Origin of the sequence: Delftia sp. WSY_16 (assembly GCF_043104415.1) — a bacterium.
GTDB classification, from domain to species: domain Bacteria; phylum Pseudomonadota; class Gammaproteobacteria; order Burkholderiales; family Burkholderiaceae_C; genus Comamonas; species Comamonas tsuruhatensis.
Genome location: NZ_JBICKS010000008.1, coordinates 54,581 through 107,598, shown reverse-complemented (window position 1 = coordinate 107,598; position 53,018 = coordinate 54,581). Strand labels below are relative to the sequence as shown.

The 53,018-nt window shown below is 67.7% G+C and carries 56 protein-coding genes and 2 tRNA genes (2 of these 58 running past the window's edge); 28 read left to right on the top strand and 30 right to left on the bottom strand.

From position 1 onward, the window contains the following. Both ACF8O7_RS06325 and ACF8O7_RS06320 read right to left on the bottom strand, forming a co-directional pair. Positions 1-243, bottom strand: the 5' portion of a protein-coding gene (locus tag ACF8O7_RS06325) for a TonB-dependent receptor (protein ID WP_126313104.1). 2,268 nt of this gene lie to the left of the window's left edge; the window shows 243 of its 2,511 coding nt (coding positions 1-243); it begins with the start codon at positions 241-243; its stop codon lies beyond the left edge, outside the window. Between the two features lie 171 nt (positions 244-414). Further along, positions 415-1,611 carry an MFS transporter gene (locus tag ACF8O7_RS06320; protein ID WP_392442781.1) on the bottom strand — a complete coding sequence of 399 codons (1,197 nt, stop codon included), beginning with the start codon at positions 1,609-1,611 and terminating at the stop codon, positions 415-417. Positions 1,612-1,706: 95 nt separating this feature from the next. Here ACF8O7_RS06320 and ACF8O7_RS06315 point away from each other — a divergent pair, with 95 nt between their 5' ends. Then, positions 1,707-2,294 carry a TetR/AcrR family transcriptional regulator gene (locus tag ACF8O7_RS06315; RefSeq protein WP_012203814.1) on the top strand — a complete coding sequence of 196 codons (588 nt, stop codon included), beginning with the start codon at positions 1,707-1,709 and terminating at the stop codon, positions 2,292-2,294. Here the strand turns inward: ACF8O7_RS06315 and ACF8O7_RS06310 are convergent. Further along, entirely contained in the window at positions 2,291-3,670 is a 1,380-nt protein-coding gene (locus ACF8O7_RS06310; RefSeq protein WP_392442779.1) for a PLP-dependent aminotransferase family protein, read from the bottom strand. The two genes, ACF8O7_RS06315 and ACF8O7_RS06310, sit on opposite strands and share 4 nt — an antisense overlap. 123 nt (positions 3,671-3,793) lie before the next feature. Here ACF8O7_RS06310 and ACF8O7_RS06305 point away from each other — a divergent pair, with 123 nt between their 5' ends. Further along, positions 3,794-4,657: a DMT family transporter gene (locus tag ACF8O7_RS06305; protein WP_392442777.1), complete on the top strand. Its 864-nt coding sequence runs from the start codon at positions 3,794-3,796 to the stop codon at positions 4,655-4,657. A 77-nt stretch (positions 4,658-4,734) separates the two neighbouring features. Here the strand turns inward: ACF8O7_RS06305 and ACF8O7_RS06300 are convergent, their stop codons facing one another. Beyond that, complete coding sequence (locus tag ACF8O7_RS06300) at positions 4,735-5,664, bottom strand: tripartite tricarboxylate transporter substrate binding protein (RefSeq protein ID WP_392442774.1); 930 nt, start codon at positions 5,662-5,664, stop codon at positions 4,735-4,737. A 3-nt stretch (positions 5,665-5,667) separates the two neighbouring features. Further along, entirely contained in the window at positions 5,668-6,597 is a 930-nt protein-coding gene (locus ACF8O7_RS06295; RefSeq protein ID WP_012203818.1) for a LysR family transcriptional regulator, read from the bottom strand. A 145-nt stretch (positions 6,598-6,742) separates the two neighbouring features. Between ACF8O7_RS06295 and ACF8O7_RS06290 the strand changes: the two genes are divergently transcribed. Next, positions 6,743-8,131 carry a hypothetical protein gene (locus ACF8O7_RS06290; protein ID WP_392442773.1) on the top strand — a complete coding sequence of 463 codons (1,389 nt, stop codon included), beginning with the start codon at positions 6,743-6,745 and terminating at the stop codon, positions 8,129-8,131. Between the two features lie 358 nt (positions 8,132-8,489). Here the strand turns inward: ACF8O7_RS06290 and ACF8O7_RS06285 are convergent, their stop codons facing one another. Both ACF8O7_RS06285 and ACF8O7_RS06280 read right to left on the bottom strand, forming a co-directional pair. After that, on the bottom strand, positions 8,490-9,380 hold the full coding sequence (locus ACF8O7_RS06285; protein WP_016450106.1) for a LysR substrate-binding domain-containing protein: 891 nt from the start codon (positions 9,378-9,380) through the stop codon (positions 8,490-8,492). A 64-nt stretch (positions 9,381-9,444) separates the two neighbouring features. Next, positions 9,445-9,843 (bottom strand): hypothetical protein, encoded by a 399-nt coding sequence (locus tag ACF8O7_RS06280; RefSeq protein ID WP_074923653.1) that lies wholly within the window; start codon positions 9,841-9,843, stop codon positions 9,445-9,447. Positions 9,844-10,556: 713 nt separating this feature from the next. On the opposite strand from ACF8O7_RS06280, the gene ACF8O7_RS06275 reads away from it, so the two are divergent. After that, positions 10,557-12,635, top strand: coding sequence for a bifunctional 2',3'-cyclic-nucleotide 2'-phosphodiesterase/3'-nucleotidase (locus ACF8O7_RS06275; protein WP_279493151.1), 2,079 nt, complete (start codon positions 10,557-10,559; stop codon positions 12,633-12,635). 100 nt (positions 12,636-12,735) lie between these two features. Here ACF8O7_RS06275 and ACF8O7_RS06270 read toward each other — a convergent pair whose 3' ends face one another. After that, the gene (locus ACF8O7_RS06270) at positions 12,736-13,344 is read right to left on the bottom strand and encodes a PaaI family thioesterase (protein WP_392442770.1); all 609 of its coding nucleotides are present in this window, start codon (positions 13,342-13,344) and stop codon (positions 12,736-12,738) included. A gap of 105 nt (positions 13,345-13,449) precedes the next feature. On the opposite strand from ACF8O7_RS06270, the gene ACF8O7_RS06265 reads away from it, so the two are divergent. Together ACF8O7_RS06265 and ACF8O7_RS06260 are read left to right on the top strand one after the other, a co-directional pair. Next, a complete protein-coding gene (locus ACF8O7_RS06265) occupies positions 13,450-13,923 on the top strand; it encodes a MarR family transcriptional regulator (protein ID WP_026062732.1) in 474 nt (157 codons plus the stop codon). A gap of 35 nt (positions 13,924-13,958) precedes the next feature. Beyond that, positions 13,959-15,242 (top strand): MFS transporter, encoded by a 1,284-nt coding sequence (locus tag ACF8O7_RS06260; protein ID WP_017406746.1) that lies wholly within the window; start codon positions 13,959-13,961, stop codon positions 15,240-15,242. 30 nt (positions 15,243-15,272) lie between these two features. Here ACF8O7_RS06260 and ACF8O7_RS06255 read toward each other — a convergent pair whose 3' ends face one another. Then, the gene (locus ACF8O7_RS06255) at positions 15,273-15,932 is read right to left on the bottom strand and encodes a Smr/MutS family protein (RefSeq protein ID WP_013803859.1); all 660 of its coding nucleotides are present in this window, start codon (positions 15,930-15,932) and stop codon (positions 15,273-15,275) included. A gap of 62 nt (positions 15,933-15,994) precedes the next feature. Next, the gene (gene radC, locus ACF8O7_RS06250) at positions 15,995-16,675 is read right to left on the bottom strand and encodes a DNA repair protein RadC (RefSeq protein WP_160853355.1); all 681 of its coding nucleotides are present in this window, start codon (positions 16,673-16,675) and stop codon (positions 15,995-15,997) included. A gap of 97 nt (positions 16,676-16,772) precedes the next feature. Here radC and ACF8O7_RS06245 point away from each other — a divergent pair, with 97 nt between their 5' ends. After that, complete coding sequence (locus ACF8O7_RS06245) at positions 16,773-17,243, top strand: peptidylprolyl isomerase (RefSeq protein ID WP_016450099.1); 471 nt, start codon at positions 16,773-16,775, stop codon at positions 17,241-17,243. Position 17,244: 1 nt separating this feature from the next. After that, positions 17,245-18,243, top strand: coding sequence for a 4-hydroxy-3-methylbut-2-enyl diphosphate reductase (gene ispH / locus ACF8O7_RS06240; RefSeq protein ID WP_016454293.1), 999 nt, complete (start codon positions 17,245-17,247; stop codon positions 18,241-18,243). A 76-nt stretch (positions 18,244-18,319) separates the two neighbouring features. Here the strand turns inward: ispH and ACF8O7_RS06235 are convergent, their stop codons facing one another. Continuing rightward, positions 18,320-19,018: a CBS domain-containing protein gene (locus ACF8O7_RS06235; RefSeq protein ID WP_096915443.1), complete on the bottom strand. Its 699-nt coding sequence runs from the start codon at positions 19,016-19,018 to the stop codon at positions 18,320-18,322. A gap of 137 nt (positions 19,019-19,155) precedes the next feature. Here ACF8O7_RS06235 and serS point away from each other — a divergent pair, with 137 nt between their 5' ends. After that, positions 19,156-20,472: a serine--tRNA ligase gene (gene serS / locus ACF8O7_RS06230; protein ID WP_016450096.1), complete on the top strand. Its 1,317-nt coding sequence runs from the start codon at positions 19,156-19,158 to the stop codon at positions 20,470-20,472. 33 nt (positions 20,473-20,505) lie between these two features. Beyond that, a tRNA-Ser gene (locus ACF8O7_RS06225) sits at positions 20,506-20,595 on the top strand. A gap of 118 nt (positions 20,596-20,713) precedes the next feature. Here the strand turns inward: ACF8O7_RS06225 and ACF8O7_RS06220 are convergent. The 4 genes from ACF8O7_RS06220 to ACF8O7_RS06205 form a co-directional block, all read right to left on the bottom strand. Beyond that, complete coding sequence (locus ACF8O7_RS06220) at positions 20,714-20,995, bottom strand: H-NS family nucleoid-associated regulatory protein (protein WP_016450095.1); 282 nt, start codon at positions 20,993-20,995, stop codon at positions 20,714-20,716. A 140-nt stretch (positions 20,996-21,135) separates the two neighbouring features. Then, positions 21,136-21,495, bottom strand: coding sequence for a hypothetical protein (locus tag ACF8O7_RS06215; RefSeq protein WP_016450094.1), 360 nt, complete (start codon positions 21,493-21,495; stop codon positions 21,136-21,138). Between the two features lie 152 nt (positions 21,496-21,647). Beyond that, complete coding sequence (locus tag ACF8O7_RS06210; RefSeq protein ID WP_313284365.1) at positions 21,648-21,998, bottom strand: four-helix bundle copper-binding protein; 351 nt, start codon at positions 21,996-21,998, stop codon at positions 21,648-21,650. Between the two features lie 119 nt (positions 21,999-22,117). Further along, complete coding sequence (locus tag ACF8O7_RS06205; protein WP_016450092.1) at positions 22,118-22,474, bottom strand: PRC-barrel domain-containing protein; 357 nt, start codon at positions 22,472-22,474, stop codon at positions 22,118-22,120. A 401-nt stretch (positions 22,475-22,875) separates the two neighbouring features. Here ACF8O7_RS06205 and ACF8O7_RS06200 point away from each other — a divergent pair, with 401 nt between their 5' ends. Both ACF8O7_RS06200 and ACF8O7_RS06195 read left to right on the top strand, forming a co-directional pair. Further along, complete coding sequence (locus tag ACF8O7_RS06200) at positions 22,876-23,256, top strand: bacteriocin (protein WP_392442767.1); 381 nt, start codon at positions 22,876-22,878, stop codon at positions 23,254-23,256. Positions 23,257-23,355: 99 nt separating this feature from the next. Then, positions 23,356-23,706, top strand: a complete 351-nt coding sequence (locus tag ACF8O7_RS06195) for a DUF1304 domain-containing protein (protein ID WP_017407778.1) — start codon at positions 23,356-23,358, stop codon at positions 23,704-23,706. Between the two features lie 97 nt (positions 23,707-23,803). Here ACF8O7_RS06195 and pdxA read toward each other — a convergent pair whose 3' ends face one another. Continuing rightward, positions 23,804-25,537, bottom strand: coding sequence for a 4-hydroxythreonine-4-phosphate dehydrogenase PdxA (pdxA, locus tag ACF8O7_RS06190; protein WP_392442764.1), 1,734 nt, complete (start codon positions 25,535-25,537; stop codon positions 23,804-23,806). Between the two features lie 138 nt (positions 25,538-25,675). On the opposite strand from pdxA, the gene ACF8O7_RS06185 reads away from it, so the two are divergent. Next, complete coding sequence (locus tag ACF8O7_RS06185; RefSeq protein WP_026063002.1) at positions 25,676-26,608, top strand: LysR family transcriptional regulator; 933 nt, start codon at positions 25,676-25,678, stop codon at positions 26,606-26,608. Positions 26,609-26,615: 7 nt separating this feature from the next. Here ACF8O7_RS06185 and ACF8O7_RS06180 read toward each other — a convergent pair whose 3' ends face one another. Continuing rightward, entirely contained in the window at positions 26,616-27,536 is a 921-nt protein-coding gene (locus tag ACF8O7_RS06180) for a LysR family transcriptional regulator (protein WP_209803418.1), read from the bottom strand. A gap of 142 nt (positions 27,537-27,678) precedes the next feature. Between ACF8O7_RS06180 and ACF8O7_RS06175 the strand changes: the two genes are divergently transcribed. The 5 genes from ACF8O7_RS06175 (at position 27,679) to ACF8O7_RS06155 (ending at position 32,091) form a co-directional block, all read left to right on the top strand. Then, positions 27,679-27,885 carry a DUF3311 domain-containing protein gene (locus tag ACF8O7_RS06175; RefSeq protein ID WP_046240982.1) on the top strand — a complete coding sequence of 69 codons (207 nt, stop codon included), beginning with the start codon at positions 27,679-27,681 and terminating at the stop codon, positions 27,883-27,885. A gap of 13 nt (positions 27,886-27,898) precedes the next feature. Continuing rightward, positions 27,899-29,281: a sodium:solute symporter gene (locus tag ACF8O7_RS06170; protein WP_016450085.1), complete on the top strand. Its 1,383-nt coding sequence runs from the start codon at positions 27,899-27,901 to the stop codon at positions 29,279-29,281. A 14-nt stretch (positions 29,282-29,295) separates the two neighbouring features. Then, positions 29,296-30,960, top strand: coding sequence for an amidohydrolase (locus ACF8O7_RS06165; RefSeq protein ID WP_392442761.1), 1,665 nt, complete (start codon positions 29,296-29,298; stop codon positions 30,958-30,960). Next, the gene (locus tag ACF8O7_RS06160) at positions 30,957-31,937 is read left to right on the top strand and encodes a CobW family GTP-binding protein (RefSeq protein ID WP_392442758.1); all 981 of its coding nucleotides are present in this window, start codon (positions 30,957-30,959) and stop codon (positions 31,935-31,937) included. The genes ACF8O7_RS06165 and ACF8O7_RS06160 overlap by 4 nt, the downstream gene beginning before the upstream one ends. A gap of 77 nt (positions 31,938-32,014) precedes the next feature. Next, a tRNA-Gln gene (locus ACF8O7_RS06155) sits at positions 32,015-32,091 on the top strand. A 64-nt stretch (positions 32,092-32,155) separates the two neighbouring features. Here the strand turns inward: ACF8O7_RS06155 and ACF8O7_RS06150 are convergent. Beyond that, positions 32,156-33,124, bottom strand: coding sequence for an NAD-dependent epimerase/dehydratase family protein (locus ACF8O7_RS06150; protein ID WP_392442757.1), 969 nt, complete (start codon positions 33,122-33,124; stop codon positions 32,156-32,158). Between the two features lie 101 nt (positions 33,125-33,225). Between ACF8O7_RS06150 and ACF8O7_RS06145 the strand changes: the two genes are divergently transcribed. Beyond that, positions 33,226-34,119: a LysR family transcriptional regulator gene (locus ACF8O7_RS06145; RefSeq protein ID WP_016450081.1), complete on the top strand. Its 894-nt coding sequence runs from the start codon at positions 33,226-33,228 to the stop codon at positions 34,117-34,119. 27 nt (positions 34,120-34,146) lie between these two features. Here ACF8O7_RS06145 and ACF8O7_RS06140 read toward each other — a convergent pair whose 3' ends face one another. The 4 genes from ACF8O7_RS06140 to xsc form a co-directional block, all read right to left on the bottom strand. Beyond that, positions 34,147-34,452: a hypothetical protein gene (locus tag ACF8O7_RS06140; RefSeq protein WP_016450080.1), complete on the bottom strand. Its 306-nt coding sequence runs from the start codon at positions 34,450-34,452 to the stop codon at positions 34,147-34,149. A 137-nt stretch (positions 34,453-34,589) separates the two neighbouring features. Beyond that, positions 34,590-35,636, bottom strand: a complete 1,047-nt coding sequence (locus ACF8O7_RS06135) for a YeiH family protein (RefSeq protein ID WP_016450079.1) — start codon at positions 35,634-35,636, stop codon at positions 34,590-34,592. Next, positions 35,633-36,607, bottom strand: a complete 975-nt coding sequence (locus tag ACF8O7_RS06130; protein WP_016450078.1) for a bifunctional enoyl-CoA hydratase/phosphate acetyltransferase — start codon at positions 36,605-36,607, stop codon at positions 35,633-35,635. Before ACF8O7_RS06130 ends, ACF8O7_RS06135 begins: the two co-directional genes overlap by 4 nt. A 212-nt stretch (positions 36,608-36,819) precedes the next feature. Then, the gene (gene xsc, locus ACF8O7_RS06125; RefSeq protein WP_209672567.1) at positions 36,820-38,631 is read right to left on the bottom strand and encodes a sulfoacetaldehyde acetyltransferase; all 1,812 of its coding nucleotides are present in this window, start codon (positions 38,629-38,631) and stop codon (positions 36,820-36,822) included. Positions 38,632-38,762: 131 nt separating this feature from the next. On the opposite strand from xsc, the gene ACF8O7_RS06120 reads away from it, so the two are divergent. From ACF8O7_RS06120 to ACF8O7_RS06110, 3 genes are read left to right on the top strand one after another with little or no spacing between them, the layout of a single operon-like run. After that, positions 38,763-39,590 carry an IclR family transcriptional regulator gene (locus tag ACF8O7_RS06120; protein WP_016454304.1) on the top strand — a complete coding sequence of 276 codons (828 nt, stop codon included), beginning with the start codon at positions 38,763-38,765 and terminating at the stop codon, positions 39,588-39,590. Then, positions 39,583-40,560 (top strand): AAA family ATPase, encoded by a 978-nt coding sequence (locus tag ACF8O7_RS06115; protein ID WP_013803829.1) that lies wholly within the window; start codon positions 39,583-39,585, stop codon positions 40,558-40,560. The genes ACF8O7_RS06120 and ACF8O7_RS06115 overlap by 8 nt, the downstream gene beginning before the upstream one ends. After that, entirely contained in the window at positions 40,550-42,241 is a 1,692-nt protein-coding gene (locus tag ACF8O7_RS06110) for a cobalt chelatase (RefSeq protein ID WP_392442752.1), read from the top strand. Before ACF8O7_RS06115 ends, ACF8O7_RS06110 begins: the two co-directional genes overlap by 11 nt. A 57-nt stretch (positions 42,242-42,298) precedes the next feature. Here ACF8O7_RS06110 and pcaD read toward each other — a convergent pair whose 3' ends face one another. Both pcaD and ACF8O7_RS06100 read right to left on the bottom strand, forming a co-directional pair. Then, on the bottom strand, positions 42,299-43,063 hold the full coding sequence (gene pcaD, locus ACF8O7_RS06105; protein WP_209803428.1) for a 3-oxoadipate enol-lactonase: 765 nt from the start codon (positions 43,061-43,063) through the stop codon (positions 42,299-42,301). A gap of 108 nt (positions 43,064-43,171) precedes the next feature. After that, positions 43,172-43,792, bottom strand: a complete 621-nt coding sequence (locus ACF8O7_RS06100) for a hypothetical protein (RefSeq protein WP_209803430.1) — start codon at positions 43,790-43,792, stop codon at positions 43,172-43,174. 86 nt (positions 43,793-43,878) lie between these two features. On the opposite strand from ACF8O7_RS06100, the gene ACF8O7_RS06095 reads away from it, so the two are divergent. The 4 genes from ACF8O7_RS06095 to ACF8O7_RS06080 all read left to right on the top strand — a co-directional run bounded on the left by ACF8O7_RS06095 (position 43,879) and on the right by ACF8O7_RS06080 (position 47,865). After that, positions 43,879-44,616 carry a YafY family protein gene (locus ACF8O7_RS06095; RefSeq protein ID WP_223275176.1) on the top strand — a complete coding sequence of 246 codons (738 nt, stop codon included), beginning with the start codon at positions 43,879-43,881 and terminating at the stop codon, positions 44,614-44,616. 26 nt (positions 44,617-44,642) lie between these two features. Next, the gene (locus ACF8O7_RS06090) at positions 44,643-45,011 is read left to right on the top strand and encodes a DUF2946 family protein (RefSeq protein WP_016450071.1); all 369 of its coding nucleotides are present in this window, start codon (positions 44,643-44,645) and stop codon (positions 45,009-45,011) included. A gap of 123 nt (positions 45,012-45,134) precedes the next feature. Beyond that, positions 45,135-45,800 carry an SCO family protein gene (locus ACF8O7_RS06085; RefSeq protein WP_034367807.1) on the top strand — a complete coding sequence of 222 codons (666 nt, stop codon included), beginning with the start codon at positions 45,135-45,137 and terminating at the stop codon, positions 45,798-45,800. Positions 45,801-46,026: 226 nt separating this feature from the next. Then, positions 46,027-47,865, top strand: coding sequence for a diguanylate cyclase domain-containing protein (locus tag ACF8O7_RS06080; RefSeq protein ID WP_343740222.1), 1,839 nt, complete (start codon positions 46,027-46,029; stop codon positions 47,863-47,865). A 181-nt stretch (positions 47,866-48,046) separates the two neighbouring features. Here ACF8O7_RS06080 and ACF8O7_RS06075 read toward each other — a convergent pair whose 3' ends face one another. From ACF8O7_RS06075 to ACF8O7_RS06065, 3 genes are all read right to left on the bottom strand, one after another. Then, positions 48,047-48,724, bottom strand: a complete 678-nt coding sequence (locus ACF8O7_RS06075) for a hypothetical protein (RefSeq protein ID WP_392442749.1) — start codon at positions 48,722-48,724, stop codon at positions 48,047-48,049. Positions 48,725-48,972: 248 nt separating this feature from the next. Beyond that, entirely contained in the window at positions 48,973-49,740 is a 768-nt protein-coding gene (locus ACF8O7_RS06070; RefSeq protein ID WP_392442746.1) for a hypothetical protein, read from the bottom strand. Between the two features lie 22 nt (positions 49,741-49,762). Then, positions 49,763-50,227, bottom strand: a complete 465-nt coding sequence (locus tag ACF8O7_RS06065) for a low molecular weight phosphotyrosine protein phosphatase (protein WP_279493148.1) — start codon at positions 50,225-50,227, stop codon at positions 49,763-49,765. A 100-nt stretch (positions 50,228-50,327) separates the two neighbouring features. Between ACF8O7_RS06065 and ACF8O7_RS06060 the strand changes: the two genes are divergently transcribed. Beyond that, entirely contained in the window at positions 50,328-50,561 is a 234-nt protein-coding gene (locus tag ACF8O7_RS06060) for a hypothetical protein (RefSeq protein WP_279493147.1), read from the top strand. Between the two features lie 121 nt (positions 50,562-50,682). Here ACF8O7_RS06060 and ACF8O7_RS06055 read toward each other — a convergent pair whose 3' ends face one another. The 3 genes from ACF8O7_RS06055 to ACF8O7_RS06045 are packed head-to-tail and all read right to left on the bottom strand — an operon-like array spanning position 50,683 to position 51,899. Further along, positions 50,683-51,006: a hypothetical protein gene (locus tag ACF8O7_RS06055; RefSeq protein ID WP_046240901.1), complete on the bottom strand. Its 324-nt coding sequence runs from the start codon at positions 51,004-51,006 to the stop codon at positions 50,683-50,685. 25 nt (positions 51,007-51,031) lie between these two features. After that, the gene (locus tag ACF8O7_RS06050; RefSeq protein ID WP_279493146.1) at positions 51,032-51,442 is read right to left on the bottom strand and encodes a GNAT family N-acetyltransferase; all 411 of its coding nucleotides are present in this window, start codon (positions 51,440-51,442) and stop codon (positions 51,032-51,034) included. Then, a complete protein-coding gene (locus ACF8O7_RS06045; protein ID WP_279493145.1) occupies positions 51,426-51,899 on the bottom strand; it encodes a hypothetical protein in 474 nt (157 codons plus the stop codon). The genes ACF8O7_RS06050 and ACF8O7_RS06045 overlap by 17 nt, the downstream gene beginning before the upstream one ends. Before the next feature lie 399 nt (positions 51,900-52,298). On the opposite strand from ACF8O7_RS06045, the gene ACF8O7_RS06040 reads away from it, so the two are divergent. After that, positions 52,299-53,018, top strand: partial view of a hypothetical protein gene (locus ACF8O7_RS06040; RefSeq protein ID WP_254788042.1) — the 5' portion only. 30 nt of this gene lie beyond the right edge of the window; 720 of the gene's 750 nt are visible here — the first part of the coding sequence; it begins with the start codon at positions 52,299-52,301; its stop codon lies off the right edge, out of view.

Here is a 53,018-nt window from a genome sequence, read left to right as displayed (position 1 = left end):
ATCGAACGAGAGCGCCACACCGGCCTGGTTGGCGTACTGGGCGATCACATGCGCGAGAGGTCCGGCCGCAACGGAAAAGCTGCGCTGCGCCGCCTGGGCTGACGACGCCGCCCGGGAGGGTGCCGGCGCCGCAGCGGCCAGCAGCAGCGCGATTGCCAGCAGCATGGCGCTGCCCCTGGACGCACGCCACCCCGGGGCGGCGGGGCAGCCGTGCTGGGGCTGTCGGGAGTGCGGGCGTGGCATGGTGGCTGGGAAAAGTGGCGTGACTCCCCGTATGCCGAACAAGCCATGCCCATCCTGCAAGTTCGGCTGGACTTTTTTTGCGCTGCCGCTGAGATTTTCTCCCTTATTTCCCGTTGATCACCAGGTGGGGTAAGGCTGGATTGCTATGGTTTTATTTTTACAGCCAACGCATCAGGACGCCACCACCGGCCTGGGCTGGCGCGTCCCCGCCAGCGCCAGGCCCGCGAACAGCATCAGCATCAGGCCGTAGGCATAGGTGACCGGCAACAGGCCGAAGCGCGCGGCGGCCATGCCCGCCGCGATGGCCGGCATGCTGAACGCCAGGTAGCTGGCGATGTAGATGGCCGAGATCAGGGCGCCGCGCTCGTGCGGCTCGGCCAGCGGGATCACGCTGCGCAGCGCGCCCTGGAAGCCCACGCCGAAGCCCGCGCCCGCCACCACCGAGGCACCCAGCACCAGGGGCAGGCTTTGCAGATGGGCGCCGACCAGCAGCAGGGCCACCCCGGCCAGCAGGCCGCTGCCGCCGAACTGCAGCATGGCGCGCGGCGCGCGGCTGCGCAGCGTCCAGATGGCGGCGGCGGCGCTCAGCGTGTTGATGCACACGGCAAAGCTGGCGGCGATCTCCGAGCCCGTGACCGAGCGGATCATCGACGGGCCCAGCGACAGGTAAAAGCCCCCCAGCGCCCACACCGTGATGCTCATGGGCAGCACGCGCATGAAGTCGGCCCGGGCCTGGCCCGGAATGCGCACGCGGGGGCGCATGGCGGCCAGTGCGCCGGGGCGGCGCGCGCCCGTCTCGGGCAGCACGGCCATGGCGGCGGCCACGGCCACGAAGATCAGCGCCATGAGCCAGAACACCAGGCCCAGCTGCTGGCGCCACAGCTGCGCGAACTCGCCCGCCACGACAATGCCCGCCGCCATGCCGACCATGGGCGCCATGGTGCTCACCAGCGTGCCGCGCTCGCGGTGCAGGTCCAGCAGCGCCGCGCCCATGGCCGCACTGGCCATGCCGGTGGCAAAGCCCTGCAGCACGCGCGCCAGCACCAGGGCCTGAACGTCGCCCGCGCGGGCGAACACCGCCAGCGAGACGATCTCCAGCACCAGCGCCGCCAGGATCACGGGCTTGCGGCCCAGGTGGTCCGACAGCGCGCCCGTGGTGAGCAGGGCCAGCAGCAGGCTCAGCGCATAGACCGCGAAGACCAGGGTCAGCATGCCCGAGGAAAAGCCCCAGTCCTGCTGGTAGAGCCGGTACAGCGGCGTGGGCGCGCTGGAGGCCGCGAAGAAGCTGCCCAGGCCGAATGCCAGGACGGCCAGGCTGCGGCCGGGCCGGGCAGCGGGAGTGGAGTTGGATGGTTGCAGTACCGACATGGTTAAGAGCCCTGCTGCACAATTAATGCAAAGTTTTTGCGTTAGCGAATTCTGCGCTTGTGCGCTGCTAACGCAAATTTTTAGCTTTAATAACCATGAGCACGCAAGTCCCATCCCTTTCCAAAACAGGCGGTCCCGCCCGTCCCGGCGGACGCAGCGCGCGCATCCAGGCCACGGTCTACCAGACCGTCAAGGGCCTGCTGGAAACCATGCCGCGCGAGGAACTGAGCTTTCCGCTCATCGCCGCCCAGGCGGGCGTGACGCCGTCCACCCTCTACCGGCGCTGGGGCGACATACAGCAGCTGCTGGCCGATGTGGCCGTGGAAATCATCCGGCCCACGGCGCCGCCGCTGGACACGGGCACGCTGGAGGGCGATCTGCTGGCCTGGGCCGAGCAGTTCCTGGAGGAATCGGCCTCGCCGCTGGGCCGCACCATGCTGCGCGACATGGCCGCCGCAGCGGGCAACGAGCACACGCCCTGCGCCTGCGTGGAAATCCTGCGCGGGCAACTGGCGCAGATCGGCGAGCGCGCAGCGCGGCGTGGCGAGGCGATGCCCGCTGCGGACACCCTGATCGACGCGCTGGCCGCGCCCATCGTCTACCGCGTGCTGTTCGACCTGCCGCCGTCCCTGGAACACGTGCAGGCACGGGTGCGCGGCCTGCTGCAGGCTGAAACGGCCTAGCCCTTCAGCGCCCGCGCCAGCACCTCGAAGATCCGCGCATCCGAGCACTGCGCCACATTGAAGCGCAGGAAATCGCCTGCGCTCTGCGACTGGCTGAAGGCATTGCCGGGCGCCAGCACCACGCCATCTTCCAGGCAGGTGCGCGCAAGCGCCGTGGCATCCATGCCCCCGGGCAACTGGCACCACAGGAACATGCCGGCCTGCGGCACCAGCCAGGGCTTCATGCCCAGGGCCTGCAGCCGCGCGGCCGTGCGTTCCATCTCCTGCGCCAGCCGCAGCCGCACGGACTCCATGTGCCTGCGGTAGCCGCTGTCGGTCAGCGTGCGCAGCACGATGTCGGCGGCCATGCGCCCGCCGCCGAAGTTGGTGGCGATCTTCAGGTCCGCCAGGTCCTGCGTCCAGTCGGGCCGCGCCGCGATGAAGCCGCAGCGCAGCGAGGCCGACACCGTCTTGGAGAAGCTGCCGATCTGGATCACGCGCGACAGGCCGTCGAAGGCCGCCAGCCGGGGCGCCGCATGGGTCTCCAGGTCGCAGAAGATGTCGTCCTCCACGATCACCAGGTCCGAGCTGTCGGCCAGCTTCAGGATGCGGTGCGCCACCAGTGGCGACAGCGTGGCGCCCGTCGGGTTGTGGATGGCCGAGTTGGTGATGTACAGGCGTGGCGAGTGGGCCTGCAGCGCGTCGGCGAACCGTGCCACGTCGGGCCCCTGCGGCGTGTAGGGCACGCTCACGGCCTGCACGCGGTGCGCCTTGAGGAGCGCATGGAAATTGAAATAGCAGGGGTCGTCGATCAGCACCGTATCGCCGGGCTCCAGCAGGAAACGGCAGACCAGGTCGATGGAGTGCGTGCCAGACTCCGTCAGCAGGATCTGCTCGGGCGAGGTCTCCAGCCCCATGGCGGCCATGCGCCGCGCCAGCAGGCGGCGCAGTGCCGGGTGGCCCAGCGGCGTTGCGTACTCCGTCAGCTCCAGCGTGCCCGAGCGCGCCAGGGAGCGCAGCGCGCGGCGCACGCCTTCCTCGTACAGCCATGAAGGCGGCAGCCAGCCGCAGCCCGGCTTGAGCGCGTGGGCATCTGCCTGCAGCGACTGGCGGGCCAGCCACAGGGGGTCGACCTCCCTGTCCACGCGCGGCCCGATACCGCCCAGCGCCAGCGGTGCCACCGGCCCCGCCACATAAAAGCCCGAGCCCGGGCGCGAGACGATCACCCCCTCGGCCGCCAGCCGCTCATAGGCCTCCACCACCGTGGACACCGACACCTGCATGGCCTGCGCCTGCGCGCGCACCGAGGGCAGGCGCGTGCCGGGCAGGCAGGTGCGCGCGGCGATGCGCGACTGGATGTCCTCCATCACCGCCTGGATGCGTGTGCCGCTGCGCATGGCTGCTCTTTCTTCTGTAGTGGTTTTGTGTGCATAACAGTTCTTTTGAATTGTATTGGACTGTCTATGGAAGATCCGGCCGTGCAATGGCCCACTGCCTGCTGCAAACCAAGGAGCTTTTTGATGGACAAGACAAGCAGCGGGTGGATCAACGGATTCATCGGCGTGGCGATCTTTGCGGGATCGCTGCCGGCCACCCGCGTGGCGGTCGCCGACCTGGACCCCACCTTCCTGACCTGTGCGCGCGCCAGCATCGCGGCATTGCTGGCCCTGGCCGTGCTGCTGGCGCTGCGCCAGCCCCGGCCCGCGCGTGCCGACATGCCTTCGCTGGCGCTGAGCGCGCTGGGCGGCGTGGTGGGCTTTCCGCTGCTGACCGCGCTGGCGCTGCAGTACGTCACCTCGGCGCATTCCATCGTCTTCGTGGGCCTGCTGCCCCTGTCCACGGCCGTGTTCGCCGTGCTGCGCGGCGGCGAGCGCCCGCGCCCGGCCTTCTGGCTGTTCTCGCTGGCGGGCGCGGCCTTCGTGGCCGGCTATGCGGCCGTGGGCGGGGCCGGGGGCTCGCTGCGCGGCGACCTGCTGATGCTGGCTGCCATCATCGTCTGCGGCCTGGGCTATGCCGAGGGCGCGCGCCTGTCGCGCACGCTGGGCGGCTGGCAGGTCATCAGCTGGTCGCTGGTGCTGGCCCTGCCCGTCATGCTGCCGGCCGCCCTGCTCAGCATGCCGGCATCGCTGGCCGATGTGGGCCGGCCCGCATGGCTGGGCCTGGCCTATGTCTCGCTGTTCAGCATGCTCATCGGCTTTGTGTTCTGGTACCGGGGCCTGGCCCAGGGCGGCATTGCGGCCGTGGGCCAGATCCAGCTGCTGCAGCCCTTCATGGGCCTGGGCCTGGCGGCCCTGCTGCTGCATGAACAGGTGAGCTGGGGCATGGTTCTGGTCACCATGGCCGCCGTGGTCTGCGTGGCCGGGGCCAAGAAGTACGCGCGCTGAGCCCGTCCGGCGTGGTGCAGGGCGTGGTGCGGGAGCGTGGTGCGGGAGCGTGGTGCGGGGGGAGCGATGCAGGGCGGTCAGCGCCCGGCCTCGCGCATCACCTGCTGCGCGAACTCTGCGGCCGAACCCTCGAACGGCTGGTTGCTGGCCGCCTCCAGCCGGCTGCGGATGGCCGGCGCGCGCAGCGCCTGGGCCACCGCGGCATTGATGCGCTGGGCCAGCGCTGGCGCCATCTGCGGCGGCGCGAACAGGCCGAACAGCGAATCCAGATTGGCCTGCGCATGGCCCAGCTGCGCCAGCGTGGGCACATCGGGCAGGGCTGCCAGCCGCTGCGGCGCGCCCACGGCCAGGGCCTTGAGGCGGCCCGCGCGCAGCGCCTGCAGCTGCAGCGGCGCCACATTGGTGGATAGCAGCTCGAAATGCCCGGCCAGCGCATCGTTGAGCTGCTGGCCCCCGCCCTTGTAGGGCACATGCACGATGGGAATGCGCGTGGCCTGCTCTATGCGCTGCAGCACGGCGTGGCCCGTCGTGCCCTCGCCCGTGGTGGCCCAGCGTATACCGCCGGGCATGCTGCGCGCCTCGGCCAGCATGCCCTCGAAATCTGCGGCCTTCAGCGCCGGCGTGCCCACCAGCAGCATGGGCGTGCGCATCACGCCGGCCACGGGCGTCACGGAGGCTGCGGCCAGGCCCACGGCGGTGGCGGCGGCAAAGACCAGGGTGCGGCCGTCGGGCGCGCTGCGCGCCAGCAGCTCCAGCGCCACGGTGCCGCTGGCGCCGGGGCGGTTGTCCACGATCACGGCCGTGCCCCATTGCTGCGCCAGTTGCTCGGCCAGGGCGCGGGCCACCATGTCGCTGACACCGCCTGCGGGGTAGGCCACCACGATCCGCACGCTGGCGCCCGGCCAGGCGGGCCGGGCCGGCCATGCCTGGGCGGGCCAGGCCAGCGCGCAGGCGCCCGCCGCCAGCAGGGCGCGCCGGCCGGTATCGGTGCCTTGCGGTGCCCGCATGCCTCAGCCGCCCGGCGCCTGGTGGCGCTGCGCCAGCTCGCGCGCCAGGGCGATGAAGGTGGCCGCGGGTCCTGCGCCGCCGGTTTCCGTGCCGGCCTCGCGGTGCACCAGGGTGAGCGGGGCGCTCAGCCGCACGGCGGGCTCGAAGGCACGGTAGACCACGGCCTCGGGATGGGCGCCGCGCACCGAGGCCGGCACGATGGACAGGCCCACGCCCGCCGCCACCAGGTTCACATTGGTCATCATGCGTTCCACCTCGGCGGCCACCTCCACCTGTACCTTGTGCCGGGCGCACAGCGCCAGCAGGTTCGCATACAGCCCCGGCGCGCCCGTGCGCCGCACAAGGATCAGGCGCTCGCCATCGAGCTGCCTGAGCGCCACGGGCCGCGATGCATCGCGCGCCAGCCTATGGTCCACGGGAATGGCCAGCAGCGCGGGCTCCTGCAGCAGCGTCTCGAACACCAGGCCTTCGGGCCGGGCCACCGGCACGCGCAGAAAGCCGCAGTGCATGCGCCCGGCCTGCACGGCTTCGGTGATCTCGGCGGCATTGTTCTCGCTCACATCCAGCGCAATGTCGGGATGGCGGCCACGGCACAGGCGCAGCACCTCGGGCGTGAAGGCATGGGCCGCCGCCGAGCTGGTGAAGCCCACATGGATGCGCCCGCGCTCGCCGCGCGCAAAGGCCTGCATGCGGTCGCGCATGGCGGTGAAGTCGGCCAGCAGCCGCGTGGCCTCGCCCTGCAGCTCCAGGCCCGCGTCGGTCAGGTCCACGCCCTTGGGGTGGCGCCGGAACAGGGCAATGCCCAGCTCCTCCTCCAGCGCGCGGATCTGCTGCGACAGCGGCGGCTGCTGCATGCCCAGCAGCTCGGCCGCGCGCGTGATGTGGCCGGTATCGGCCACGGCCAGGAAGTAACGGAGATGGCGCAGTTCCATATATGTGAAAAGTATCCAGCCAATATCCTAAAAATCTTTGAAATATTGGACAAGCCTCTACAGAATCCCATCCAGTCACCGATGCGACCGCTTGCCGCGGCGCGGCAGGTGACTTCCAACAAGAAGCCAAGACAGGAGACAAGACATGCAAGCATCCGCGTATTTCCCCCTGCGTCCCGCCAGCGCCTCGCTGCTGGCCGCGCTCGCCCTGGCTGGCTGCGGCGGCGGCTCGGCCGTGCTGCACGGGCCGGTCACCTCCATCGAGACCGCGCCCAAGAGCACGGCCTGCCCTGCCGAGATTCCTGCGGGCGTCAGCTGCTGGGCCGGGCAGGACTCCAAGGGCGCCTACTACCTGATCGCCAAGCCCGCGCAGTGGAACGGCACCCTGGTGCTGCACGCCCACGGCGGCCCGGACCTGGCCGCGCCCACCGCCGCCCGTGCGGCCGAAGACCTGGTGCGCTGGTCCATCATGGTGCGCGCAGGCTACGCCTGGGCCGGCTCCACCTACCGCCAGGGCGGCGTGGAAGTGCGGGCCGCCGCAGAGGACACGGAGCGCCTGCGCGGCATCTTCCGCCAGCATGTGGCCAAGCCGCAGCGCACCATCCTGCACGGCCAGTCCTGGGGTGCGGGCGTGGCCGCCAAGGGCGCGGAAATGTTCAACGAGCAGACCGTGGGCGAGCGCCCCTACGACGGCGTGCTGCTCACCAGCGGCGTGCTGGGCGGCGGCACCCATGCCTACGACTTCCGCACCGACCTGCGCGTGGTCTACCAGTACCTGTGCGCCAACCACCCGCGCCCCAATGAGCCGCAGTACGCGCTCAACCTGGGCCTGCCCGCAGACGCCAAGATGCGCCAGGCCGACGTGGCCCTGCGCGTGAACGAATGCCTGGCGCTGGACAAGCCCGCCGCCCAGCGCACGGCCGCGCAGCAGGCGAAGATCGACACCATCACCAAGGTCATCAAGATCCCCGAAAGCGCCATCCAGTCGCACATGAACTGGGGCACCATGCACTTCCAGGACATCTCGGCCAAGCGCACGGGCGGCGCCAGCCCCTTCGGCAACGAGGGTGCGGTCTATGCGGGCTCGGCCGACGATGCCGCGCTCAATGCCGGCGTGCTGCGCTACCGCGCCGACCCTGCGGCCTACCGCAAGTTCGCCGATGACACCGACCCCGTGGGCAAGATTGGCGTGCCGGTCCTCTCGGCCAAGTGGATCAGCGACCCCACGGCCTTCGTGGAGCTGGATGCGCGGTTTCGTGCGGTGATGCAGCAGGGCGGCAGTGGAGACCGGCTGGTGCAGACCTTTACGCGGCAGGGGACGCACAGCTATATCAGCGATGCGACCTATCCCACCTTGATGACTGCGTTGATGCAGTGGGTGGAGGCGGGGGTGAAGCCGACTGCGGCTGGGATTGCTGCGGCCTGTTCTGCTAATGAGGCCAAGTTTGGGGTGGGGTGTAGTTTTGATGCGGCTTATGTGCCGGCTGCGTTGGGGGCTCGGGTGCCTGAGAGGCAGCGGCCTTCTGTGCAGTGAGCTGGTTTTTGACCCTGCCGGGGGGTGTTTTTTCGAGGCCGGGTTTCGGCCCGGCGGCCGACCTCCTTTTCTTTGATTCGTCACCGGTACGCCCGCCGAAGAAAAGGAGGCAAAAGAAAGACGACCCGGATGTCCGCGGCCCCTTCGCTTCGCTGCGGGGCAACCTGCGCCGTGGCGGTTGCGGGGTTCGCCGTGAAACTCACTTCGCGCTGCGCGCTCCGTTCAGACAACTGCGGCGAGTCAGATGACGAAGCAGTCCTGTCCTTCGGCAGGACTGCAACCCCGCAGGCGGACCGACGCAGGCGCTGACATACGGGGAGTTTGCTCGGGCCTTTGCTGCGCTCGGCCTGGGGTTTTTTTAGCGGGGCATGTTGGTTCTGGTGGCGGGGGCCAGTTGCGCCGCGAACTCGCGCGCGGCCGCGCTGTAGCTGGCGCCTCGGCGCCACAGCAGGCCGGCGGTGCGGATGAGCTGGGGGGCGACCAGGTGGATGGCCACCATGTCCGTGGCCTGCTGGGCAGCGCGCTCGGGGACGATGGTGGCCATGTCGCCCCAGCGGCACAGCGCGATCAGCGATTCCACCGAGCCCATTTCCGCGCGCAGCAAGGGCGTGACGCCTGCGGTGCGCAGGCCGTCCTCAATCAGGCTGCGCGTGTAGAACGTGCGCGGCAGCAGGGCCAGGGGCACGCCGGCCAGCGACTTGACGGACAGCGTGCGGCGCCCGGCCAGTGGATGCGAGGGGTTGACCAGCAGCATCATGCGTTCGTCGAACAGCGGCAGCGCGTCCAGCTCGGCGCGCTGGGGCGGGTGAAAGCTCACGCCCAGGTCCAGGCTGCCGTCCAGCAATCCCTGCTCCACGGGCGGGGCCAGCAGCTCGATCACCACCACGTTGACCTTGGGATAGGCACGCATGAAAGCCGCCACGGCCGGGGCGACCAGGGTGTTGAGGAAGGTGGGAATCACGCCGATGGTCAGCGTGCCGGTCTGCAGCTCGCTGAGGTCGGCCAGCGCCATGCGCCCGGCCTCCACCTCATGCAGCGCACGCTCCGCATAGTTGCGGAACACCACGCCGGCCTGCGACAGCTTCAGCCCCCGGCCAATGCGCTCGAACAGCGCCATGCCCAACTCCTCCTCCAACTGCCGCAGCCCATGCGAGAGCGTGGACTGCGTGACATAGAGGTTCCTGGCCGATGTCGTCAGGTGCTCGGTCTTGGCGATATCGACAAAGTAGCGCAGCTGGCGCAGTTCCATGGGTGAAGGCAAGGGGGTGTTCGGCGGGCCAGTTTCTCACAGAGATACGGGCGCGCCGCACAGTTCACTCGCCGTCGTCCTGGTCCACGAACTCCACCAGCTCCGGCAGCATCTCCAGCTGCTGGATAGCATCCTTGAGCCGCAGGCCAAAGCGTGATTCCGGCCGCCCGAAGGCGCCCTGCGCCAGCCGCAGCGCCGCTGTTGCCTTGATCCACTCCACCTCGAAGGCATAGCGGTCCGCATGCTGCTGGACACTCATGCGCTTGATGTGCTCCAGCGCCAGCTCCACGGCGCAGTCCACATCGACTTCGCTGTCGTCCCTGTCGGGATCGTCGACCATCAGTTCGATCAACTGCTGCAGCGTGCTGTGCACCAGGCCCAGCGAGGCGTGCATGGCCTGCCGCCAGGTGGGAAGAAAAGGTGGTTGGGGAGGGGCCGCCTGAGCGGCGGTGAGAGGGTGCATGTCTTGGTTCCTGTATGAATCAAGAGAACCACACGCCACCGTACGACGGGCAACGGGTGGACGGGATGTTCGTAACACGTATACAGACGTGCGGCCATCCTTGCGGGTAAGCCCATCCCGTCCAAAACCGTTGGAGACGGACGCGTGACGACGCATCTGCCCCAGGAATCTGGACATGACAAAGCCCCCTTCAAGGTGGGGGCCGCACCTCTGTATTGGTGTTACGACACACCAAGCCTTTCGGCCTGCCGCAAGTTTAACGGCTGCGTATCAAGAAACCAGGCCGAGCGCAGCGAAGGCCCGAGCAAGCTCCCCGTATGTCAGCGCCTGCGTCGGGCCGCCTGCGGGGTTGCAGTCCTGCCGAAGGACAGGACTGCTTCGTGATCTGACTCGCTGCGGTTGTCTGAGCGGAGTTCACGCAGTGAACGCAGCGAGTTCCGCAGCGAACCCCGCAGGTGGCCCGACGCAGGTTGCCCCGCAGCGAAGCGAAGGGGTCGCGGACATCCGGGTCGCCTTTGCTTTGCCTACTTTCCTTTGGCGAAACAAAGGAAAGTAGGTCGGCCGCCGGGCCGAAACCCGGCCTCGAAAAACAACCCCCCGGCAGGGACAAAAAACAGCACCTGACCAAGACCAGACCAGAACAGACCAGCTGTCACACCCCTGTAAACCCCCACCAACAAACTCCCCCCCTTCACCACCCCCACAAAAACCACATGCCGCTGAGCAACCTCCCCACATTGCAATCCCTGCTCCTGTCCCGCCGCCTGGCGCTGAGCGTCCTGGCCAGCGCCGCGCTGGTGGCCGCCTGCGGTGGCAGCGACAGCAACGACAGCGCGACGCCCCCGGTGGCCAGCCAGCCCGCGACGGCCACGCTGGCCGTGCTGGAGACCACGGATCTGCACTTCAATGTGCGCAGCTATGACTATTTCAAGCTGGCCGAGGATGCCTCCTACGGCTTCGAGCGCACGGCCACGCTGGTGCGCGCGGCGCGCAAGGAGTTTGCCAATACGCTGCTGGTGGACAACGGCGACACCATCCAGGGCACGGCCCTGGCCGATTACGAGGCCGAGGTGGCCAAGATCCCCTGCACGCAGCAGCTGTCCATGTACAAGGCCATGGGCGCGCTGGGCTTCGATGCGGGCACGCTGGGCAACCATGAGTTCAACTACGGCCTGCCCTTCCTGAACCAGGTGCTGGGCGGCGGCCTGGACGTGGACGGCGTGGACAAGTCGGTCAAGTGCGCGGGCAATGGCTTTCCCATGGCGCTGTCGAATGTCTACAGCAGCAAGACCAAGCAGCCGCTGGTGCAGCCCTACGTGATTCTGGAGCGCAAGATCGCGGCCAAGGACAAGGATGGCAAGGCGGTGGAGCTGCCCATCAAGATCGGCGTGATCGGCTTCACCACGCCGGGCATCATGAACTGGGACAAGCGCTATCTGGAGGGCAAGCTCTACACCGAAGGTGCCGTGGAGTCCGCCCAGAAGTACCTGCCCGAGATGCGCGCCAAGGGCGCCGACGTGGTGGTGGCCATGCTGCACGGCGGCCTGGACGGCGCGGCCTACTCGCCGACGATGGAAAACCCCGGCCTGCACCTGAGCAAGGTGGCCGGCATCGACGCCATGGTCATGGGCCACCAGCACGGCGTTTTCCCCGATGCGGCGGCTACGCCGGCGTTCACGCAGGCGGGCGTGGACAACAAGGCGGGCACCATCAACGGCGTGCAGTCGGTGATGGCCAGTTCCTGGGGCAAGGCGCTGGGCGTGATCCAGCTGGCGCTGAAGTGGGACGGCAAGCAGTGGAGCGTGGACAAGAGCGCGGGCAAGAGCGAGCTGCGCAATATCCAGACCGGCAAGGACGCTGCAGGCAAGGCCACCTACGTGGCCGTGGACCCGACGGTGGCGCCGCTGATCGAGAGCCAGCACCAGGCCGCCATCCAGTACGTGAAGACGCCCATCGGCAGCACGGACTTCCGCATGAGCACGCTGTTCGCCGATGTGGGCGACCCGGGCGCCATCCAGATCGTCAACCAGGCGCAGCGCGACTATGTGGCCGACTATGTGAAGGCCAGCCTGCCGCAGTACGCGCAGCTGCCCGTGCTGTCGGTGAGCGCGCCGTTCAAGTCGGGCTTCCAGGGCGGCGCCGACTACACCGACGTGGCCGTGGGCCCGCTGGCCATCTACAACGCGGCCGACCTGTACCTGTACCCCAACACCGTGTATGCGGTGAAGGTGAATGGCGCCGACATCAAGGACTGGCTGGAGGCCGCTGCCAAGCGCTTCAACCAGATAGATCCGGCCAAGACGGGTGAGCAGCAGCTGATCAGCACCTTCCCGGGCTACAACTTCGACATGTTCACCACGGCCGATGTGCAGTACGAGATCGACGTGACCCAGCCCGTGGGCAGCCGCATCAGGAACCTGCAGTACCTGGGCAAGGCCATCGACCCGGCGCAGGAGTTCGTGATCGCCACGAACAACTACCGCGCCACCAGCGGCAAGAGCTTCATCGCCAAGCTCGACGGCTCCAGCGCCATCTGGGCCTCGCCGGACGCCAACCGCGACGTGGTGATCGGCTACGTGCGCAAGAACGGCAGCATCACGCGCGCTGCCAATGGCGCGGCCAAGAGCTGGCGCTTCACCAAGGTGGCCACCTCGGCCAACGTGGTGTTCAGCTCCGGCGCCAACGCGCTGCCGGTGGCACAGGCGGCGGGCCTGGCCAACATCTCGCTGGTGGCGGCCGATGACGGCTCGGGCAAGGGCACGTCCAAGTACCGCCTGGATCTGTCGAAGTAAGCCGGACCGGCCATCAAAAAGCCCCGTGCCTGGCGCACGGGGCTTTTTGCATTGGTGGCGGCTTTCTGCGTGTTGAGCGGGTTGAGCTTGTTCAGCGTGCTCACCGAGCAGGAGGCATCTCGAACACCAGGCAGGTGGTCGTGGCATGGGCGTAGAGCGTGCCGTCGGGGCCGACCAGGCGCGCCTCGGCCGTGGCCAGCTGGCGGCCGCAGTGCAGCACGCGGCCTTCGGCGCGCACGCGCGGCACGCGCGGGGTCAGTGCCTTGACCAGGTTCACGCCCAGCTCGGCCGTGGTGTAGCCCCGGCCCGGCGGCATGCAGGTGTGGACGGCGCAGCCCAGCGCCGAGTCCAGCAAGGTGGCGAACCAGCCGCCGTGCACCGTGCCCATGGGGTTGAGATGGTTGGCGCCGGGGCGGCCCTGGAAGACGGCGCTGCCTTCGCCCACGGAAATCAGCATGAAGTCCAGCGTGCGTGCAATGGGCGGGTAGGGCAGTTCGCCGCGCAGCATGGCCTGCATCAGCTCCAGCCCGCTGCGGCCTGCGACCTGGTCGGGGCGCGACACGCCTGCGCCGGGGCCGGCGTCCAGCCGGAGGGTGACCGCCTGTTCCTCGTCCAGCCAGGCTTGCAGGGCAGGGGAGATGGCACCGGTGGTGGCGCTGGAGGTGAGGCTGCGGGCGGCCTGCTCCGGGGAGTGGGTGCGGGTGTCCATGGAGTGTCTCTCTTTCATTGGGAAAAGTGCGGGCGCCAGGCTGTCTGGGATGGCGGCGTGGATATTATTGTATCTACAACAGTTGTATATACAATAATCTGCGCCATGCCAGTGAATCCAGACATCCTCGCCGTGCCCCAGGGCTGCACCAACCACCGCGTGCGCCAGCTCATGCGCAGCGTGGGCCAGGTGTACGACGCCCATCTGAACGAGACGGGGCTGCGCATCACGCAGTACTCGCTGCTCAGCCACGTGCTGGCCGCCAGTCCGGTGCGGCCCTCGGACCTGGCGCGGCGCATGCGCATGGACGCCTCGACGCTGACGCGCAACCTCAAGCCGCTGATCGACGCCGGCTGGGTGTCCATGGGCCAGGGCGAGGACCAGCGCAGCCGCCTGGTGCACATCACCGACGCGGGCCAGGCCAAGCGCGAAGAGGCCAAGCAAAGCTGGAAGACCGCACAGAACGAGTTCAACGCCCGCGTGGGCCTGGAGCGCGTGGCGGCCCTGCATGCGCTGATCGACGAATGCCTGGTGCTGCTCGATGGCGATGGCCACGCTGCAGACGGCCCGCAGGCGTAGGCCCTACCGAATTCCCAACCCCCGAAGAGACTCCCATGCTCTCCAACTCCACGGCGCGCTGGCTGCAGCGGCGCGGCATCCACTACGGCTGGCTGGTCGCGGCCATCACTTTCCTCACCATGCTGACCATGTCGGCGGCGCTGGGCCTGCCGGGCGCCATGCTGCAGCCGCTGTCGCGCGAGTTCGGCTGGAGTACGGAGCAGATTTCGAGCAGCCTGGCGCTGCGCTTTGCGCTGTTCGGCCTGCTGGGGCCGTTTGCGGCCGTGATGATGGAGCGCTTCGGCCTGCGTGCCGTGATGTGCATGGGCCTGGCCCTGGTGGGCGGCGCCATGGCGATGGTGACGCAGGCCACGCAGCTGTGGCATCTGTTTTTGCTGTGGAGCCTGCTGCTGGGCATGGGCACGGGCCTGACGGCGCTGGTGCTGGGCGCCGTGGTGGCCAACCGCTGGTTTGCGGCGCGGCGGGGCCTGGTCATCGGCGTGCTTACGGCCAGTGCGGCCACGGGGCAGCTGGCCTTCCTGCCGCTGGCCGCCTGGATGATCGAGCACTGGGGCTGGCGCTCGGCCACGGTGCCGGTGTTCGTGGCCAGTGCCTTGATTGCCGTGCTGGCCCTGCTGTTCGTGCGGGACCGGCCTTCGGACCTGGGCCTGGCGCCCTTTGGCGGCGATGCCTCGGCCCCGCCGCCGCCGGCCATGGCCATGAACTTCGGCACGCCCTTCAAGGTGCTGGCCGAGGCCGCGCGCAACCGCACCTTCTGGCTGCTGGCGGGCACCTTCTTCATCTGCGGCCTGTCCACCAACGGCCTGGTGCAGACGCACTTCATCTCGCTGTGCGGCGACAACGGCATGGGCGCGGTGCCCGCCGCGTCGGTGCTGGCCATGATGGGGGCCTTCGACTTCGTGGGCACCGTGCTGTCGGGCTGGCTGTCGGACCGCTACGACAACCGCAAGCTGCTGTTCTGGTACTACGGGCTGCGCGGCCTGTCGCTGTTCTGGCTGCCGCATTCGGAGTTCACCTTCTACGGCCTGGGCCTGTTCGCCATGTTCTACGGGCTGGACTGGATCGCCACGGTGCCGCCCACGGTCAAGCTCACGGCCCAGCATTTCGGGCCGCAGAAGGTGGGGCTGGTGTTCGGCTGGATCTTCGCGGCCCACCAGCTGGGCGCGGCCGCCGCTGCCTGGGGCGCAGGCCTGACGCGCACTTTGCTGCTGACCTATACGCCCGCGCTGTATGCGGCCGGCCTGGCCTGCCTGGTGGCGGCGGTGATGGCGCTGGTGATAGGGCGGGCGCGCAAGGCGGCGGCGGTGGCCGCGGCCTGAGCCCCATCACCGCTCACGCCATCCACGCCCTCAGTACAGCTGGCGCTTGCCTGGCTGCAGCAGGACGACCAGGGCGCCCGCGCCACCTTCGGCCGGGCGGGCCTGCACAAAGGCCAGCACTTCCTTTTTCTGCACCAGCCAGCGCAGCACGCGGCCCTTGAGCACGGGGGTCTTGCCCGGCGAGCCCAGGCCCTTGCCGTGCACCACGCGCACGCAGCGTATGCCGGTGCGGTGGGACAGGCGGATGAACTGGCCCAGCGCCTCGCGCGCCTCGTCCACGCGCAGGCCGTGCAGGTCCAGCTGGCGCTGGATGCTCCACTGGCCGGCGCGCAGCTTGTGCGTCACGTCCAGGCCGATGCCGGGGCGCCGGAAGCTGAGCTGGTCGTCGGTGTCCAGCAGGGTGCTGACGTCGAACTCGTCGCTCATGGCCTCCTGCAGCACGCGCTGCTCGTCCAGCTCCAGCTGCAGGGGCAGCGGCTCGGGGGGCTCGGGGGCGTGGAGGTGGCGGGCGTGCGCGGACTTGAGCGCATGCACCGGGCCCACGGTGTTTTCGAACAGCTTTTGCTCGGCCAGGAGGCGGCGCGCCGCCTCGGCGCGCTGCTGCTGGAGCAGGGCCTCTTGGGCGGCGGCTTCGGCCAGTGCGCGGCGCACTGGCGCGAGGTCCTGCAGGCTGGTGGCTTTCAAAGTCATGGTGACGCCGGTTGTACCGCAATTTCGGCACCCCGGCGGCCATGGCGGGCCCAGCCGGGGTCCTACAGCATCCCCTGGCCCGCCATGGACAGCGCGGCGCCCGGCGCGACGATCACATGGTCCAGCACCTGGATGTCCATCAGGCCCAGGGCAGCCTGCAGGCTCTGCGTGACGGCCCTGTCCGCAGCGCTGGCCTGGACATGGCCGCTGGGGTGGTTGTGGGCCAGGATGACGGCACCCGCGTGGTGGTGCAGGGCGCGCAGCACCACTTCCCGGGGGTAGACGCTGGTGCGCGTGAGCGTGCCGCGGAACATCTCCTCCAGCGCGATCAGCCGGTGCTGGCTGTCCAGGAACAGCACGGCGAACACCTCGTGCTGGCGTGCCGCCAGGTGCAGCTGCAGGTAGCGCGCCACGGCCTCGGGCGAGGCCAGGGCAGGGCGCTCGCGCAGTTGCTCGGCCGTGGCGCGGCGCGCCAGTTCGAGCACGGCCAGGAGTTGTGCGCTCTTGGAAGGCCCCAGCCCCTTGATGGCCTTCAGGTCGGCATGCCCGGCCTGCAGCAGCCCGGACAGGCCGGGCCGGCCGGGCAGCTGCAGCAGTTCCTGGGCCAGCTGCAGCACGCCCTTGCCGGCCATGCCGGTGCGCAGCACGATGGCCAGCAGTTCGATGTCGGAAAGCGCCGAGGGGCCGTGTGCCGCGAGCCTTTCGCGCGGCTGGGCCTGGGCGGGCAGGTCTTTGAGAGCCATGGTTCAGCCAGGTGAGGGGCGCCGCAGGGGCACCGTTGCACGGGGCGTGGGGACATGGATGTTTTTCTACAATACGGGCCAGTTTATCGGGACTTCCATGACCTCTAGCGCTTCTTCCCCGGCCCACCCCACGGTCCAGGCCGGCTCGTTCCTCACGCTGCACTACCGCCTGTCCGGGCCTGCAGGCGATGTGATCAACACCTTCAACGACAAGCCCGCCACGCTGTCCCTGGGCGCGGGCGAGCTGTCGCCCGCCGTCGAGCAGCGCCTGCTGGGCCTGGCCGAAGGCACGCGCACCACGTTCGAGATGCCGGCCGGCGAAGCCTTCGGCGAGCGCAACGGCGACATGATGCAGTGGGTGGCGCGCAAGCTGATGAACGAGCTGGGCGACCCGCACGAGCAGTACGCGCCCGGCGACGTGGTGCAGTTCCCCACGCCCGACGGCCTGGGCAGCTACGCGGGCGCCGTGGTGCAGGTGCGCGAGGACGGCGCCGTGCTGTTCGACTTCAACCACCCGCTGGCCGGCCAGCCGGTGACCTTCGAAGTGCAGATCATCGGGGTGCTCTGAGGTGCCGGATACGACCTCGCCCCAGGAAATCCTGCTGGCCGAGCCCCGGGGCTTCTGTGCCGGCGTGGACCGCGCCATCGAGATCGTGGAGCGTGCGCTGGCCAAGTTCGGCGCGCCCATCTACGTGCGCCACGAGATCGTGCACAACACCTTCGTGGTCAACGATCTCAAGGCCAAGGGAGCGATCTTCATCGAGGAGCTGGACGACGTGCCGCCCGGCGCCACCCTGGTGTTCAGCGCCCACGGCGTGAGCCGGGCGGTGCAGGAAGAGGCGCGGCGGCGCGGTTTCTCCATCTTCGACGCCACCTGCCCGCTGGTGACCAAGGTGCATGTGGAAGTGGCCAAGCTGGCCAAGGAAGGCTACGAGTTCCTGATGATCGGCCACAAGGGGCATCCCGAGGTCGAGGGCACCATGGGCCAGCTGTCCGAGGGCATCCACCTGGTCGAGGACGAGGCCGATGTGGCACGTGTCACTCCCCGCCAGACCGAGAAGCTGGCCGTGGTCACGCAGACCACGCTGTCGGTGGACGATGCCGCAGGCATCACGGCGGCCATCCGCGCCCGCTTTCCGCAGGTGCGCGAGCCCAAGCAGCAGGACATCTGCTATGCCACGCAAAACCGCCAGGACGCCGTCAAGGTGCTGGCGCCGCAGGTGGATGTGCTCATCGTCGTGGGCAGCCCCACCAGCTCCAACAGCAACCGCCTGCGCGAGCTGGCCGCGCGCCTGGGAACGCCCGCCTACATGGTGGACAACGCGGGCGAGCTGTGCGAGGAATGGTTTGCCAATGCCGGGCGCGTGGGCCTGACGGCTGGGGCCTCGGCGCCCGAGGTGCTGGTGGACGAGGTCATCCAGCGCCTGCGCCAGCTGGGCGCGCTGTCGGTGCGCAAGATGGATGGCATCGAGGAGACGGTCAAGTTCCCGCTGCCCAAGGGCCTGAAGATCGACGCGGCTACGGGCCTGGAGATCTCCGTGGGCAAGCAGCCCGAGACGGGCGGCTGAACCGCAGGCGCAGCGGACATTGGCCAAAAAGCAAACGGGCGCCTGGCGCCCGTTTTGCATGGTGGGGCCGAAAGCCTCAGCTCCACAGATCCAGCGGCGGATCGGAGGCCACGGCGCGCAGGATGTCGGTGCGGCTGATGAAGCCGGCCAGCAGGCCCTGCTCATCGGTCACGGGCAGGCCCGGCAGGCCGGTCTCCAGCAGCACGCCGGCCACGCGGCGCAGGTCGGTGGTGGTGGCCACCGTGGGAATGGGGGAGATCATGACCTCGTTCACGGGCCGGCGCGCCAGGGCAATGGCGTCCTTGATCGCACCGGGCTCGGGCAGCAGGTCCAGCGGCGCCATGTCGGCACGCAGCAGCAGCCCGACCACGCGGCCACCGGCATCCAGCACGGGCGCCTGGGCCACGCCGTGCTCGGCCAGCACGCGCCAGGCGTCGTTGACACCGGCCTCGGGCGATACCGTCACGGCCTCGTGGCTCATCACGTCGGCCACGGTCTGCAGGGGCTGGCGTGGCTGGCTGGGGCCTTTTTCCGTGGAAAGGTAGGCATCGACCGCGCCGCGCAGCCGCGGCGCGGGCTCCGGCGCGCCGGCAGGCTGGCCCGCGAGGTCGGCCAGGATGGCGGGGAACGAGGCGGTGGCGTCGCCCGCCATCACATCGGCCGAGCGTGTGCGCAGGGCCTGCGGGCGTTGTACGCGGCGCACGGGCGCCACCTGGCCCAGCCGCTCGGCGGGACCGCGAAACATCTGTCCGTTGGGACCGAAGACAAAAAACATGGGTGCTCCCGGGTGCGCAAACCGCTGTGGGCGGCATATTGGAAGTATCGGCGCCGGCGCGGGATTTCTGTAGCGGCAAGACCCCCAACGCCCAGGGGCGGGCGCTGCCATGGCGATACCGCCTAAAATTGCCGGCTATGCTCGATATCCTTCTTCTTCGCAAAGACCTTGACTCGGCCGTCGCACGGCTGGAGACCCGCAAAAAGCCCCAGGCCTTCCTGAACGTGGAGGCCTTCCAGTCCCTGGAAGCAGAGCGCAAGTCCCTGCAGACACGGACCGAGGAGCTGCAGTCCAAGCGCAACCAGCTGTCCAAGCAGATCGGCATGCTGATGGGCAAGGGCGAGAAGGACGCTGCCGAGGCCGCCAAGGCCGAAGTCGGCAGCCTCAAGACCGAGCTGGACCAGTCGGCCACGCGCCTGGAGCAGATCCAGGGCGAGCTGCACGCCATGCTGCTGGCCGTGCCCAACCTTCCGCACGAAAGCGTGCCCGTCGGTGCGGACGAAAGCGGCAATGTGGAGGCGCGCCGCTGGGGCACGCCCAAGACCTTTGATTTCGAGGTCAAGGACCATGTGGACGTGGGCCAGCCGCTGGGCCTGGATTTCGACATGGGCGTCAAGCTGTCGGGCTCGCGCTTCACCGTGATGAAGGGCCCCATCGCCCGCCTGCACCGCGCCCTGGCGCAGTTCATGATCGACCTGCAGACCGACTCGCATGGCTACACCGAGTGCTATGTGCCCTACGCCGTCAATGCCGACTCGCTCAAGGGCACGGGCCAGTTGCCCAAGTTCGAGGGCGACCTGTTCGCCGCCAAGAAGGGCGGCCAGGATGGCGAGCCCGTGCCCGACAACGCGGCGCTCTACCTGATTCCCACGGCCGAGGTGCCGCTGACCAACTTCGTGCGCGACGTGGTCGTGGCCGAGGACCAGCTGCCCATCAAGCTCACGGCCCACAGCCCCTGCTTCCGTTCCGAGGCCGGCAGCTACGGCCGCGACACGCGCGGCATGATCCGCCAGCACCAGTTCGACAAGGTCGAGATGGTGCAGATCGTGCATCCGGAAAAGAGCTACGAGGCGCTGGAAGAAATGACCGGCCACGCCGAGGCCGTGCTGCAGAAGCTGGGCCTGCCCTACCGCGTGATGAGCCTGTGCACGGGCGACATGGGCTTTGGCTCGGCCAAGACCTATGACCTGGAAGTCTGGCTGCCTGCGCAGAACACTTACCGCGAGATCAGCTCGGTCTCCAACTGCGAGGCCTTCCAGGCGCGCCGCCTGCAGGCGCGCTTCAAGAATGCCCAGGGCAAGAACGAGCTGGTGCACACCCTCAACGGTTCCGGCCTGGCCGTGGGCCGCACGCTGGTGGCGGTGCTGGAGAACTACCAGAACGCCGACGGCTCGGTGACCATTCCCGAGGCGCTGCGCCCGTACATGGGCGGACAGACTTTGCTGAAGGCCTGAATTTTTAGGCTATAATTTCAGCTTCGACGCTGCGGAGAGGTGGCAGAGTGGTCGATTGTACCTGACTCGAAATCAGGCGTACGTGCGAACGTACCGAGGGTTCGAATCCCTCCCTCTCCGCCAGAAACATGAAACCCAGTGCTATGTGAATAGCACTGGGTTTTTCTGTTTCCGGCATTGCTTGGCGAGAGTCCGGGCGATTGGGGCCGCCATAAAAAATGCCCGCGTTGGCGGGCCATGCTCAGATCTCGAGGGCCTTGCGGTCCTTGCCTTCGATCCAGCGCGGCGGCTTGCCCCGTCCCGTCCAGGTGGCTCCGGTGGCGGGGTCCCGGTATTTCGGCACGCCAATGTTGGCGGACTTGGATTTGCGGGCGCTGAAGATGTCGTCGTGGGTCAATCCGAACTCATGGACGAGTTCTCGGACCTTGGCGATGACTCCGCCTTTCTCCGCCTTCAGCGTTTCGGCAATCCGTGCCTCAAGCTCGCTCTTTTGCTTGAGCAGGGTTTTGTAATCTGCTGTCATATGTTCCTCATGGATAGTGTGCTACACAATGACGCATTTTATGGAGACAGGGTCGATGTCGCATGTGGGACATCGTCGGTGTTTGCACCTAGGTTTTTCAATATTTCGCCATTGTTCGGGATAGAGCGCGAGGCCTTTGTCTACGCCTCGACAAACTCCCGGTGGCTGCTGAAGTGCAGGATTTCGGAATCCTGCGCTCCGCCCTGTCTTTGAATGACGATGGTGCCATTGGCATGCAGATAGATTCGGATGCCCGGCGTGGTCTCCGAATCCCAGTAGCAGGGGCTTTTGTCGAGGTTTTTCCAGCCGTGCTCTGCGCACAGCGTGCGCTGGCGCATGCTGTTGAGCAATTGCCTGCGCGCGCCTGCGCCTTCGCAGATGCGCATCCACAGCAGCAGGAGCATGTCGTGCGCTTCCTGGCGGGATGAGCAGGGAGGCATGTGCTTCAACTGGCCCAGGAGGGTAAGGAACCGCTGTTCTATGCTGATGTTCAGTGCCATGCCCATCTCCTTTGTGCGTGGATATGCATCAAAGTGTAGGCAGCGCCGAAGGCTGCCGATATAGGGCGGATGACGACAGCGCCGGTGGCTTTTTTTCCTGCCGGTTTGCAGGATGGGTGCCTGGCCGGCTGTCGTGACAAAGGCCAGCGGCGTCAGTGCGACTGCATGCCCATGAGATTGCACGACATGGCGCATTGCTGGCAGGCTGCCGCGCAGGTCTGGCAATGGTCGTGGGAATGCTTGCTGCATTCGTCGGCGCAGGCCTGGCAGATCCGGGCGCACAGGCGGCAGATGTCTGAGACATGCGGACTTTGGCGCGCCATTGAGGCCACGGCCAGTTCGCAGACCTGCGCGCATTCAAGATCCTGGGCAATGCAGGCGGCCATCATCTGGACGTCTGTTTCCTTCAGGCAGGCGGCGGCACAGGTATTGCAGGCAATGATGCAGGCCTGGCAGGCATCCATGCAGGCCTTGTAGTCGATGGCCGGTGGGGTGGTATTCATGGGAGTTCTCCTGGAATGAGGGAGTGAAGTCGCGCAGGGCGTTCTTCCTTGGCCAGCTATCCGCACCAAAGAAAACGCCCCGCGAACGGGGCTGTGTCAAAGACCGCAAGGGTCGGGATTTACAGGTAGGGCACGCCGTAGTAATCGTTCACGCGGCGTCCATATTCATCGGTGTAGGCCGGTGCCGTGTCGCGCTCATAGCGGGGCGCGTTGTCCAGCTGCTCGCGCGTGAGCGACACCACGTAGCCGTTCATGTCGGGCTCGTACTTGAGGGATTCCCAGGGCAGCGGATAGCGGTCCGTGCCGATGCCCAGGAAGCCGCCGAATTCCATCACGGCGTAGCGCACCTTGCCGGACAGCTTGTCGATCATCAGCGTGTCTATGCTGCCCAGCTTGTCGCCTGCGGGGTTGTAGACATTGGTGCCGCTGACGGTTTCGGAAGAAATGACGCTCGATACGGTGTTGGGTGTGACCATGAGGCTCTCCATTGAGTGGGTTGGTGCTGGCACGCCGACGCTGTGCATCTGGCGGCTGGGCGATGCGGCATGGGAAAAGGCGCGGGAGGCGACCCCTTCAACGCCCGTGCATCGCCTGGCGAAGTCGAAGCCTGTGTGCTTCTGGGTTCCAGCTTAGGACCGCAATGAAGTGCTCCGGGTAGTCGGTGCGCCGCGACCGGCGTAGGAGGGTCCTTGGGCGACGGAGGCCAGGTCCTACGAGCCCTTGTAGTCAAGGTCTGCGCAGCTGCGGCCCTTTGCTGACGCGGCAGTGCAGCCTGGGCCGGCGTCGGCCTGGCGGGCACAGGCGTACAACGAAAACTGCAAGAGGGACGCTGCGGATGCAGTCCCGCGTCCACGGTCCATCCCCGAAGGAGATTCCCATGAATGCAAGCAACAAGCCATCCATCCCGCCGGTGTCTGCAGATGCGGTGGAGGACGAAGACCTGGCCGAACAGGCACGACCGGGCCACGGCGTACCTTCCCAGGACCCCGAGGCAGCTGCCCAGTACCAGCTGTCGCCGCAGGATGCGCAGCGCGAGTCACGCTCGGTGTTCATCGGCGGCGGCGTACTGGCCGGAGCCGCTGCCAGCGCTGCCGCCGGTGCGGTCATTGCAGGCCCGGTGGGCGTGGTGGTGGGCGGCACGGTAGGCAGCGTGGCCGGTGCGCTGGGCGGTGCGGCCGCAGGTGCCGTGGCGCCGGCAGAGAGTGCGCAAAAGCCAGTGGAAAAGCCCGTGCCACCCGGCAGCAAGTCTTCCGGGTGACACGGGCAGGCCGTTGCAGGCCATGTGTGGCGCGGCGGGCATGGACGGCGGCGCATGCATCCCGTATACAGGGGCCTGTCCACTTTCCTATCCACCCAGATGGCCAACGTTCTCATAGGCATCGTCGCCGCAATCCATGTCTACATCCTCGTGCTGGAGATGTTTCTCTGGGACCGGCCGGCTGGCAGGAAGGCCTTTGGGCTGACGCCGGAATTTGCGCAGCAGACCAGGACGCTGGCCGCCAACCAGGGGCTTTACAACGGCTTTCTCGCCGCCGGGCTGATCTGGGGGCTGGCGCAGGGCGCCGACGGCCTGGCGTTCAAGTACTTTTTTCTCCTGTGCGTGCTGGTGGCAGGCCTGTATGGCGCCGCCACGGCCAGCCGCAAGATCCTCTGGGTACAGGCCGTGCCAGCCGCCGTTTCGCTGCTGGCCCTGTACCTGGGGCTGTGAGAACGCCCGGGCACCGGTGGGCGAAACCGCTGCAGCTGCTGCTGGACCGTGACCCCGGCGTGCGAGGCGCGGGCCGGCATAGCCGACATGGCCGGCGTCAGTCCACCAGCGCCTGTATGGCCTGCAATTGCGCCGCCAGCCCGGGCCGCGCGGCCGGAAAAGTCTCCTCGAAGGCGGCAGTGCCTATCGTGAAGCCCGCTGCGCCGCCGGCCAGCACGGCCGCGATGCGTTCACTGCGATCAATGGAGCCGGCCACGACCACGGGTTTGTCCACCGCATCGCAGACGGCCTTGATCAGGGCCGGCACATCGCCGTGGAAGCGGTAGGCCAGCAGATCCAGGCCATGCACGCCGTCCAGCCCCGCCATGCGGCGGGCGCTGGTCACGATGTCCTGTACCGGGCCTGAAAGCACGCTCGGATGCCCGCTCACCTTGCCGGGAAACGGGTAGTACGCAATGCCGCTGCCGCGCAGCACGGGCAGCACCGCCTCGGGCCGCGTGCCGCCCATGAGAACGTCCACACCGAGCTCGACCGCCGCGCGGGCCGAGGCCACTTCGCTGGCCTCGTCCAGGCTGACAACCTCCAGATAAACCCTGGCGCCGCCCGCCCGGATGTCCCGGGCCAGGGCATGCAGCTCGGGCAGGGGCAGGCCGATGTCCTTGAAGCCCACATGGCGAACGCCCTGGGCCAGCACCTCGCGCAGCCGCTCGCGCGCATCGGCAATGGTCCTGTCCTGCTGCGTGAGCATGAAGATGAAGTCCGGGCGCTGCGTTCGTGCGCTGGCACCGGTACGGGTGGCCTGCACCATGGCTGCCGCCTGGCGCAGCGCGCAGGCCAGGCTGGCGTGGTCGGCGCGGCCCGTGCCCGCGATGTCGAAGGCCGTGCCATGGTCCACCGAGGTGCGCACAAAGGGCAGGCCCACGGTGATGTTCACGCCTTGCTCCACACCCAGGTATTTCACGGGAATCAGCCCCTGGTCATGAAACTGGGCGACCACCACGTCGAACTCGCCCCGGCGCGCCCGCATGAAGACCGTGTCGCCGGGCCAGGGGCCGCTGGCGTCGATGCCTTCGGCGCGCGCGGCGGCAATGGCGGGGATGATCACCGAGCGGTCCTCGTCCCCGAACAGACCGTTTTCACCGGCATGCGGATTGAGCCCTGCCACGGCCACCCGGGGCCGGGTGATGCCGAACGCGCGGCAGGCCTGGTGCGCGAGGCGAATGGCGCGCAGCTCGTTGTCCATGGTCACGGAGGCGATGGCCTGCTGCAGCGGCACATGGATGGAGACCAGCAGCACCCGCAGCTCATCATTGGCGAGCATCATGGCGAAGTCGCGTGTGCCGGAACGCTCGGCCAGCATCTCGGTATGGCCCGGATGCGGGCAGCCTGCCGCGCGCAGCGCTTCCTTGTGGATGGGGGCGGTCACCAGGCCCGAGACGTCGCCAGCCAGGGCCAGGTCGATGCCGCGCTGGATATAGGCATGGCAGGCCGCGCCGGCGCGTGCATTGACGCAGCCCCAGGGCAGGTCCGGCGGCAGGTCCTCGCCGGTCTGCAGCACGAAGAGCGTGGCGGGCGGTACCAGGGCAGGGACCTGGGCCGGTGTCTCGATGGCCCGGATCTGCGGATGGACGCCCAGCCCATCGGCCGCCCGCTGCAGCCGGGCGATGTCGCCGATGACGAGAAACGGCGTGCAGGGCCGCGCAGGGTCCATTGCCAGCTTGACGATGATCTCGGGCCCGATGCCCAATGGATCGCCCATGGTGATGGCCAGGGGCGCGCTGGCCGGGGTGCTGGCCGAGGGGTTGGCGGAGTTGGGGCTGGAGTGCTTCATGGTTCTTGCTGAAACCTCAATCGATGGGCTTACTTTGCATGAAGATGCTCCAGTAATAAATCGATATAGACTCATCATTCAATTGAGCAATGTTCAACTGAAAGTCCGCTGTTCCACCTGTCTAGAGCCGCCATTGCCATGCCCGCACCCGTCCACATGCCGCCGCTGTCTGCCCTGCGCGCCTTCGAGGCCACGGTGCGCCATGGCAGTGTCTCCAAGGCCGCGCGCGAGCTGCACCTGACCGATGGCGCCGTGAGCCGTGCCGTGCGCGACATGGAGGAGGCGCTGGGCTTTGCGCTGTTCCAGCGCAGCAACCGCAGCATCATTGCCACGCCCACGGCCCGCGTGCTGGCCGAGGAGGTGGCCCTGGCGCTGGAGCGCCTGCGCGGCGCGCTGGGCCGCGCGCGGCAGGCGGCAGGGCCGGACCGGCCGCTGGTGCTGTCGTGCGAGCCCACGTTTTTGATGCGCTGGCTGATTCCGCGTCTGGGCGGTTTGCAGGAAGCGATCGGCACGCAGCGCGAGCTGCGCCTGGTATCGGCCGGCGGCTCCGTGCCCTTTGCGCGCGAGGGCATTGATCTGGCCATACGCCGCGCGGATTTCGACATGGGCGCCGATGTGGTGGCCGAGCCCTTTCTGCAAGAGCGCGTGGGGCCCGTCTGCAAGCCCGCGCTTGCCAAGGCGCTGGCACGCTCAGGGCCGCTGGGCGGGGTGCTGCTGCATACGCAGTCGCGGCCGGACGCATGGCGGCATTGGAGCGAACTGACCGGCGTGCCGCTGCGGGCCGGTCGCGAGGTGCGCTTCGAGCATTTCTACCTGAGCCTGCAGGCCGCCGTGGCCGGGGCCGGCGTCGCCATCGGCCCGCTGGCACTGGTGGCCGATGACCTGGCCAGCGGCACGCTGTGCGCGCCGCGCGGCTTCGTGGCCGATGGCTCGCACTACGTGCTTATGTCGCCCCGGCCGGTGCAGGACGAGGCCAGCTTCGCCCTGGTGCTGGACTGGCTGCGCGCGCAGACCTTGCCGCTGGGCCTGGCGCATGCACAGGCACATGCACAGGCCCCGGCGGCCGGCTGAGCGTCGATCAACCGGGCTCCTGATCGTGCTCCGACAGCTCGCGCCAGTGCGTGCGTGTGAAGGCGTAGGCCGTGTCCAGCGCCGGTGACAGGGTGCGCGCGGCCATGCGCGCCATGCCGTAGCGGCCGCATCGGCGGGGATCGGCGGGCAGGGGCACTTCGGCCATGGCGCCGCTGGCGCGCTCCTTGCGGGTGATGGACAGCACGCCGAACAGCAAGGTGTCCGTGGCCAGGGTCACGCCGCGCAGCAGGTCCAGGTCGTTGCAGTGCAGGGTGAACAGCTTGTCGGGCTCGGCGCCTTCGCCCCACAGCTCGGCCAGCTGCCGCGCCATGGCCGTGCTCAACGTGGTAGTGGCCAGCGGGTAGCGGCGGATCTCGTCCATGCCGGGGTTTTGCAGCACGGGGTGGCCCGCGCGGCAGACCAGGCCGGCTGGCAGCTCGCCCAGCAGTTCCATGTCCACGTCATCGGCGGCGCGCAGCACGTAGGCGTCGCCGACGATGGCATCGATGGATTCGTTGCGCAGCAGCTGCAGCAATGCGCTGGTGGCACCCATTTCGGCGCGCACCTTCACGCGCGGATGCGCCTGCGCCATGTGGATCAGAAAGGGCTTGAGCAGCAGCGCCGCGGGCGCGGGCGCCACGCCAATGGCGAGCGCGCCTTCCTGGCCGCCGCGCAGCAGCTCCAGGTCACGCCGCAACTGGGTTTCCTCCAGCCGCATGCGGCGTGCACGCTCGGCCACGAGTTCGCCAAACACCGTCAGCCGGGCGCGCCGCGCGCCCCGGTCGAACAGCTGCGCCCTGAGTTCATCTTCCAGCGCGCGGATGCTGCGGCTCAGTGCCGGCTGGGTGAGGTGTACGGCGCGCGCTGCGTCGGAAAAGGTGCCGTGCTCGACGATGGCCAGCAGGTGCCGCAGCTTCTGTGTATCCATGCGGAGTCCTCATGGTTTGTTGGCAAATTTTTCATTTGAATTATAGGTAGGCGCTTCCTAAGATCGCATCCAGGGACATTGAAATGTTCTATAGAGCGGCCACAACCGCCAACTCTTTCATCGGAGCAAAAGGAGACAAACCATGCTCAAGCTGTTCATCGGCATAGGCATCCCGTACATCGCGGTGATCGGCCTGCTTCCCTGGGTCGCGTCCGTCGATCGCTTCGTGTTGGGCGTGCCCTTCATCTACCTGTGGATCTTCATGTGGTTCGTGCTGACGTCGCTGTGCATGCTCGTGTGCTGGCTGATGTTCGACCGCCACGAAGCCGACGACGCGCAGTCCGCCTGAAGGGAGCACCGCCATGACCACCGCAGTCTTTCTGGGCTTCATCGCGCTGTCCCTGTACCTGGCCATCCGCTCGCGCACGGGCAAGGGTGCGCAGAGCGTGCATGACTTCTTCGTCGCCTCCCGCCAGTTCGGCGCCTACCTGGTGTTCTTCCTGGCCGCCGGCGAGATCTACAGCATCGGCACCATGGTCGGCTTTCCGGGCGGCATCTACGCCAAGGGGCCGACCTATGGCGTCTGGTTCCTGGGCTACATCCTGCTGGCCTATCCGCTGGGCTACTTCCTCGGCCCCATGATCTGGAAGGCGGGGCTGCGGCACAACGCCATCACGCTGCCGGACCTGTTCAAGGGCCACTTCGGCAGCCGTGCGCTGGAGCTGATCGTGGCCGGCTCGGCCATCCTGTTCCTGCTGCCCTGGGGCCAGCTGCAGTTCACGGGGCTGGTGGCCGCGCTCAAGGGCCTGGGATGGAATTTCCAGCCGCTGCACCTGCTGCTGATCTCTGCAGGCCTGGCCTTCACCTACATCGCCATCTCGGGGGTGCGCGCCTCGGCCTATATCGCCATCCTCAAGGACATCCTGATGGTGGTGGCCATCATCGCCACGGGCGTGGCCGTGGGCTGGCATGCGGGCGTGGGCGATGTGTTCACCGCCGCCAGCGCCAAGGTCAGCAACCACATGACCGATACGCAGCTGCGCTTTTCCATGAGCACCATGCTGTTCCAGGCGCTGGGCTTCTACATGATGCCGTTCGCGGTTCAGAACTTCTTCACGGCCAAGAGTTCGCACACCATCCGCCGCACGCAGATCGCCATGCCGCTGTACATGCTGATGTACCCCTTCCTGGTGCTGGCCTCGTACTACGCCATCAGCCAGAACCTGCAGCTGGCATCGCCCAACGAGGCCTTCTTCGCGGCTGCCGTGCGACTGCTGCCCGACTGGCTGCTGGGCCTGGTGGCCGCAGGCGCCGCGCTGTCGGGCCTGCTGGTGCTGGCGGGCATCTGCCTGGCCATCGGCCCCATCGTGGCCCGCAACCTGCTGCCCGGCCTGCCCGAGGCCAAGCAAAAGCAGGGCGCCAAGGTGGTGATCGTCATCTACCTGGTGCTGTCCATCGTGATGACGCTGCTCACGCCCAATCTGATGCTGACGCTGATCAACACCACCTACTACGGCGTGACGCAGTTCTTCCCCGGAATGATGGCCATCCTCTTCGGCTGGCGCATCCGGCCCATGGCCGTTGCCCTGGGCATTGCCTGCGGCCAGGCGCTGGCCATTGCGCTGTACATCCAGCAGCCGGATTTCGGTGGCATCAACCTGGGCTTCATCAGCCTGGCGCTGAACCTGCTGGTCACGGCCATCGTCCACTATCTGCCCGGTGCCGCGCGCGTCAAGGCCGCCTGAAAAAGACCACCACCATGAACCACGACGAGAACGCGCGCACGCAGGTCTTTGTGGCGCGCACCATCCTCACCATGAACCCGGCCCAGCCGCAGGCCACCCATGTGGCCGTGCAGGGCGGCCGCATCTTGGCCGTTGGCCAGGAGGCCGACATGGCTGCCTGGCCCGAGGCCGAGCGCATCGACCGCCTGTGCGACAAGGTCCTCATGCCCGGCCTGATCGAGGCGCACAGCCACCTGATGGAAGGCGCCATGTGGGAGGCCGTGTACCTGGGCTACTTCGATCGGCGCGATCCCGAGGGCCGCCTGTGGCCCGGCCTGCGCACGCTGGACGCCGTGCTGGCGCGCCTGGCCGAGGCCGAGCGTGCCCTGCCCGATGCGCAGGCCACGCTGCTGGCCTGGGGCTTCGATCCCATCCTCTTCGGCAGCAGCCGGCTGTCGGTGCGCGAGCTGGACCGTGTCTCCGCCACGCGGCCCATCGTCATCCTGCACGCCAGCGTGCACCTGATGAATGTGAACTCGGCCATGCTGGCGCTGGCCGGCATCGACGAGGACACCGACATCGACGGCATCCACAAGGACGCCGAGGGCCAGCCCACCGGCGAGCTGCAGGAATTCGCCGCCATGTATCCGGTGCAGAAGGTGATCGGCAGCGCGCTGTCTCTGGCCGCCGCCGAGCAGCGCGAGGCCATCTGGAAGTTCGGCCGCGTGGCCCAGCTCGCGGGCGTGACCACGGCCACCGACCTGGTCAGCGATCTCTCGCCCCAGGGCCTGGCCGCGCTGCGCGAAGTCACGGGCGACGCGGCCTATCCGCTGCGCATCGTCCCTGCCTTCGCGCCGCAGCGCAACCCGGAAGGCGGTGCCGCGCGCGTGCATGCTGCAGCGGCGTCCTCGGCCAGCGACAAGCTGCAGTTCGGCCCCGTCAAGTTCATCGTGGACGGCTCCATCCAGGGCTTCACCGCGCGCCTGCGCGCTCCCGGCTATGCGGGCGGGCAGCCCAACGGCCTGTGGCTGATTCCCCCGTCGCAGCTGCCCGCGCTGTTCGAGCCCTTCCACCTGGCCGGTCTGCAACTGCACATCCACACCAACGGAGACGAGGCCACCGAGGTGGTGCTGGATGTGATCGAGGACCTGCTGGCCAGGCACCCGCGCGCCGACCATCGCCACACCCTGCAGCACTGCCAGCTGGCCAGCAGCGCCCAGCTGCAGCGCGCCGCGCGCCTGGGAATGTGTGTCAACTTCTTCTCCAACCATCTCTATTACTGGGGCGATGCGCACGCCGGGCAGACAGTGGGCATCGAGTGGGCCTCGCGCATGAACGCAGCGGGCACGGCGCGGCGCCTGGGCATGGATTTCGCCATGCATTCCGATGCGCCCATCACCCCTATCCACCCCCTGTTCACCGCCTGGTGCGCGGTGCGGCGCGAAACCGCTTCAGGCCGCGTGCTGGGCGAGGCCGAGCGCCTGTCGGTGGACGACGCCCTGCATGCCATCACCATGGGCGCGGCCCGCACCCTGAAACTGGAGCAGCGCGTGGGCAGCATCGAGCCCGGCAAGCTGGCGGACTTCGCCGTGCTGGAAGACGATCCCCGCGCGGTGGCGCCAGCGGCCCTCAAGGACGTGAAGGTCTGGGGCACCGTGCTGGGCGGCCACATCTTCCCCGCGCCCGGGTCAGCGCCATGAGCACGCCGGCCGCCGCGGCGCAGCGGGTGCCCATTTCCATGGTCGTCGTGGGCGGCTACCTGGGCGCGGGCAAGACCACCTTGCTCAACCGGCTGCTGGAGCGCGCCGATGGCCTGCGCGTGGCCGTGCTGGTCAACGACTTCGGCGAGATCAACATCGACGCCGCCCTGATCCGCACACGCAGCAGCGACGTGCTGCAGCTGGAAAACGGCTGCATCTGCTGCTCCATCGGCGGCCGGCTGGCCGAGGCCCTGGCCGCCGTGGGTGCGCGGCCCGACCGACCGGACCTGCTGGTCATCGAGGCCAGCGGCGTCTCCGACCCCGTGCGCATCGCCCAGGTCGGCATGCTCGACCCCGCACTGCAGCTCAACGCCATCCTGGTGGCGGTGGATGTCCAGGACGTCGATGAGCAACTGTGCGACCCGCTGGTCGGCGACATGGTCCGCCGCCAGATCTCGGGCGCGACGGCGCTGGTGCTGACCAAGGCCGATCTGGCCGGCGCATGTGCCACCGAAAAAGTGGCCGCGCGCGTGGCCGGCATGGCGCCCGGTGCCGTGGTGCTGGCGGCCCGCCATGGCGAGATACCGCTGGCCGTGTTCATTGATGCGGCTGCCTCGCCACGCCGCCCGCAAGGCCTGCTGCAAGCGGGCGGCTCCTGGAAAAGCCAGGCCGGGAACATGGCCGGCATGGCCGATGTGGGCAGCTTTTCCTACGCAACGCGCCGCTGCTTTGACCGGCAGCGGTTGCGGCAGGCGCTGCGTACGCTGCCTGTCCCCCTGTTGCGGGCCAAGGGCATCGTGCGGCTGGGCGGGCAGGACAGCGTCCAGGAAGTCCACGTGGTGGGTGGGCGCTTGCGCATTGCCAGCCTGCATGGGGCCAGGGTCTCGGAGTCCGTGTTTGTCTTCATTGGCTGTTTCACGGCGATGGGGCGGGAGGCGATACTCCGCTGTCTTGAGGGAGCCCTGGCCGCGCCATGAAGACAACTTTGGCGGTGTCGAAATTTTTGGAATTTTGGATTTCGGGCCAAAAAAACGTATTAGAATTTAGGTCTTCTAGGGGAGTCGCCAAGTTGGTAAAGGCACCGGATTTTGATTCCGGCATGCGAGGGTTCGAGTCCTTCCTCCCCTGCCAGATAGACAAAAGCCCTGACAGTTGTGCTGTCAGGGCTTTTTTGTTTTCGGGCTGCAGGCCAGGCTCAGGCCGCAGCCAAGTGTGAGTCGGCACTTGCCATGGCGGCGTTGAGCGTTGCGCGTATGCCCTGCGCATAGGGCGTCTTGGCGATGGGGCCCAGCAGGGCGTGCAGGGCGGAGTCCTCCATGATCAGCGGATCGGTCAGCAGGTAGTGCATCTCGGCCAGCTCGCGCATGAAGGGGTTGAACAGGCCGGCCAGGCGCAGCGCGGTCTTTCCTGCAACGCGCAGCTTCAACGGCCTGCCGGTCAGGCGTTCGATCTCCGAGACGACGTCGCGCTGCGTGATCGCCCCCGCGCCGGCGAGGTGCCAGACCTTGCCGAAAGCCTGCGGCGTGCCGATCAGGCGCGCCACGACGGGGCCCACATCGGGCACATAGACAAACTCATGCGGCCGGTCCAGCGGGCCGACCATGTCGGCCCGGCCGCCACGGGCCGCCGCCTCGAAGGCTCCGTGCAGCAGGCTGTTGTGCACGCCCGGGCCGTAGAAGTCGGGCAGGCGCAGTACGGCGGCCTCGATGCGGCCCTGTGCGTGGGCCTGCAGCAGCAGGTCTTCCTGCGCCTTGCGCATGCGGCCCTTGAAGGTATGCGGGTTGCGTGGATGGTCTTCCTTCACGGCATGGGCCTGCGCCTTTCCATAGGGATAGACGGTGCCGATCAGCACGATGCGGCGCACGCCCGCGGCAATGGCGCCTTCCAGCGTCTTGCGCATCAGTTCGGGATGCAATTGAAACTGCCAGTAGTTCACGCCCACCAGGTAGACCAGCGTGTCCACGCCGTGGGCGGCAGCCTCGATGGAGCCGGCGACATCCGGGTTCCAGGTGGCGATCTCGGCCAGGGGATCGGCGCCGAAGGTCTGGCGCAGGCTGGCTGCGTTGCGGCCGACCACGCGGTAGGTGCGGCCCTGTTGTCTGAGCGCGGCGGCCAGACTCTGGCCGATGGCGCCTGCGGCGCCGAAGAGTGCAATGGATGGCATGGGCTGGGTCCTGTGGTGACAGCCTCAGTGTCAGCAACCCGCTGCAAAAAGAAAATTGCCTAGAATTCTCTGGTGTCCATGCATAAATGAATGGATGAGTGATGTCGGAACCCCACTGGGAGTGGTATCGCAGTTTTTTGCAGGTGCTGGAGTCCGGGTCGCTGTCAGCGGCGGGCCGGGCCATGGGTGTGGCGCAGCCGACCGTGGGCCGCCACATCGACGGGCTGGAGTCGGCGCTGGGCCTGCAACTGTTCACCCGCTCATCCGATGGCTTCGCGCCCACGGAGGCGGCCTACGAGCTTCAGCCCTATGCAGCCAGCATGGCCGCGACGGCGGCCGCGCTGCGCCGCGTGGCGGCCAGCCATGGCTCGGGCGTGCGCGGCACGGTGCGGCTGACGGCCAGCGAGGTGGTGGGCGTGGAGGTGCTGCCGCCTGTGCTTGCGCAATTGCGCGCGGCACACCCTGAACTGGGCATCGAGCTGGTGCTGTCCAACGCGGTGGACGACCTGTTGCGCCGCGAGGCCGACGTGGCCGTGCGCATGTTCCGGCCGCAGCAGGAGGCGCTGGTGGCACGCCATATCGGCGCCATCGAGCTGGGGCTGCATGCCCATGAAAGCTATCTGTCCGCACGCGGCGTGCCGGAATCGCTGGAGGACCTGGCCGGGCATTCGCTCATCGGCTTCGACCATGAAAGCGCCCTGATCCGAAAGATGCAGCAGCAGTTTCCCATGCTCACGCGCGAAGGCATGGCGCTGCGCTCGGACAGCGACCTGGCCCAGCTGGGCGCCATCCGCGCGGGCTTTGGCATTGGCGTGTGCCAGTCGGCATTGGCGGCCCGGGAGCCGGGCCTGGTGCGGGTGCTGCCCCAGGCGTTTTCATGGAAGCTCGATACCTGGGTGGCTATGCACGAGGACCTGCGCAAGAGCGAGCGCTGCGCCGTGGTCTTCAAGGCCGTGGCCCAGGCGCTGACGGCCTATGCCAGAGGCGGTGCCTGACGCCCGGCACCCAGGGGCACTTGTGCTTCAGCCGGCGTGCAGCAGGCAGGAGCGCGCGAGATGGCGCAGCGTGGACTTTCTGCGCTGGGTGGCGACAAAGGACTGGCAGTTGTGGGCGATGTAGGCGGCCATGACCACGGTCAGGCTGGCGATGGCCCACAGCGGAATGGGCAGCAGGGAATCGAGCAGCACCGCGCACACGGCCAGCATCGACAGGCAGGGCAGCAGCCGCAGCAGGGCGGCTTGCCGGGGTTGCTGATTGCGCAGCAGGGTGAGGACTTGGGTGGCGGTCAGCCTGCGGAATCTGCCGGCTTGCTTGCGAAAAACGTTCACGGCGCGGTAGGGCGTTGATGTGGATCAAAAATTTGTGTTCAAATGTATCATCTTGGTGCATGCCCATCAAGCGATGTGTGGCGCCATGACAAAGGCCCGCGCAGGGCGGGCCTCTTGCGGCAATGCCTGTGCAGGCGTCAGCGCATCTCGATCTCGATGGCGATCAGCACGAAGGCTGCCATCCACAGCGTCTCCACCACCAGCAGTGCAAAAGGCCGCCAGCCGGCCTGGGCCAGTTGCTGGAACGAGGTCTTCAGGCCCAGGGCCGCAATGGCCAGCACCAGGCAGTTGCGCGACAGGTCGCTCAACTGGTGCTGCAGGCCCGGCGGTACCCAGCCCAGCGAGTTGATGGCCACTAGCGCGACGAACACCCACAGGAACCAGGGCACCAGGCCCGGCTTCTTGCCGTGGTGCTGCTCGGCCGCTGCCTCGCGCTGGCGCTTGAACAGGGCCGAGACCATGACCACCACCACGGCCAGCATGGACACGCGGAACAGCTTGACGATGGTGGCGTAGTCGCCCGTGGCCTGGTCGATGGTGTAGCCCGCGCCCACCACCTGGGCCACATCGTGGATGGTGCCGCCGATGAACAGGCCCGCCAGCTCGGGCGGCAGATGCAAGGCGCGCGCCACCAGCGGATACAGCACCATGGCGGCCGTGGACAGCACGGTGACCGTGACCACCACGGTGAGCGTGAAGCGGTCGCTGTCCTTGTCGCGCGGCAGCACCGACGAGATGGCCAGCGCCGCCGAGGCGCCGCAGATGGCCACCGCGCCGCCCGACAGCACGCCCTGCGGGCGTGTCAGGCCCAGGCGCCGGCCCAGCAGCGTGCCGCACAGCAGCGTGGTGACCACGGCCGCGATGACGATCAGCGCCGTGGTCCAGCCCAGGCCCGCGATCTGCGTGGCCGTGATGCGCGCACCCAGCAGGCCCACGCCCAGGCGCAGCACGCCGCGCGCGCAGAACTCGATGCCCGGCTTGGCGCGCGCGTCCTGGCTCAGGAAGTGGAAGGCCACGCCGAAGAACAGCGCGAACAGCAGCTGTGGCCCGCCATGCAGCGTGGAGACGAAGGTCGCCGCCAGCGCGATCACGCCCGACAGGCCCGTGCCGGGCAGGAGCCTGAGCCACTGCAGCATGCGCGGCACGGGCGCCTGCGCAGCCACCTGTGCTTGGACCTGGCTCATGACTGCTCCTTGCCGCCCGCCGCGCTGGCCAGCACGGCCAGCGCGCAGGACGCAATGCGGCTGGCCACCGAGTCCGAACGGCTGGTCAGCACGATGGGCACGCGCATGCCCAGCACCAGGCCCGCGCATTCGGCGTCGGCCATGTAGACCAGCTGCTTGTAGATCATGTTGCCGGCCTCCAGGCTGGGCACCAGCAGCACGTCGGGCTGTCCCGCCACGTCGGAGACGATGCCCTTGTGGTGCGCCGAGCGCAGCGAGATGGCGTTGTCGTAGGCCAGCGGCCCGTCGAGGATGGCGCCGCTGATCTGCCCCCGGTCGGCCATCTTGCACAGCGCGGCCGCGTCGATGGTGCCGGGAATGGCGGGGTTGACCGTCTCCACCGCCGAGAGCACGGCCACGCGCGGCCGGGCAATGCCGATGGCACGGGCCAGGTCGATGGCGTTCTGCGCAATGTCGCGCTTGTCCATCAGCGTGGGGAAGATGTTGACCACGCAATCGGTCATCAGCAGCGGGCGCTCGAAGCCCGGCAGGTCCATCACGAACACATGGCTGGCGCGGCGGCTGCCGCGCAGGCCGGCCTCGCGCGCCACGGCGGCGCCCAGCAACTCGTCGCTGTGCAGGCTGCCCTTCATCAGCGCGCGCGCCTGGCCGCTGCCGCACAGCGCCGCCGCCTGGGCAGCCGCCGCGCGTGGATCGTCGGCTGTGGAGTGGATGGATGCGCCCGCCAGGTCCAGCCCGGCTGCCTGGGCCGCCGCCCGGATGCGTGCCTCGGGGCCGACCAGCAGCGGCGTGATCAGGCCCGCCTGCGCGGCCTGCATGGCGGCCTGCAGCGAGCCTGCATCGCAGGGATAGGCCACGGCCACGGGAATGGGGCCTTGCGCCTTGGCCTGGTCGAGCAAGTGCTGGAGATGGGGACGGGGCGTGGCGGGCGCATCGTCGGCGGCCACGGCAAGTGAAAGTGGGGGGACCATGAAAGCTCCTGCGGGAAAGTACAGGGCCCGGCGCGAGCAACGCAGGGAATCTGGGAATCGGCTTTCGAGGGCCTTGCGCTTCACCCAGGCGCATGAAACCGGCGCGGCCCATCCCAGGGACACCGAGGAAGGGCCGCCCCGCACCGAGGGTGTCGTCCCCCTCCCCCGCGCAGCGGGTAGAGAGGGGGAAGGCGCGTCAGCGCCTCAGGGGGTTAGACAAAGTCCTTGTACTTTTCGAGGAAGCGCACGGGCTTGGAGAGCGCATCGCGGCGGAACGGGTCACCCAGTTCGCGCGTGCACATCACCTCGATCACGCAGGTCTTGCCGTGGTTCATCTGCAGGTCGATGGCCTTCTTCAGCGCCGGGCCCACGTCCTCGATCTGGTCGACCACGATGCTCTCGGCGCCCATGGCGCTGGCAATGGCTGCGAAGCTCTCGCTTTCCAGCTCGCCGGCCACGAAGCGGCGGTTGTAGAAGTCCACCTGGTTCTTCTTCTCGGCGCCCCACTGGCGGTTGTGGAAGACCACGGCCGTGACGGGAATGTCATGGCGCACGGCGGTCATGATCTCCACCATGCTCATGCCCCAGGCGCCGTCGCCGGCGTAGGCGATGGCCGGGCGGTCGGGCGCCGCGCACTTGGCACCGATGATGGTGGGCAGGGCATAGCCGCAGTTGCCGAAGCTCATGGGCGCGAAGAAGCTGCGCGGCTCGTCGAAGCGCAGGTAGCTGTTGGCCACGGAGTTGATGTTGCCGATGTCGGTGGAGACCATCACGCGCGGCGGCATGGCCTTCTCCAGCTCGCGCAGCACCTGGCGCGGGTGCAGGTACTTGCCGCCCGTGGGCGTGCGCTCGCCCTTGGCCTCTTCGATCATGTCCAGGCTGTAGGGGTCGCGCTCATGCGTCCACTCGTCCAGCTCCTTTTCCCAGGCCGCCTTCTCGGTGGCGATGGTGTCGGCGCGCGCGGCCTTGGTGGCGTCGCAGGCCAGGGTCTGGCCCTGCAGGCGGCGGCCCAGCTCGCGTGCCACGGCCTTGGCGTCGCCGTGGATGCCCACCGAGATCTTCTTGACCAGGCCCAGGTTGGTGTGGTCGGCCTCGACCTGGATGATCTTGGCGTTCTTGGGCCAGTAGTCCATGCCGTGCTGGGGCAGGGTGCCGAAGGGGCCCATGCGCGAGCCCAGCGCGATCACCACGTCGGCCTGGGCGATGAGCTTCATCGCGGCCTTGGAGCCCTGGTAGCCCAGCGGGCCGGCCCACAGCGGGTGCTTAGCGGGGAAGGCGTCATTGCGCAGATAGCCCGTGACCACGGGTGCGCCCAGGCGTTCGGCCAACTGCCGGCACTCCTCGACCGCATCGCCCATGACCACGCCGCCGCCGGCCAGGATCACGGGGAACTTGGCCGTGGCCAGCAGTTCCGTGGCGGCCTGCAGGCTGTTTTCGCCGCCCGAGCCGCGTTCCACGCGCATGGGCTTGGGGATTTCGCACTGCACTTCGCCATAGAAGTAGTCGCGCGGAATGTTCAGCTGGGTGGGGCCCATCTCGGAGATGGCGCGGTCAAAGCAGCGGGCCGTGAACTCGGCCATGCGCTTGGGGTTGCAGACATGGCCCTGGTACTTGGTGAACTCCTGGAACATGGGCAGCTGGTTGGCTTCCTGGAAGCCCCCCAGGCCCATGCCCATGGTGCCGGTCTCGGGCGTGATCATGACCACGGGGCTGTGGGCCCAGTAGGCGGCAGCAATGGCGGTCACGCAGTTGCTGATGCCGGGGCCGTTCTGGCCGATCACCACGCCGTGGCGGCCCGAGACGCGCGCATAGCCGTCGGCCATGTGGGCCGCGCCCTGCTCGTGCACCACGGGGATCAGGCGGATGCCGGCGGGCGCGAAGATGTCCATGGCATCCATGAAGGCCGAGCCCATGATGCCGAACATCTCCGTGACGCCGTTGGCCACGCAGGTCTCCACAAAGGCTTCGGAAGGGGTCATCTTCTGGACGCCTTCGACCACCGTACGATTGTTGGCTGCAGTCATGTTGTCTCCTTGAAAATGGAACTTTAAGTTCCGAAAAAAGAAATTACGGCGCAAGTCTAGGTGTGATTTCGCCTGGATGTCAAACAAATTTCTTTTTTCGGAACAAATTGACTCGAAAAATTGAAAAACATATGATGGCCAACACCATGAACACCCGAGACCCTGTCCCTGCCCGTATCGATGGCGATACCCCCAACCTGCGGCTGTTCGCGCTGCTGGAGGCCATTGCGCAGAAGAACGAGCCCTTCACGCTGCAGACCATGGTCGAGGAGACAGGCCTGCCCAAGCCCACCATGCACCGCATGCTCCAGCAGCTCGAAGGCGCGGGCATCCTGCAGCGCGAGGGCAACGGACGGCACTACGGCACGGGCCGGCGCCTGATGCGGCTGGCCGAAAGCGTGCTGCTCAACAACACCACGCATGGCGCGCGCCACGCGGTGCTGGCGCAACTGGTGCGCGACATCGGCGAGAGCTGCAACATCACCGCCTTCTCGGGCAGCGAGGTGCTCTACCTGGACCGGGTGGAAACGCCCGCGCCGCTGCGCTTTTATCTGCACCCGGGCTCGCGCGTGCCGGCCCATTGCTCGGCCACGGGCAAGCTGTTCCTGAGCCAGATGGCGCCCGCGCAGCGCAGGCGGCTGCTGTCGGCCGTGCCGCTGGAAGGCTTCACGGCCAACACGCTGACGGCCTTTGACGCGCTGGACGCCGAACTGGACCAGGTGCGCGCCCAGGGCCATGCCTTCGACAACGAGGAATTCCTGCCCGGCCTGCTGTGCCTGGGCGTGCTCGTGCCCTCCATCCAGGGCGGCCCCTCCAACATGGGGCTGGCCGTGCAGGCGCCCATCATGCGTTTCACGCGCGAACGGGCGCTGTCCTTTCTTCCCCAACTGCGCGCGGCGGCCGAGGCGATTGCGCGCATCAACGACGAAGTCCCCCCGGGAGCCCCTGACGATGACTGAGCTGACCCTGATGCATCCCACGCGCACGCTTGGCGTGCGCGAGACCTTCGGCCTGGACACCGACATGCAGGTACCGGCCTTTGCCGAACGCAGCGAGCATGTGCCGGCCGTGGACCCGGCCTACCGCTTCAACCCGCAGGCCACGCTGGCCATCCTGGCCGGCTTTGCGCACAACCGGCGCGTGGTCATCCAGGGGCTGCACGGCACGGGCAAGTCCACCCATATCGAGCAGGTGGCGGCGCGGCTGAACTGGCCCTGCGTGCGCGTCAACCTCGACGGCCACATCAGCCGGCTGGACCTGGTGGGCAAGGACGCCATCGTGCTGCAGGAGGGCCGCCAGGTCACGCAGTTCCAGGAAGGCATCCTGCCCTGGGCGCTGCAGCGGCCCGTGGCCCTGGTCTTCGATGAATACGACGCGGGCCGGCCCGACGTGATGTTCGTCATCCAGCGCGTGCTCGAACGCGAGGGCAGCTTCACCCTGCTGGACCAAAAGCGCGTGCTCCAGCCGCATGCGCAGTTCCGCCTCTTCGCCACCATGAACACCCTGGGCCAGGGCAACCTCAGCGGCCTGTACCACGGCACGCAGATGCTCAACCACGCCCAGCTCGACCGCTGGAACCTGGTCACCAGCCTGGACTACCTGGCACCGGCCGAGGAAGCCGCCATCGTGCTGGCGCGCGTGCCGCAGTTGGCCACGCCGCAGGGGCGCGAGCAGGTGGCCGCCATGGTGGCGCTGGCCGCGCTCACGCGCAAGGGCTTTGCGGTGGGCGACCTGTCGCTGCTGATGTCGCCGCGCACCGTCATCACCTGGGCCGAGAACGCGCAGATCTTCCATGACCTGCGGCTGGCCTTCGAGCTGTCCTTCCTCAACAAGTGCGAACCGGCCGAGCGGGCCATCGTGGCCGAGTACTTCCAGCGCTGCTTCGGCCAGGAACTGGCGCTGCGCGACGAGCCCGCCCATGCCTGCTGAGGCATCCCCCTCGCTGGCGCGCATGGAGGCCTGGGGCGGCGCGCTGCTGCGCGCCATGGCGGGCGATGCCTCGCTGCAATGGAGCGGGCAGACGCTGTACCGGGGCACGGCGCCCGTGGTGCTGGCAGCGGCCCACCAATCCGATGTGCCGGCCCGATTGGCCGACCAGCGCGGCCTGCTCGACGGTGCCAGCCTGCGCCTGCGCCTGAGCGATGCCGCGCTGCACGCGCGCCACCTGCCCGGCGACCCGGTGGAGCGGCTGGTGTTCGAACTGCTGGAGCAGTTGCGCGTGGAAAGCCTGGCGCCCGAGGAATGGCCCGGCGCGCGCGCCAACCTGCATGCGCGCTTTGTGCACTGGAGCCAGGCCTTTGCCGATTCGGGCCTGACCGAAAGCAGCCTGGGCATCCTGCTGTTCACCGTGGCGCTGACCGCCTGGAGCCGCCTGAGCTGCCATGAGCCGCCCGATGCCCTGGCCGACCTGGCCGAGGCCACGCGCGCCGGCCTGTCCGCGCAACTGGGCGCGCAGTGGGCCCTGCTGCGCCGCCACCGGCAGGACCAGCAGGCCTTCATTGCGCCGGCCCTGGCCATCAGCCGCTGGGTGGGCCAGGCCGTGCGGTCAGCCCAGGAGGAGGCGCCGCGCGGCGCTGGCGGGCCGCGCCGGCGGGGCAGCTTCGCGCTGCCGCTGCACTTTGAATCGCAAAGCCTGGATGCGCCGCCCGTGGCGCTCAGCGGCGACAGCCGCGCCTGGGCCGGCTCGGCCCACAGCTACCGCGTGTTCACGCGCGCCTATGACCGCGAGGCGCAGGCCACCGAGCTGATCCGCGCCGCGCAACTGGCCGAGTTCCGCGAGCAGATGGATGAGGAACTGGCGCGCAGCGGCTTGCATGCGGGCCGGCTGGCCCGCCACCTGCAGCAGCGCCTGGCCGTGCCGCGCCACGACGGCTGGCAGTTCGGCCTGGAGGATGGGCACCTGGATGCAAGCCGGCTGGCGCAACTGGTCAGCGATCCGCAGCAGCGCGCCATCTTCAGGAACGAGCTGCCGCGCCCCGTCAGCGATGCGGCCGTGGCCCTCCTGCTGGACTGCTCGGGCTCGATGAAGGCGCATGCGCGCCCGCTGTCCCTGCTGGTGGACCTGCTGGGCCGCGCGCTGTCCATGGCCGGCGTGCCGGTGGACGTGCTGGGCTTTTCCACCCAGGCCTGGAACGGCGGCCGCGCCCGCCGCGACTGGCAGCGCGCGGGCCAGCCCTACATCCCGGGCCGGCTCAACGAGCGGCTGCACATCGTCTTCAAGGATGCCGCCAAACCCTGGCGCCACGCCCGCCACGGCATTGCCGCGCTGCGCAGGCCCGACCTGTTTCGCGAGGGCGTGGACGGCGAGGCCGTGGAATGGGCCTGCGAGCGGCTGCTGGCGCGGCCCGCGCAGCGCCGCATCCTGCTCGTCATCTCGGACGGCTGCCCCATGGACACGGCCACGCACCAGGCCAACGACGAGCACTACCTGGACCAGCACCTGCGCCAGGTCATCGCCCGGCACGAGCGCGCGGGCGATGTGCAGATCCGCGCGCTGGGCGTGGGGCTGGACCTGGGCGTGTTCTACCGGCGCAGGCTGGCCGTGGACCTGCGCGAGCAGATCGATGAGGCCTTGCTGATGGACGTGGCGGAGTTGATCTGCCGGCCGTGATACCGGCCTGCTAGCGGCGTCGCTCAGCGACCATTCCGTCCGGGCAGGACGGCAGATCTAGCGGATCTGCGCGACAAAGTCGCTCACCAACTGCGCAAATTCCACCGGCATTTCCACGGCACTCAAATGCGCGGCGGGCAGCGACACCAGCTGCGCGCCCGGAATCTGCGCCTGCATGTCTTCGGACAGGGAAGGGGGCGTGGCCTCGTCGCGGCTGCCTGCAATGACCAGCGTGGGGCAGGCGATGCGCCGGTTGCTCTCGCGCAGATCGATGCCGCCCACGGCCGCACAGGCCGCCGCATAGGGCGCGGCCGCCGTGGCCTCCAGCCCGGCGCGCAAGGCTGCCACTCGGGCGGCCTGCCCGGCGCGGAATTCGGGCGTGAACCAGCGCTGCATGGCGCCATCGGCAATCGCGGCCACGCCCTGGGCGCGCACCGTGGCAATGCGCGCCTGCCAGCCTGCGCGCGCGGCCTCGTCGTAGTAGCTGGCCGAATTGGCGATGGTGATGCTGCGCACCAGCGCCGGATGGCGCGCGGCCAGGGCCTGGGCCGTCATGCCGCCCATGGACAGGCCCACGAAGTGCACCGGCCCCTGGTCCAGCGCCTCGATCACGCCAGCGGCGTCGTCGGCCAGATCGTTCATGTCGAAGGCCTCGCCGATGGCGGGCGAGCGGCCATGGCCCCGGTGGTCGTAGCGCACCACGGTGAAGCGGTCTTGCAGGGCCTGGGCCACGCCGTCCCACATCTGGAGGTCACAACCGAGCGCGTGGCTCAGAACGAGGGCCGGGCCTTGGCCCTGCTGCACAACATGGAGTTTCGACATGGCGGTCACTGCTTGGGGAAAAGGTGATTATGGGATGGCCGGTGCAGGCTGGCGGATACGGATACCACGCATATCCGGCATCCGGCCAAGGCGCGGCGATGGCGGCGCTCAGGCCACCCTGTCCCAGAACTGCAGCTGTGCCGACTCCGGCGCGATCAGTTCCAGATAGTCCTGGCAGGCCGGATCGAACGGTCCCTGGCCCCACTTGCTGCACAGCTGGTGGGCGCGGCCGGCGCTGTCGGCCAGCACCACGTCGGCATACAGGCCGGGGTCGTGGGCGCTGCGCATCACGCCATGGGCCGTGAAGCCGGGCTCATTCCGGTACAGGCCATCGGCCATGCGGTGCGCGGCGGCGGCCAAGGCATGAGAATCGGCGCCGGGGCGCAGCCGGAACAACGAGAACTCCATGCCCTGCGGCAGTCCATGTTCCCCGCCGTGGCTGAACACGCTGGCGCCCAGCAAGGGAGGATGCTCCACGCGCATCAGTCCGAAGTAGGCCGCGCAGGCAGCCGACCGGCCGGCCTGCGCCAGGGCGGCACGGGCAGCCTCCTGTGATTGCCAGGTGACGACATCCGCATAGCGCCCCTGGCCCAGCTGGACCAGATGGCGTGACAGGCATCCGCCCTGCACATCCAGGAACTGGTGCTGCATGGCGCTGGCTGCTTGCAGCAGGGTGTTTTCCGTCACACCGGGCAGCAGGCTGAACGCTGCCCATTCGATGACTTGCATGGCATTTCTCCGTGGATTGAACATGCCGCCCATGGTCCCTGCATCGCTGCCATTCAATGGCTGTCAATTGCGCCATGATGCCGGCCATGAAACCGCGCACGCTGCCCGCCCGTCTGTCCCGGCTTGACGCCCTTTCCCAGCGCCTGTCCGATGGCGCCGTGCACGGCGTGGCGGCGCTGTCCGAGGAACTGGGCGTCAGCCAGCGCACGCTGGCGCGCGACCTGTCGTTGCTCAGGCAGCAGGGCTGGGAGCTGGACAGCTCCTCGGGCAGGGGCGGCGGTGTCCGCGTGGTCCATCGCTGGCCCTCCGGCCGCGTGACGCTACGGGGTGACGACGCGCTGGAGCTGCTGATGTCCCTGGCGCTGTCGGAAGCCCTGGGCCTGTCGCTGGCGGGGCGTCATGGCGAACTGCGCCGCCAGTTCGCGCGCTGCTTTGCGCCGGCCGATCGCGCAGATATCGCGCAACTGCGCCAGCGCATCCGCGTGGCCTCGCCGGTGTCCGTCGAAGTCCAGGCTTCGCTGCGCGAGCGTGCGCAGGGCGTGGAGGCGCGCGCCAGCGTCTACCAGGCATTTGCACAGCAATGGATGCTGGCCTTGACCTACCTGGACGGACGCCAGCGCCGCAGCGAGCGCGTGGTGGAGCCGCAATGTCTGCTGCTGGCCTGGCCGTTCTGGTACCTGCTGGCCTGGGACTGCGAGCGCGAGGGCGTGCGCACCTTTCGGCTGGACCGCATCGTGCAGGCGCGTCGCGGCGGACAGCGCTTTCAGGTGCGCGACCCGGCCCGGTTTTGGGCCGCCTGCGACGAGGTCGGCGTGGCCCTGTGACGGCCTACCCCCCATAATCCCCAGCCATGCAAGCCCTGCGCAACTCCGTCCCACTGGCCCGCCTGGTCATGGCGTGGTTCGCGTTGACGCTGGGCCTGGCCATTGCATCGCCCCTGGTGCACCCGCAGGCCATGGAGCTGGTCTGCACGGCTGGCGGCAGCGTCAGGCTGGTCGTGGTAAACGGTGAAGAAGGACAGGCGGTGTCTGCCCAGCATTCGCTGGACTGCCCTCTGTGCCTGGCGGTGACGCCGCCGCCGGCGCATGTCCCTCCCTCCTGGGCGCAACTGCAGCCGATGGGCCGCGCGCTGCAGCCCATCGTCTCTGCCCGCATTGCCTCCCTGGTCGGCGCGCCGCTGCCGCCGCGCGGGCCTCCCTTGTTGCTGTTGATCGCCTGAGCCCTTGGCTGCTTGCAGCGCTGTCCCGCGCTGTCTGGCCGCTGGCCTGTCTCAGAACATTGCCGCACCGGCCGGGCGCAGCCTTGGCGGCGCGGCTTCGCCAAGATTCCACGCAGGGATGCCATGTTCCGTTTCGATTGCCATGCGGCGCCGCAGCGCGCCGCCGATTTTTCTTCGACCCTCCCATCCGTTGCTTCCGTCGCCCTGTCTCGCCGTGCCTGCCTTGGAGGCGGCCTGGCCGCACTGGCGCTGCTGGCCGGCTGCAAGCCCGCCGCCGTACCGTTCAAGGGCATAGACCTGACCGGCGCCCAGTACGGCCGGGACTTCCGCCTGCGCGATGCCGATGGCCGCGAGCGCACGCTGGCCGACTTCAAGGGCCAGGCCCTGATGGTCTTTTTCGGCTTCACCCAATGCCCCGATGTCTGCCCCACGGCGCTGACGCGCGCCCTGGAAATACGCCAGCTGCTGGGACCCGATGGCCAGCGCCTGGCCGTGGCCTTCATCACTATCGACCCCGAGCGCGATACGCCCGAGGTGCTCAAGGCCTATGTGGGCGCCTTCGATCCCGGCTTTGTCGCGCTGCGCGGTGACGAGGCGCAGACGGCCGAGGTCGCCAGGGAATTCAAGGTCTTCTACAAGAAGGTGCCCACGGGTGCGTCCTACACCATGGACCACTCGGCCATCACCTATGTCTTCGATCCCGAGGGCCGGCTGCGCGTGGCGTTCCGCCATGAGCAGGACGCGCAGGACTGCGCGGCCGACCTGCGGCAGATCTTGCAGGCTGCATGACGGCTCTGCACTTTCTCAGGAGGCCGGCGCAACAGGCCTTTGCGCAGCGGCCCCCGCCCTGGCCCAGGCAGCGACCATTCTTGCGGAGGTGAAGGTACGCCAGCGGCGCGAGCGCCGTTGCCATCGGTCAAAACCTTGTCTGGATCGTCCCGTCCTTGTGCTAAAAATGTGCGGCTCCATCCACCCGGACGCTCATCCAGCCAGACGGAAAGGGACACCCGGCGCCATGAAGACGCTTCTTTCTGACAAGGTGCTGCGGCGCCTGGTGCTTGGCAACCTGCTGGTCGCCGGCCTGCTGGGCCTGGCCACCTGGCTGAGCCTGCGCGCCAACCACCAGGCCGACCTGGACCTGGGCGTGGCTGTCACCCAGAACCAGGCCCGCAGCCTGAGCCTGGAGCTGACGGCCGAGATGCGGCTGGTGGACAACGCACTGGCCACCGTGGCAGGCCGCTACCGCAGCCGGGGCCTGGACGGCGACGATGTGGCGGCCCTCGCCCTCTATGAAATCCTGCAGGAGCAGCGTGCCCTGCTGCCATTTGTCACCGCGCTGCGCGTGACCGACGCCAAGGGCCAGGTGCTGCTGACGGCCAACGAGGAAGAGCCCCCGTTTTCCGTGGCCGACCGCAGCTACTTCGAGCGCGCGCGCCACTCCGACCGCATGGTGATCTCCGATCCGCTGGTCAGCCATTCCTTCAACAAATGGGCCATCGTGATGGCACGCCGGCTGCAGTCCGGGGACGGGGATTTCAAGGGCATCGTCTATGCCGTGGTCTCGGCCACGCATTTCCAGTCGCTGTTCCGTCGCCAGGCCTTCGGGCCCGACAGCGCCATTGCGCTGCGCTCGGACAAGGACCTGCTGGTGGCCCGCTACTCGGCGGCCGATCCGTGGTCGGTGGCCGGCATTGGCGGCTCTGCAGTCTCCAGCGAGTACCACCATGCCCTGGCCGGCAACCGGGACAGCGGCTGGTACATCACGCCCACGGTGATGGACGACGTGGAGCGCATCACGGCCTACCAGCGGCTGGCCGGCTATCCCCTGACCGTCTTCACGGGCCTGGGCACACAAAGCTACCTGGCCGCATGGCGTGCATCGGCCTGGCGCGCCTGGGCACTCACGGGTCTCAGCATGGCACTGATCGCGCTGGGCTCGGTCAGCCTCTACCTGCTGCAGCAGCGCGAGCGCGTGGCGCGCATCCGGCTTGCCGAGCTGCTGCGCCAGCAGGAACTGTTCATGGACAACGACCTCATCGGCATCGCCCGCCTGCGCGAGCGCCGGCTGCTGTGGACCAACCAGGCCCTGCAGCGCATGCTCAAGCGCCCGGCCGGCGAGCTGCAGGGCACCTCGGCGCGCATCCTCTACCCGGATGAGGAAACCTATGAACGCTCCGGCGAGCTGGCCTATGGTGCACTGCGCTCCAGCGGCAAATGCCATGCCCAGATGCAGCTGAAGACCAGCGATGGCAGCCTGCTCTGGGTCGATGTCAGCGGCGCAGGCCTGGCCGACGGCGAATCGATCTGGGTCTTCGTGGACATAGACGCGCTCAAGCGTGACGAGCAAGCCGCGCAGCACCAGGCGCTGCACGACGTGCTGACCGGCCTGGCCAACCGCCGCGCACTGCAGGCCCGGCTGCAGCGCCAACTGGCCCAGGCCTGCGGACCGGGGCAACTGGCCGTCTGCTTCATGGACCTGGACGGCTTCAAGCAGATCAACGATACCGAAGGCCACGATGCCGGCGACGAAGTGCTGCGCATCGTCGCCCGCCGCCTCACCACCCAGGCCCGCGAAACCGACTGCGTGGCCCGCATGGGTGGAGACGAATTCGTGCTGCTGCTGGGCGAACTGGCCTCGGCCAACGACGCCCTTCAGGCCATGCAGCGCTGCCTGGCCTCCATCTGCCAGCCCATCCGCCTGGAAAACGGTGCCACCGTCCAGGTCGGCGCCAGCATCGGCATCGCCCTCAATTCCGCCCGGGAAAACACCACCCAGCTGCTGCAGCGCGCCGACGAGGCCATGTATGCGGCCAAGCGCGCGGGCAAGGGGAGGGTGGTGGTGGCGGGCGGGTAGGGACTTGGGGGCTATGCCGCCGTTGTGATTGCGGCAGTTGTCTGGGCGGAGGAGGCCGTGGGCTCAACAAGGCAAGGCCTTGAATGCCGAACCAAAAGTCACCGCCGGGGCGGTCACCAAAGGCCGGGCGGCAGACCCGGCCTTTTCTTTTCTTGCTTTCGCTTTTCAGCGCTCGGCCTCTTCAATCCATATCCGGATCCTCGTCGCAGCCCGAGCCATTGACGGAGCACATGGAGCCTATCTTGATTTTCCGCATGGGCTGCTTGGCCAGCCTTTCACAGCGCGACATTTGCTCGGCATACATATCGTCCATGTGCGTGCCGTCAATCATGATCACCCCATTGCGAATGATGGGCTTTGCCTGACCATCGGCAAGGGCGAAGGCCATTTTCCTGAGAAGAAAACCGGCATGGTGGCAAGGGCCGAGGGCCATGGCAATCCTGGCCATTTCAGGATCAGGAACGCGATTTTTGGCCTGCGTCAGGCTGTCCATCTTTTCCATGAAAGCCCCATCGTTCTGCGCGATCTGCCCCACCAGCTTGGTCATGCCCGCCTGATTGCGCTTTTTCACAAGATCCGCGATCTGGTCCTCCAGGCGTCTTGCCGCAGCGGCATCACCGAATGCAGCCAGAGAGGCAGATGGTGCATCGTTCTCGGCCGCCGATGCTCCGTTCGGCACACACAGTACAGCGCTCGCAGCCAGCAAGGCGGCCATGATCCGGCGAGTCCGGATTGGGCCTTGCGGTCGCAGGCGTCCTCCCAATGCAATGGTGTTCATGTTCTTTGAAGATGGATTGAAATGAAAAATCTCCATTGCACAGGTGCAGTGGAGAAGAATGGCTTGGGCGGGAATGGCCAAGCCGCCGAACTCTATCTCAATATGCGAATGGATAGCCAGGCATCAGCCAGTCAATTGCTTTGTCGCACCACCAGCTCATGACCCAGATCCAGGCTTGGCGATTCCCCGGCCTCTGCGCGCATCCATTGCAGCAGCATGCGCGCACCTTCGGTGCCCACGCGGCCAAGCGTGCGGGCAAGGGGCGGATTGTGGTGGCGGGTGGGGAGGGCTATGGAGGCCGTGGTGCCGGGGCAAGTGGGGCCGTGGGCTCAACAAGGCAAGACCTCGAATGCCGAGCCAAAAGACGACGCAAGGCCGTTGATGGCCCGTGTGCACACGCGTGCCCGGTTGAATGCGATGTCGCACAGCAGCGCGATGGCAAAGGCCAGATAGGCCATGTAGGCCAGGCCGATGTAGCTGCCAAACACAATGGTGTGCAGCCAGTCCTGTGCGAACAGATACAGCATGGCAGTCACCGCTGAGGCGGTCACCAGCACGATGGCGGGCGGTGCCAGCTGCAACCCCGCCCGCCTGCGTCGCGCCGTCACGCCGGTCAGGGCCAGAAACACCAGCGCATTGGACGCAGTGAAGATCCTGAACTCCCGCAGCAGGCTGGCCGTGGTCTGGTGGTAGGCCGACTCGATGAATTCCACCAGCCGGGCGCGCATCTGGATCAGCGATGCCAGCTGGGTGGCTTGGCGCTGCTGCATGTAGACGGCATTGCGCTTGCGGCATTCGCAGTCGGCGCGGCGCATGTCGGTCATGACCGAAGCCAGCTTGTCGGGGATGCCTGCCTCGATCTCGCGCCGCACTGCGGCGATCTCGCTATCTGTCCTGCCAAGCGCTTTCTGGGCCAGGTCCGCCATGCGCGAGCCTGTCAGCGTGTCCAGCTGGGTGCCCAGCCTGTGCTCGATCTCGATGCGGATGATCTCCTTGCCCAGGTTCTCGACCAGCAATGGCGAGGAAAACGAGAGCACGAAGGCCGATCCGAACAGAACCGTGCCCACGATGCCGAAAACCAGGATGAGAGCCCGCATATCGTCGCAGTGCAGTGGCTTGTCAGCGCTTTTGCGGCGCCATGCCCAGCGTGGCCAGCAGCCCCCTGCAGCCGTCCTCCACCAGGTCCAGCACGTCCTCGAAACCCCGTTCGCCGCCGTAATAGGGGTCGGGCACTTCGCGCGCGGTGTGCTCGGTGCAGAAGTCCGTCAGCCGCTGTACGCGGTGCCATTCGGACTCGGGGCAGATCCTGCGCGCGGCGGATTCGTTGGCGCCATCCATCACCAGCACCTGATCGAATGCCGTGAAGTCCTCGGCCCGCAGTTGCCGCGCGCGTTGCTGCGAGAGGTCATAGCCGCGCCGCGCGGCATGGGCCTGGGAGCGGCGGTCGGGTGCCTCGCCCACGTGGTAGCCGTGCGTGCCTGCGGAGTCCACTTCGACGCGGCCCGCCAGGCCCGCGTCGGCCACCATTTTTTCAAGCACGCCGTGGGCCGTGGGGCTGCGGCAGATGTTCCCTGTGCAGACCATGAGGATTCTTTTCCTCTTGGTGGCTGGCCTGCGGTCAGCTGACTGTTCCCGAATCTGTTCCATAAATCTCCCTGTGGGTAACGGGCTTCACGACATCTGGATGGCCTGCGATGCCCAGGCGCTCGCCGGCATTTTCCACGCCCCGCACCTGATCTTCCGGGCCGCTTATGCTGCGCCCATGGTGGAACTGCTTTGTTTCTGGATGGCCCGGGTGGGTGCGGCCCTGCTGGAGTTGCGGTTGCTGCGCAGCAGCGACGGCGGCTTCAGGGTGATGGTCATCACGGCGGCCATCGTGGTCATCGTGTGCCTGGCGTTGCTGTCCTTGTACGCCTGAGCCCGCAGGTCGGGCACGGGCAGGCGCCCTGTCGGGCGGATTTCATGGTGCCGCGCCGCCGGCATGGGACGTGGCTGAACTCAATGCAGCGCCATCTTGCATGCCAGTGCGGATTCTTCGATCACGGCGGAATCGATGCATCAATCATGTGCGGCCCGGTGATCTTCTGCGACGGGATCCAGACCAGATAGGACCTCCACATGCCCCGATCATTGCAGTACACAAGGTACTCGCCTGGATCCAGGCGGCTCTCCCGGTATTGGAATTGCACGCAGCCGAGAGCTTGGTTCTTGCCCAGCGCGATGGTGATGTCTCGGCTGAAATCAGTTCTCCACGGACCGGGATAGCGCTCGGTGAGCGGCACACTTTTCGGCGCGGGTACAAGGAAGGCCACGGCCAAAAACGCTGCGGCGATCACTGCCGCTGCTCTCAGTTTGTTGTTCATCTCTGTCTTGATCGGGCCTCTGCAGTCAAACAATGCGCAAGGACATGCCCGCCTTTTTGGGCAGCAGGGAGGGTTCGAACCCATAGCGGCGATAGAACTCCGGCGTGCCGTGGTCGGCCATGAGGCTGACATAGGCCGTGGGCAGGGCATTGCCGTGGATGTACTGCATCAGGCGCTGCATGATGAGGTGTCCCAGGCCCTTTTTCTGGTGCTCGGGGATGACGGCGATGTCCACGATTTCGAAGAAGCACCCACCGTCTCCGATCACGCGGCCTATGCCAACCGGCGTTGCATCGGCATAGACGACCACGCTGAACAGGCCGTTTTTCAGGCCGATGGCGGCCGCCTCGGGCGACTTGCGGCTCAGGCCGGCAGCCAGCCGGATCTGGATGTAGTCCTGGACGGTGGGGACGTGGTCTTCAATGCGGTAGTTCATGGATGGTAAGGACGCCAGGGGCATATCGGAGGATCGGCAAAGCGCCATCATAGGCAGGCGTCTGTCCGATGCCCACGGCAGAGCCTTCGGCCAGGCTGGCCGTGGTCTGGTGGTAGGCCGACTCGATGAGTTCCACCAGCCGGGCGCGCATCTGGATCGGCGATGCCAGCTGGGTGGCCTGGCGTTGCTGCGCGTAGACGGCCTTGCGCTTGCGGCATTCGCAGTCGGCGCGGCGCATGTCGGTCATGACCGAAGCCAGCTTGTCGGGAATGCCGGCCTCGATCTCGCGCCGCACTGCGGCGATCTCTCTATCTGTCCTGCCCAGCGCCTTCTGGGCCAGGTCCGCCATGCGCGAGCCTGTCAGCGTATCCAGCTGGATGCCCAGCCTGCGCTCGATCTCGATGCAGATGATCTCCTTGCCCAGGCTCTCGGCCAGCAATGGCGAGGAAAACGACAAGGCGAAGGCTGCGCCGAACACAAGCGTGCCCAGGATGCCGAAGCAAAGAATGAGGGTTCGTGTGCCTGGCGTTGCTGTCCTTTTACGCCTGAGCCCGCAGTCCCGGGTACCGTCGGGCCGGTTGTCAGGGGTCCGCGCCATGGGCAGCTGACGAACCCAGTGCAGCGCCATCTCGCATTCCAGTGCGGATGCTTAGATCACGGCGCAGGCGAGCCATCAAACATGGGCGGCCGCTTTCCCGGCTCGGCACCCCCGAATGTCTCGGGCACGCAAAAGTGAACGACACGCTCCAGACATAAACGCTCGCCAGTCATTAATTGGCTGTGGATTTCTATTGATTAAATCAATTGAGATCCCTGAAATTTCCAGGATATATTTTTGACGTGACTTCTCGAGGCAATGGATTGGAATAGTTGCTTCATTGATTCTGTTTTTATCTTCATTCAGCCACTGAAGGAAAGATTGATGAGAATAAGGCCTTTAGTTGCCAGCGTATGCCTTTCCTTCTCAGGCCTTGGATCTGCATGGGCAGATACCCAGTACACCTATGCGGGCGTCAACTACAACGATGCCCATGCGCCTTACACCACCGCCATGGGCATCAGCGGCTCAATGGTCCTGCCTGCGTCCCTGCCGGCCAGCCAGACGGACATCGTCATCGGCCCGGGAACGTCCTACCCGATCAGCAGTTGGTCGTTCAGCGACGGCGTGAATACCTATACGCAGGCCAATGCACAGATCCTGGCTGGTATTTCGATCGGTGATCCGCCGCGCTTCAAGGTTTCTACCGATGGCAGCGGCAATATCACTGCCTGGAACCTGGCGATGGTTTCACCCGCTGCGCCCCATGTCCCAGGCCAGCCGGTGGACGTTTTCAATATCGCCTCAGGCTCGGGGGACATCGCTGGTGACCATTCGGACACCACATGCGTCTTGTTGAATGGCAATGTGTGCAGGCAGGTGCTTGCTGGTGGTACAGGATTCACTTTTTCGCCTGCCCAAGGCAGTTGGAGCATGCAACCCTACATTCCCCCGCAGCCCGGCCCGGTAGCGGTGCCGCTGCTGGGGTGGCCTGCGCTGCTGGCGCTGATGGGCGGCGTGGCCGGTCTTGCAGCGTGG

What these genes read in the sequence shown, in the direction of transcription:
- ACF8O7_RS06320 (WP_392442781.1), bottom strand. Translation starts at nt 1,611, where the DNA reads ATGTCGGTACTGCAACCATCCAACTCCACTCCCGCTGCCCGGCCCGGC.
- ACF8O7_RS06315 (WP_012203814.1), top strand. Translation starts at nt 1,707, where the DNA reads ATGAGCACGCAAGTCCCATCCCTTTCCAAAACAGGCGGTCCCGCCCGT.
- ACF8O7_RS06310 (WP_392442779.1), bottom strand. Translation starts at nt 3,670, where the DNA reads ATGCGCAGCGGCACACGCATCCAGGCGGTGATGGAGGACATCCAGTCG.
- ACF8O7_RS06305 (WP_392442777.1), top strand. Translation starts at nt 3,794, where the DNA reads ATGGACAAGACAAGCAGCGGGTGGATCAACGGATTCATCGGCGTGGCG.
- ACF8O7_RS06300 (WP_392442774.1), bottom strand. Translation starts at nt 5,664, where the DNA reads ATGCGGGCACCGCAAGGCACCGATACCGGCCGGCGCGCCCTGCTGGCG.
- ACF8O7_RS06295 (WP_012203818.1), bottom strand. Translation starts at nt 6,597, where the DNA reads ATGGAACTGCGCCATCTCCGTTACTTCCTGGCCGTGGCCGATACCGGC.
- ACF8O7_RS06290 (WP_392442773.1), top strand. Translation starts at nt 6,743, where the DNA reads ATGCAAGCATCCGCGTATTTCCCCCTGCGTCCCGCCAGCGCCTCGCTG.
- ACF8O7_RS06285 (WP_016450106.1), bottom strand. Translation starts at nt 9,380, where the DNA reads ATGGAACTGCGCCAGCTGCGCTACTTTGTCGATATCGCCAAGACCGAG.
- ACF8O7_RS06280 (WP_074923653.1), bottom strand. Translation starts at nt 9,843, where the DNA reads ATGCACCCTCTCACCGCCGCTCAGGCGGCCCCTCCCCAACCACCTTTT.
- ACF8O7_RS06275 (WP_279493151.1), top strand. Translation starts at nt 10,557, where the DNA reads ATGCCGCTGAGCAACCTCCCCACATTGCAATCCCTGCTCCTGTCCCGC.
- ACF8O7_RS06270 (WP_392442770.1), bottom strand. Translation starts at nt 13,344, where the DNA reads ATGGACACCCGCACCCACTCCCCGGAGCAGGCCGCCCGCAGCCTCACC.
- ACF8O7_RS06265 (WP_026062732.1), top strand. Translation starts at nt 13,450, where the DNA reads ATGCCAGTGAATCCAGACATCCTCGCCGTGCCCCAGGGCTGCACCAAC.
- ACF8O7_RS06260 (WP_017406746.1), top strand. Translation starts at nt 13,959, where the DNA reads ATGCTCTCCAACTCCACGGCGCGCTGGCTGCAGCGGCGCGGCATCCAC.
- ACF8O7_RS06255 (WP_013803859.1), bottom strand. Translation starts at nt 15,932, where the DNA reads ATGACTTTGAAAGCCACCAGCCTGCAGGACCTCGCGCCAGTGCGCCGC.
- radC (WP_160853355.1), bottom strand. Translation starts at nt 16,675, where the DNA reads ATGGCTCTCAAAGACCTGCCCGCCCAGGCCCAGCCGCGCGAAAGGCTC.
- ACF8O7_RS06245 (WP_016450099.1), top strand. Translation starts at nt 16,773, where the DNA reads ATGACCTCTAGCGCTTCTTCCCCGGCCCACCCCACGGTCCAGGCCGGC.
- ACF8O7_RS06235 (WP_096915443.1), bottom strand. Translation starts at nt 19,018, where the DNA reads ATGTTTTTTGTCTTCGGTCCCAACGGACAGATGTTTCGCGGTCCCGCC.
- serS (WP_016450096.1), top strand. Translation starts at nt 19,156, where the DNA reads ATGCTCGATATCCTTCTTCTTCGCAAAGACCTTGACTCGGCCGTCGCA.
- ACF8O7_RS06220 (WP_016450095.1), bottom strand. Translation starts at nt 20,995, where the DNA reads ATGACAGCAGATTACAAAACCCTGCTCAAGCAAAAGAGCGAGCTTGAG.
- ACF8O7_RS06215 (WP_016450094.1), bottom strand. Translation starts at nt 21,495, where the DNA reads ATGGCACTGAACATCAGCATAGAACAGCGGTTCCTTACCCTCCTGGGC.
- ACF8O7_RS06210 (WP_313284365.1), bottom strand. Translation starts at nt 21,998, where the DNA reads ATGAATACCACCCCACCGGCCATCGACTACAAGGCCTGCATGGATGCC.
- ACF8O7_RS06205 (WP_016450092.1), bottom strand. Translation starts at nt 22,474, where the DNA reads ATGGTCACACCCAACACCGTATCGAGCGTCATTTCTTCCGAAACCGTC.
- ACF8O7_RS06200 (WP_392442767.1), top strand. Translation starts at nt 22,876, where the DNA reads ATGAATGCAAGCAACAAGCCATCCATCCCGCCGGTGTCTGCAGATGCG.
- ACF8O7_RS06195 (WP_017407778.1), top strand. Translation starts at nt 23,356, where the DNA reads ATGGCCAACGTTCTCATAGGCATCGTCGCCGCAATCCATGTCTACATC.
- pdxA (WP_392442764.1), bottom strand. Translation starts at nt 25,537, where the DNA reads ATGAAGCACTCCAGCCCCAACTCCGCCAACCCCTCGGCCAGCACCCCG.
- ACF8O7_RS06185 (WP_026063002.1), top strand. Translation starts at nt 25,676, where the DNA reads ATGCCCGCACCCGTCCACATGCCGCCGCTGTCTGCCCTGCGCGCCTTC.
- ACF8O7_RS06180 (WP_209803418.1), bottom strand. Translation starts at nt 27,536, where the DNA reads ATGGATACACAGAAGCTGCGGCACCTGCTGGCCATCGTCGAGCACGGC.
- ACF8O7_RS06175 (WP_046240982.1), top strand. Translation starts at nt 27,679, where the DNA reads ATGCTCAAGCTGTTCATCGGCATAGGCATCCCGTACATCGCGGTGATC.
- ACF8O7_RS06170 (WP_016450085.1), top strand. Translation starts at nt 27,899, where the DNA reads ATGACCACCGCAGTCTTTCTGGGCTTCATCGCGCTGTCCCTGTACCTG.
- ACF8O7_RS06165 (WP_392442761.1), top strand. Translation starts at nt 29,296, where the DNA reads ATGAACCACGACGAGAACGCGCGCACGCAGGTCTTTGTGGCGCGCACC.
- ACF8O7_RS06160 (WP_392442758.1), top strand. Translation starts at nt 30,957, where the DNA reads ATGAGCACGCCGGCCGCCGCGGCGCAGCGGGTGCCCATTTCCATGGTC.
- ACF8O7_RS06150 (WP_392442757.1), bottom strand. Translation starts at nt 33,124, where the DNA reads ATGCCATCCATTGCACTCTTCGGCGCCGCAGGCGCCATCGGCCAGAGT.
- ACF8O7_RS06145 (WP_016450081.1), top strand. Translation starts at nt 33,226, where the DNA reads ATGTCGGAACCCCACTGGGAGTGGTATCGCAGTTTTTTGCAGGTGCTG.
- ACF8O7_RS06135 (WP_016450079.1), bottom strand. Translation starts at nt 35,636, where the DNA reads ATGAGCCAGGTCCAAGCACAGGTGGCTGCGCAGGCGCCCGTGCCGCGC.
- ACF8O7_RS06130 (WP_016450078.1), bottom strand. Translation starts at nt 36,607, where the DNA reads ATGGTCCCCCCACTTTCACTTGCCGTGGCCGCCGACGATGCGCCCGCC.
- xsc (WP_209672567.1), bottom strand. Translation starts at nt 38,631, where the DNA reads ATGACTGCAGCCAACAATCGTACGGTGGTCGAAGGCGTCCAGAAGATG.
- ACF8O7_RS06120 (WP_016454304.1), top strand. Translation starts at nt 38,763, where the DNA reads ATGATGGCCAACACCATGAACACCCGAGACCCTGTCCCTGCCCGTATC.
- ACF8O7_RS06115 (WP_013803829.1), top strand. Translation starts at nt 39,583, where the DNA reads ATGACTGAGCTGACCCTGATGCATCCCACGCGCACGCTTGGCGTGCGC.
- ACF8O7_RS06110 (WP_392442752.1), top strand. Translation starts at nt 40,550, where the DNA reads ATGCCTGCTGAGGCATCCCCCTCGCTGGCGCGCATGGAGGCCTGGGGC.
- pcaD (WP_209803428.1), bottom strand. Translation starts at nt 43,063, where the DNA reads ATGTCGAAACTCCATGTTGTGCAGCAGGGCCAAGGCCCGGCCCTCGTT.
- ACF8O7_RS06100 (WP_209803430.1), bottom strand. Translation starts at nt 43,792, where the DNA reads ATGCAAGTCATCGAATGGGCAGCGTTCAGCCTGCTGCCCGGTGTGACG.
- ACF8O7_RS06095 (WP_223275176.1), top strand. Translation starts at nt 43,879, where the DNA reads ATGAAACCGCGCACGCTGCCCGCCCGTCTGTCCCGGCTTGACGCCCTT.
- ACF8O7_RS06090 (WP_016450071.1), top strand. Translation starts at nt 44,643, where the DNA reads ATGCAAGCCCTGCGCAACTCCGTCCCACTGGCCCGCCTGGTCATGGCG.
- ACF8O7_RS06085 (WP_034367807.1), top strand. Translation starts at nt 45,135, where the DNA reads ATGTTCCGTTTCGATTGCCATGCGGCGCCGCAGCGCGCCGCCGATTTT.
- ACF8O7_RS06080 (WP_343740222.1), top strand. Translation starts at nt 46,027, where the DNA reads ATGAAGACGCTTCTTTCTGACAAGGTGCTGCGGCGCCTGGTGCTTGGC.
- ACF8O7_RS06070 (WP_392442746.1), bottom strand. Translation starts at nt 49,740, where the DNA reads ATGCGGGCTCTCATCCTGGTTTTCGGCATCGTGGGCACGGTTCTGTTC.
- ACF8O7_RS06065 (WP_279493148.1), bottom strand. Translation starts at nt 50,227, where the DNA reads ATGGTCTGCACAGGGAACATCTGCCGCAGCCCCACGGCCCACGGCGTG.
- ACF8O7_RS06060 (WP_279493147.1), top strand. Translation starts at nt 50,328, where the DNA reads ATGGCCTGCGATGCCCAGGCGCTCGCCGGCATTTTCCACGCCCCGCAC.
- ACF8O7_RS06055 (WP_046240901.1), bottom strand. Translation starts at nt 51,006, where the DNA reads ATGAACAACAAACTGAGAGCAGCGGCAGTGATCGCCGCAGCGTTTTTG.
- ACF8O7_RS06050 (WP_279493146.1), bottom strand. Translation starts at nt 51,442, where the DNA reads ATGAACTACCGCATTGAAGACCACGTCCCCACCGTCCAGGACTACATC.